At 62.8% G+C, this 57,671-nt stretch carries 47 protein-coding genes and 1 pseudogene (2 of these 48 cut by a window edge); 20 read left to right on the forward strand and 28 right to left on the reverse strand.

The genetic code is table 11. The features are described 5' to 3' along the window. The 6 genes from ACQCS0_RS05280 to ACQCS0_RS05305 form a co-directional block, all read left to right on the forward strand. Positions 1–514, forward strand: the 3' portion of a protein-coding gene (locus tag ACQCS0_RS05280; RefSeq protein ID WP_354154103.1) for a heme-binding protein. It extends 98 nt beyond the left edge of the window; 514 of the gene's 612 nt are visible here — the last part of the coding sequence; its start codon lies beyond the left edge, outside the window; the stop codon is at positions 512–514. A gap of 491 nt (positions 515–1,005) precedes the next feature. Next, positions 1,006–1,425, forward strand: coding sequence for a hypothetical protein (locus ACQCS0_RS05285; RefSeq protein WP_354154102.1), 420 nt, complete (start codon positions 1,006–1,008; stop codon positions 1,423–1,425). Between the two features lie 4 nt (positions 1,426–1,429). Further along, positions 1,430–2,665: a hypothetical protein gene (locus tag ACQCS0_RS05290; protein ID WP_354154101.1), complete on the forward strand. Its 1,236-nt coding sequence runs from the start codon at positions 1,430–1,432 to the stop codon at positions 2,663–2,665. A 107-nt stretch (positions 2,666–2,772) separates the two neighbouring features. After that, positions 2,773–3,225 carry an OsmC family protein gene (locus tag ACQCS0_RS05295; protein WP_354154100.1) on the forward strand — a complete coding sequence of 151 codons (453 nt, stop codon included), beginning with the start codon at positions 2,773–2,775 and terminating at the stop codon, positions 3,223–3,225. Positions 3,226–3,468: 243 nt separating this feature from the next. After that, a complete protein-coding gene (locus ACQCS0_RS05300; protein WP_354154099.1) occupies positions 3,469–4,542 on the forward strand; it encodes a class I SAM-dependent methyltransferase in 1,074 nt (357 codons plus the stop codon). Positions 4,543–4,868: 326 nt separating this feature from the next. Next, complete coding sequence (locus ACQCS0_RS05305) at positions 4,869–5,189, forward strand: GYD domain-containing protein (protein ID WP_354154098.1); 321 nt, start codon at positions 4,869–4,871, stop codon at positions 5,187–5,189. Positions 5,190–5,499: 310 nt separating this feature from the next. Here the strand turns inward: ACQCS0_RS05305 and ACQCS0_RS05310 are convergent, their stop codons facing one another. After that, a complete protein-coding gene (locus ACQCS0_RS05310) occupies positions 5,500–6,669 on the reverse strand; it encodes a histidine kinase (RefSeq protein WP_354154097.1) in 1,170 nt (389 codons plus the stop codon). 207 nt (positions 6,670–6,876) lie between these two features. Then, positions 6,877–7,581: a response regulator transcription factor gene (locus ACQCS0_RS05315; RefSeq protein ID WP_354154096.1), complete on the reverse strand. Its 705-nt coding sequence runs from the start codon at positions 7,579–7,581 to the stop codon at positions 6,877–6,879. Positions 7,582–7,768: 187 nt separating this feature from the next. Here ACQCS0_RS05315 and ACQCS0_RS05320 point away from each other — a divergent pair, with 187 nt between their 5' ends. From ACQCS0_RS05320 to ACQCS0_RS05335, 4 genes are all read left to right on the forward strand, one after another. Beyond that, positions 7,769–8,056 carry a hypothetical protein gene (locus tag ACQCS0_RS05320; RefSeq protein ID WP_354154095.1) on the forward strand — a complete coding sequence of 96 codons (288 nt, stop codon included), beginning with the start codon at positions 7,769–7,771 and terminating at the stop codon, positions 8,054–8,056. Positions 8,057–8,156: 100 nt separating this feature from the next. Further along, positions 8,157–8,837: a hypothetical protein gene (locus ACQCS0_RS05325; protein WP_354154094.1), complete on the forward strand. Its 681-nt coding sequence runs from the start codon at positions 8,157–8,159 to the stop codon at positions 8,835–8,837. Positions 8,838–9,012: 175 nt separating this feature from the next. Then, entirely contained in the window at positions 9,013–9,390 is a 378-nt protein-coding gene (locus tag ACQCS0_RS05330) for a hypothetical protein (protein ID WP_354154093.1), read from the forward strand. A gap of 107 nt (positions 9,391–9,497) precedes the next feature. Beyond that, the gene (locus ACQCS0_RS05335) at positions 9,498–9,869 is read left to right on the forward strand and encodes a toxin-antitoxin system HicB family antitoxin (protein ID WP_354154092.1); all 372 of its coding nucleotides are present in this window, start codon (positions 9,498–9,500) and stop codon (positions 9,867–9,869) included. A gap of 124 nt (positions 9,870–9,993) precedes the next feature. Here the strand turns inward: ACQCS0_RS05335 and ACQCS0_RS05340 are convergent, their stop codons facing one another. Then, positions 9,994–10,662, reverse strand: coding sequence for a metalloregulator ArsR/SmtB family transcription factor (locus tag ACQCS0_RS05340; protein WP_354154091.1), 669 nt, complete (start codon positions 10,660–10,662; stop codon positions 9,994–9,996). A gap of 394 nt (positions 10,663–11,056) precedes the next feature. On the opposite strand from ACQCS0_RS05340, the gene ACQCS0_RS05345 reads away from it, so the two are divergent. Both ACQCS0_RS05345 and ACQCS0_RS05350 read left to right on the forward strand, forming a co-directional pair. After that, positions 11,057–11,398, forward strand: coding sequence for an OsmC family protein (locus tag ACQCS0_RS05345; RefSeq protein WP_426940047.1), 342 nt, complete (start codon positions 11,057–11,059; stop codon positions 11,396–11,398). A gap of 52 nt (positions 11,399–11,450) precedes the next feature. After that, on the forward strand, positions 11,451–12,965 hold the full coding sequence (locus ACQCS0_RS05350) for a rhodanese-like domain-containing protein (protein WP_354154089.1): 1,515 nt from the start codon (positions 11,451–11,453) through the stop codon (positions 12,963–12,965). A gap of 42 nt (positions 12,966–13,007) precedes the next feature. Here the strand turns inward: ACQCS0_RS05350 and ACQCS0_RS05355 are convergent, their stop codons facing one another. From ACQCS0_RS05355 to ACQCS0_RS05370, 4 genes and pseudogenes are all read right to left on the reverse strand, one after another. Further along, entirely contained in the window at positions 13,008–13,382 is a 375-nt protein-coding gene (locus ACQCS0_RS05355) for a cupin domain-containing protein (RefSeq protein ID WP_354154088.1), read from the reverse strand. A gap of 236 nt (positions 13,383–13,618) precedes the next feature. Further along, a complete protein-coding gene (locus tag ACQCS0_RS05360; RefSeq protein ID WP_354154087.1) occupies positions 13,619–13,888 on the reverse strand; it encodes a TetR/AcrR family transcriptional regulator in 270 nt (89 codons plus the stop codon). A 73-nt stretch (positions 13,889–13,961) separates the two neighbouring features. After that, positions 13,962–14,114 (reverse strand): annotated as a pseudogene (locus ACQCS0_RS05365) (MFS transporter); the annotation flags it as partial. A 99-nt stretch (positions 14,115–14,213) separates the two neighbouring features. Then, entirely contained in the window at positions 14,214–17,678 is a 3,465-nt protein-coding gene (locus ACQCS0_RS05370) for an SNF2-related protein (protein ID WP_354154086.1), read from the reverse strand. 92 nt (positions 17,679–17,770) lie between these two features. Between ACQCS0_RS05370 and ACQCS0_RS05375 the strand changes: the two genes are divergently transcribed. After that, a complete protein-coding gene (locus ACQCS0_RS05375) occupies positions 17,771–18,037 on the forward strand; it encodes a type II toxin-antitoxin system Phd/YefM family antitoxin (RefSeq protein WP_354154085.1) in 267 nt (88 codons plus the stop codon). Continuing rightward, on the forward strand, positions 18,000–18,296 hold the full coding sequence (locus ACQCS0_RS05380; protein ID WP_354154084.1) for a type II toxin-antitoxin system RelE/ParE family toxin: 297 nt from the start codon (positions 18,000–18,002) through the stop codon (positions 18,294–18,296). Before ACQCS0_RS05375 ends, ACQCS0_RS05380 begins: the two co-directional genes overlap by 38 nt. A gap of 71 nt (positions 18,297–18,367) precedes the next feature. Here the strand turns inward: ACQCS0_RS05380 and ACQCS0_RS05385 are convergent, their stop codons facing one another. Both ACQCS0_RS05385 and ACQCS0_RS05390 read right to left on the reverse strand, forming a co-directional pair. Continuing rightward, positions 18,368–20,026, reverse strand: a complete 1,659-nt coding sequence (locus ACQCS0_RS05385; protein ID WP_426940048.1) for a thiamine pyrophosphate-binding protein — start codon at positions 20,024–20,026, stop codon at positions 18,368–18,370. A gap of 120 nt (positions 20,027–20,146) precedes the next feature. Next, the gene (locus ACQCS0_RS05390) at positions 20,147–20,650 is read right to left on the reverse strand and encodes an Lrp/AsnC family transcriptional regulator (protein ID WP_426940049.1); all 504 of its coding nucleotides are present in this window, start codon (positions 20,648–20,650) and stop codon (positions 20,147–20,149) included. Between the two features lie 93 nt (positions 20,651–20,743). On the opposite strand from ACQCS0_RS05390, the gene hisC reads away from it, so the two are divergent. The 4 genes from hisC to ACQCS0_RS05410 all read left to right on the forward strand — a co-directional run bounded on the left by hisC (position 20,744) and on the right by ACQCS0_RS05410 (position 24,305). Continuing rightward, on the forward strand, positions 20,744–21,835 hold the full coding sequence (hisC, locus tag ACQCS0_RS05395; RefSeq protein WP_426940050.1) for a histidinol-phosphate transaminase: 1,092 nt from the start codon (positions 20,744–20,746) through the stop codon (positions 21,833–21,835). Between the two features lie 52 nt (positions 21,836–21,887). Further along, on the forward strand, positions 21,888–23,300 hold the full coding sequence (locus ACQCS0_RS05400) for an amino acid permease (protein ID WP_426940051.1): 1,413 nt from the start codon (positions 21,888–21,890) through the stop codon (positions 23,298–23,300). A gap of 319 nt (positions 23,301–23,619) precedes the next feature. Beyond that, positions 23,620–23,973 carry a type II toxin-antitoxin system HicB family antitoxin gene (locus ACQCS0_RS05405; RefSeq protein WP_426940052.1) on the forward strand — a complete coding sequence of 118 codons (354 nt, stop codon included), beginning with the start codon at positions 23,620–23,622 and terminating at the stop codon, positions 23,971–23,973. A gap of 86 nt (positions 23,974–24,059) precedes the next feature. Continuing rightward, a complete protein-coding gene (locus ACQCS0_RS05410; protein ID WP_426940053.1) occupies positions 24,060–24,305 on the forward strand; it encodes a hypothetical protein in 246 nt (81 codons plus the stop codon). A gap of 13 nt (positions 24,306–24,318) precedes the next feature. Here ACQCS0_RS05410 and ACQCS0_RS05415 read toward each other — a convergent pair whose 3' ends face one another. The 14 genes from ACQCS0_RS05415 to ACQCS0_RS05480 form a co-directional block, all read right to left on the reverse strand. Next, the gene (locus ACQCS0_RS05415; protein ID WP_426940054.1) at positions 24,319–27,609 is read right to left on the reverse strand and encodes a UvrD-helicase domain-containing protein; all 3,291 of its coding nucleotides are present in this window, start codon (positions 27,607–27,609) and stop codon (positions 24,319–24,321) included. Then, a complete protein-coding gene (locus ACQCS0_RS05420) occupies positions 27,606–30,434 on the reverse strand; it encodes a PD-(D/E)XK nuclease family protein (protein ID WP_426940055.1) in 2,829 nt (942 codons plus the stop codon). Before ACQCS0_RS05420 ends, ACQCS0_RS05415 begins: the two co-directional genes overlap by 4 nt. A 57-nt stretch (positions 30,435–30,491) precedes the next feature. Beyond that, positions 30,492–31,100 (reverse strand): hypothetical protein, encoded by a 609-nt coding sequence (locus tag ACQCS0_RS05425; RefSeq protein WP_426940056.1) that lies wholly within the window; start codon positions 31,098–31,100, stop codon positions 30,492–30,494. After that, positions 31,097–31,687: a hypothetical protein gene (locus tag ACQCS0_RS05430; RefSeq protein ID WP_426940057.1), complete on the reverse strand. Its 591-nt coding sequence runs from the start codon at positions 31,685–31,687 to the stop codon at positions 31,097–31,099. The genes ACQCS0_RS05425 and ACQCS0_RS05430 overlap by 4 nt, the downstream gene beginning before the upstream one ends. After that, the gene (locus ACQCS0_RS05435) at positions 31,684–34,164 is read right to left on the reverse strand and encodes a sigma-70 family RNA polymerase sigma factor (protein WP_426940058.1); all 2,481 of its coding nucleotides are present in this window, start codon (positions 34,162–34,164) and stop codon (positions 31,684–31,686) included. Before ACQCS0_RS05435 ends, ACQCS0_RS05430 begins: the two co-directional genes overlap by 4 nt. A 78-nt stretch (positions 34,165–34,242) precedes the next feature. Then, on the reverse strand, positions 34,243–35,970 hold the full coding sequence (locus ACQCS0_RS05440) for an NERD domain-containing protein (RefSeq protein ID WP_426940059.1): 1,728 nt from the start codon (positions 35,968–35,970) through the stop codon (positions 34,243–34,245). Between the two features lie 52 nt (positions 35,971–36,022). Beyond that, the gene (locus tag ACQCS0_RS05445; RefSeq protein WP_426940060.1) at positions 36,023–36,565 is read right to left on the reverse strand and encodes a DUF6036 family nucleotidyltransferase; all 543 of its coding nucleotides are present in this window, start codon (positions 36,563–36,565) and stop codon (positions 36,023–36,025) included. Continuing rightward, the gene (locus ACQCS0_RS05450; RefSeq protein ID WP_426940061.1) at positions 36,555–37,100 is read right to left on the reverse strand and encodes a hypothetical protein; all 546 of its coding nucleotides are present in this window, start codon (positions 37,098–37,100) and stop codon (positions 36,555–36,557) included. The genes ACQCS0_RS05445 and ACQCS0_RS05450 overlap by 11 nt, the downstream gene beginning before the upstream one ends. A 74-nt stretch (positions 37,101–37,174) precedes the next feature. After that, positions 37,175–38,245, reverse strand: a complete 1,071-nt coding sequence (locus ACQCS0_RS05455; protein ID WP_426940062.1) for an RNase H family protein — start codon at positions 38,243–38,245, stop codon at positions 37,175–37,177. Between the two features lie 87 nt (positions 38,246–38,332). Continuing rightward, positions 38,333–39,646 (reverse strand): TY-Chap domain-containing protein, encoded by a 1,314-nt coding sequence (locus ACQCS0_RS05460; protein WP_426940063.1) that lies wholly within the window; start codon positions 39,644–39,646, stop codon positions 38,333–38,335. A 155-nt stretch (positions 39,647–39,801) separates the two neighbouring features. Further along, on the reverse strand, positions 39,802–40,803 hold the full coding sequence (locus ACQCS0_RS05465; RefSeq protein ID WP_426940064.1) for a sigma factor-like helix-turn-helix DNA-binding protein: 1,002 nt from the start codon (positions 40,801–40,803) through the stop codon (positions 39,802–39,804). A 121-nt stretch (positions 40,804–40,924) separates the two neighbouring features. After that, the gene (locus tag ACQCS0_RS05470; RefSeq protein ID WP_426940065.1) at positions 40,925–41,557 is read right to left on the reverse strand and encodes a hypothetical protein; all 633 of its coding nucleotides are present in this window, start codon (positions 41,555–41,557) and stop codon (positions 40,925–40,927) included. Between the two features lie 134 nt (positions 41,558–41,691). Then, entirely contained in the window at positions 41,692–43,221 is a 1,530-nt protein-coding gene (locus ACQCS0_RS05475; protein WP_426940066.1) for an ADP-ribosylglycohydrolase family protein, read from the reverse strand. Next, entirely contained in the window at positions 43,218–44,180 is a 963-nt protein-coding gene (locus ACQCS0_RS05480; protein ID WP_426940067.1) for an ARPP-1 family domain-containing protein, read from the reverse strand. The genes ACQCS0_RS05475 and ACQCS0_RS05480 overlap by 4 nt, the downstream gene beginning before the upstream one ends. Positions 44,181–44,273: 93 nt before the next feature. Between ACQCS0_RS05480 and ACQCS0_RS05485 the strand changes: the two genes are divergently transcribed. Then, entirely contained in the window at positions 44,274–44,942 is a 669-nt protein-coding gene (locus ACQCS0_RS05485; protein ID WP_426940068.1) for an NrtR DNA-binding winged helix domain-containing protein, read from the forward strand. 1,041 nt (positions 44,943–45,983) lie between these two features. Then, positions 45,984–46,991, forward strand: a complete 1,008-nt coding sequence (locus tag ACQCS0_RS05490) for a hypothetical protein (protein WP_426940216.1) — start codon at positions 45,984–45,986, stop codon at positions 46,989–46,991. Between the two features lie 308 nt (positions 46,992–47,299). On the opposite strand, the gene ACQCS0_RS05495 is transcribed toward ACQCS0_RS05490, so the two are convergent. From ACQCS0_RS05495 to ACQCS0_RS05515, 5 genes are all read right to left on the reverse strand, one after another. Next, positions 47,300–49,438: a GmrSD restriction endonuclease domain-containing protein gene (locus ACQCS0_RS05495; RefSeq protein ID WP_426940069.1), complete on the reverse strand. Its 2,139-nt coding sequence runs from the start codon at positions 49,436–49,438 to the stop codon at positions 47,300–47,302. Positions 49,439–49,547: 109 nt separating this feature from the next. Next, on the reverse strand, positions 49,548–52,556 hold the full coding sequence (locus tag ACQCS0_RS05500) for a Z1 domain-containing protein (RefSeq protein ID WP_426940070.1): 3,009 nt from the start codon (positions 52,554–52,556) through the stop codon (positions 49,548–49,550). Positions 52,557–52,575: 19 nt separating this feature from the next. Beyond that, the gene (locus tag ACQCS0_RS05505) at positions 52,576–53,556 is read right to left on the reverse strand and encodes a PD-(D/E)XK motif protein (protein ID WP_426940071.1); all 981 of its coding nucleotides are present in this window, start codon (positions 53,554–53,556) and stop codon (positions 52,576–52,578) included. Next, positions 53,549–55,096: an ATP-binding protein gene (locus ACQCS0_RS05510; RefSeq protein ID WP_426940072.1), complete on the reverse strand. Its 1,548-nt coding sequence runs from the start codon at positions 55,094–55,096 to the stop codon at positions 53,549–53,551. The genes ACQCS0_RS05505 and ACQCS0_RS05510 overlap by 8 nt, the downstream gene beginning before the upstream one ends. Beyond that, positions 55,093–57,671, reverse strand: the 3' portion of a protein-coding gene (locus ACQCS0_RS05515; RefSeq protein WP_426940073.1) for a DUF499 domain-containing protein. The gene runs 799 nt beyond the window's last position; only the last 2,579 of its 3,378 coding nucleotides appear in the window; the start codon falls outside the window, past its right edge — the gene reads right to left on this strand; it ends in the stop codon at positions 55,093–55,095. Before ACQCS0_RS05515 ends, ACQCS0_RS05510 begins: the two co-directional genes overlap by 4 nt.

The following is a 57,671-nucleotide window of genomic DNA, read 5'->3' on the forward strand; positions in this document are numbered from 1 at the left end:
CACCTTCGACCGCGCCGGCAATGCTGCCTTCCGGCACTTGTTCAATTACATCAGCGGCAGCAACACAGCCCAACAGAAGCTGGCAATGACGGCTCCGGTCATCCAGGAGAGCGGCCCGTCGCAGAAACTGGCGATGACCGCACCGGTGCTGCAGACCGGTCCGATGCCCGGCAGCGATGCGCAGGCCGACTTTGTGATCGCCTTTGTGCTCCCTGCCGGATTGACGGCTGAGACAGCTCCGGCTCCGACGAACCCCGACGTTCGGATCCGCACCGTTCCGGGTTCACTTGCCGCAGCTGTTCGCTTCCCGGGCAGCGGCACCGGCGCGGCCTTTGCGCGCCGAAACACGGGGCTGCAGGCCGCGCTGACCCTGGCCGGGCTGACGGCCGTGGGGGCGCCACGGTTTGCGCGCTTTGATCCGCCGATCAAGCCGTGGTTCCTGAGGCACAACGAGGTTATTCAGGATGTGCAGGAGTCCAACGCTCATGAAACGACCGGCATTGCCCCCGCATAGGTGCGCAGCAAAGTTCAGGCTGAACAGATGGACTAAGCTTCGCCACGCCGACATTGTATCCAACGACTTTAGTATTACCCAGAAACCATTGACGCGCGGCACTGCGGCGAGGATGATATTGAATTGTAGGCAGTGGCAGCCGGAAAGGCATGAGGCCCTGCTGGTGACATTCAAAAGGGATTTGCTATGACCCAAAATCAATTTCGGGAATGGCCTGCGCGATCACGCCACTGGCAGGACCGGCGAATAATTCCTTTTTGGATAAGTAATGGGGAGAGTATCGGGCTGGGCGATGCGGTTAAAGACCTGACAAACTTTGCCGGAATCCCGCCGTGCAGCGGCTGTGAACAGCGAGCAGCTTTCCTTAACAGGCTTTTGCGCCTGCCCCGGTTCCGGAAGCGGAGCCGGTCCTAAGTATCGTGTTTCCCCGGCGCCATGCCGGGATGCCGGCCTGCCCGCAAGTGCGGCCGGCGGAGTGTCAGGAGGCGGTCATGCCGCAGCAAGTAGTGGTAACGGAACGTTATTGGTGTCCCGGGCCGTGGCCCTGGGAGTGGTTCGATACGTGCACGCGCAAGGTGACCAAGTGGTGCTACGACTTCAGTTGGGTCGAGGAAACCGGCTACGGGCTGGCCAGCCATCTGAAAGGGTGCGAAAACGGAATTCTTTACAGTTGGTGGGCGTTTTCCTTCAATATCTGGGGCAGTACCCAGTATGGCCCGGGAAGAATGTGTTTTACCAGCAAATTGAGTTCGTCGGGGCGCTGCGCCGCGTCGGCCGTTTCGGGGCTGACCGTTACGGCGGAAGCGCCGCGGATTCAATCCAGGGCCCGCCGCCAAATCCGCAGGCCGGTGCACCGGCCGTTACCGGATGAAAAAGAGCATTCCACGCATGATGACGAGGGTTCGAAGTAATTCCATGCGCGCCACACTGAATTTGGAAACGGTGCTGCGGAATGTACATTGCCATGACGAGGGCGATGGGTGGGGAAATGCGGAGCCCTATATCTGGACCGTGTTCTTCAAGGTGGATGGGGACAACTTCGCCGTCGAGGCCGGGTCCGGGCTGATCGGCTCACCCACCATCGTGTCCAGCAACGGAAGCCACGGGAACCTGGGCAACACGGACGTGGACGCCGGGGACGATGTGGCGGTGCCGGACGCCGTCGGGCTCTGGTCCACCAAGCTGAAACCCATCCCTGTCAACGATGCCGGGCTGCGTGCCTTGCTCGGCGCGGATGATATCCCCGCCATCGCCGGCGTGGTGGTGTCCCTGATGGAGGAGGACGGCTGGCCGGACTCCCTGGCCAACACGGGGTACTCGGCGTTTGTGGATGCTGTCCAGCTGGCTGTGGTCAAGGTGGCCGCGAGTTTCCAACACGCGCTGGCGGCGCCTACACCACAGGAGATCAAGGACCAGATCGAGGTGGTGAAGGCCTCGGCCGCCACGTCGGTCAAGGCGGCAGTCAAGAACGCCATGTCCGGTTGGGAGCTGATCTGGTACGGGACGTTCGGGAACAATGACGACGGGATCGGCACCGAAGCGTTCACCACCACTAGCGATAAGCTGGTGGCCACACCGGTGATCGCGATCAACCGGCGGTGGTCGGGGGATGAATCCGGGGACGGGGATTGGGAGATCAGCGGGGTGTTCCGCGGCTTCCCGCAGCTGGACTGCCACCTCGAGAGGCTGTTCTCGTTCAGCGCCGGCAGCGAGGCCCGGCAGGAGGAGTCCCGAGCCAAAAGCTTCGACGCGATGCGGGTCTTCCGGGACGGTGCGTTCCGTGAGTCTCCGGGCCTGGGTGCGTGGTGGGCGGAATTCGCCGCGGCTAGCCCAGCCCTGGCCATGGTGGCGGAGCAGCGCCCGGACGTGCAGGAGGCACTGAACGGGCTGGTGCACGACGCCGGCACCTGGCTGGCGGACGGGGCGGAACGTATCGGCGGGCAGTCTCTGGAACGCCTGAACACCGTCCTTGATGCCCTGGCCGTGGACGCGCCCGGCCGCCAGGCCCGCGTGCTCCGGCAGGCCAAGCGCCTGGTGAAGCGAATGGACGGGGTCAGCTTCGAGGATGCCCTGCGGTTCGCCGCCGAGATGAAACCCGTGGGCAGGACACCGCGCAGGGACCAAGCCCAGCAGACCGGGATGCTTGCCTAGGAGGGCGGCCCGGTCCGAACCGGAACTTTCGCCAGCGCACGGGGCAAAGCGGCGTCCGCGGGCCATGTCCATGATGCACCGCTGCCTGCTGGTGGCATCATGGTCCAATGAGCGAAAACAACGATCCCACGCTGCGTTCCGTCGAGCTGACCCGGACGGCAACTGCCCGTTACGTGGCGCGCAATGCCGCGGGCGCGGAACTTGAATTCGGCCACGGCGAAGGCCTGCTGAGCCCGGTGGAGCTGCTGCTGGCGGCGATCGCCGGATGTTCGGCCATCGACGTGGACACGGTGACGGCACGGAGCGCCGAGCCCACGTCCTTCCACGTCTCGGCGACCGGCCACAAGGTGGTTGAGGACGGTGCGAGCCGGGTGGAGGGCCTGCACCTGTCCTTCAACCTGGGCTTTCCCGATACGGCTGAGGGGCAGAAGGCCGCCGGCATGGTGGAGCGGCTGGTGGACCTCTCGCATGAGAAGTACTGCACTGTGTCACGGACAGTGGAGCACGGAACTGCCGTCACCAACGAGGTCCACGTCGCGGTTGGTGACACCGAGGGCTGACGGGGTGCCGGACGAAATCCGGCCACGGCACCCCTGTATCCTGAAATGTAGGTTGAAGGGCTCCAGCGGCCATCGACCAAGCTCAGTTCGTGACCGGATGACGGTCCGGAACCTTGGAACGGACCTCTTATCAGTACTGGCACACCAGCTTCCCGGGGAATCCCGACGTCGGCCCTCCAGACGGCGGGCACGGCTGCGGCGGATGATCCCGCCGTCGTGACCTGGGTCGAGGCTGGTGAGAGCATGACCGCGCGATGGCGTTCGGCGAACGGCAGACCGGTGCCGACGCGCGTCGAAGTGGTCACCGATTCCCTCACAGCCGATGAGGCGAACCGGATGGCGTCACAGGGGATCGCGATGCTCTGGCACGGTGACTTCTATAACGCACGTCAGATCCTTAACGCCATGGACCGGCGGGTCGGCGCCGGAAAGAAGATCGCAGGAACTCCGGCCGAGAAGTTCTATCGGCACCGCCAGTCCCGCTCGCATCGTGCACGCATGCTCGGCCTGCTGCTGATTCCTCTTGATCCGGGCCCGGTGGCGCCGCTGCGCCGCGCACCGGATATCCGGGAGGCCGCCGCTGAAGCGTACGGCGATATCGGCGAATCTTCCGTTGTGTCCCTGCATGAGCTGGTCGGGGCCATTGGCGCCCACGAGTGGCGGCGGAACGGCGTCTACGTCGATGCCCTGCAGGACCGCATCCACCCGCACTATGGCACGTTCTTCCCCACCCGGAGTGAATATGTGGATCTCGTGGCCGCCGCGCCACTGCCCTCTGACACGCTGGCGTTCGACGTCGGAACCGGCACCGGGGTGCTCGCTGCCGTCCTCGCGCGCCGTGGTGTCCACCGCGTGGTGGCCACGGACAATGAACCGCGTGCCATTGCCTGCGCCGGTGAGAATTTCCGGAACCTCGGTGTCCAGGACCGCGCTGAGGCCGTCCTGACCGACATGTTCCCGCCCGGACGGGCGCCGCTCGTTGTGTGCAACCCGCCCTGGATTCCGGCCACGCCGCATTCGTCCCTGGACAGCGCCGTCTACGACCCCGGCAGCAGGATGCTGTTCCGCTTCCTGAACGAACTCTCCGACCATCTGGAGCCCGGCGGTGAGGGCTGGCTTGTCCTTTCCGACCTGGCCGAGCACCTGGGCCTGCGCTCGCGTGAGGATCTGCTGGCCGCCATCGAGGCGGCTGGGCTGAAGGTGTTGGACCGGCTCGGCACCAAGCCAACGCACTCGAAGGCATCGGACCGCGACGATCCTCTGTTCGAGGCGCGCGCCGCCGAGGTCACGTCCCTGTGGCGGCTTGTCAGCCGATAGTCACAGGCTTCCCCGCAACGCGCGCTCCACAGGTGGAACGCTCCGATGCTGTTCTCTCGCCGATGCCAGGGACGAGGTTCGGGCCCGGAGTGGTATCCCCGTGTATTGACGGCCTGGAGCCCGAGGAATAGCGTCGGCGGTAGCGGGGTCATTCACCCCGTTTCCACGGAATAAGGGGCAAGATCTGGGCCGCTCCTGCACGGCCATGGAGCCAGGTGAGGAGGATTCTGTGCGGACGTCATCCTGTATCAAACGTACCCGGGGTCCGCGGATGCCTTCCGGATGGCCGCGGAATACCGGGACAGGGATCCAGGGAAGGAAAGACCATGCCGAAGTATCTGTTTGAAGCGACGTACGTGGGCCAGGGAATCAAGGGGCTCATGCAGGAAGGCGGCACCAAGCGGCGCGAGGCTTTGAAGGAGGCCCTCAGCTCCGTAGGGGGAACGCTGGAAAGCTTCTACTACGCCTTTGGCTACTACGACGTCCTCGGCGTTTTTGAGGCGCCGGACGATGCTAGTGCCGCAGCACTGTCGCTGCTCATCAATTCGACGGGGAACGTCAACGTCCGCCTGAAGCCGCTCCTGTCGGTGGAAGACCTCGACGAAGCAGCCAAGAAGACGCCGTCCTACCGGGCCCCAGGACAATAGGCGCCCGGGACAATAGGGAGTCTGGCACCCAGCCGGCGGGCCGCCGTCGTAAATTCCGACGGCGGCCGCTGGCTGGGTACGGACGGCGCGGCATGCGGGCCGGACGGACTTTGCAGGATTGTGCCCAAGATGGCCAACCCCGAATCTGATACTGGTCTCGATGCCGGCGCCGAAGCAGAGGCGCGGCGCAGGCGTCTTGAAGTCCTTTGTAAATGCCCTCACGGCGGCGTCGTAGGCAGGGTATTTGAGCCCGATGATCGTGAGGGCGAACGTCAGAACGTAGAAAACGTCCACATCCTCGGGAAACTCCCTAAGGCGACGAGGGGAGGCGGGCGCTCAGGAAGAACCCCCGGTTCCTGGGCCCCCATTCGATGCTTCCCCCGGCGACTTCCACTCTCTCCTTGAGCCCCAGAAGTCCATAGCCCGAAGTACCGTCAAGATGGTTCTCGGGCCTGCCGCCTCCGTCGTCGGAAATGTTGAGGGTCAGAGTACGGGGTTCCCACCGAAGATCGATGAGCGCGTTCGTTCCTGATCCGGCGTGCTTGGAGATGTTCGTCAGCGACTCCTGCACCACGCGGTACGCAGCGTGGCTTACGCTCGGGTCAAGCTTTCCAACCTCCCCGGATGCCTTCATGTCCACCTGCACTCCCGCTGAACGGACAGGCTCTATCAGCCCATGAATGTCGTTAAGCGTCGGCAGCGGGCTTTGCTGTTCTTCGTCCGCCGTCCCACCGTGTGGCTTCAGCAGTCTCAGAAGGCGGGCAAGTTCCTGCGCCGCCTCAGTGCCAACGGACTCGATCACGTCCAGAGCCTGGGCGGCACGTTCGGGATCGGTATCTATTACTTTGCGTGCACCGGCTGCGTGCAGCATCATCACGGTGACGGCGTGGGAGACGATGTCGTGCAGTTCCGCGGCGATGTGGGCACGTTCCTGGACGATGGCGGCTTCAGCCCTGCGTCGCTCCTCTTCCAGCGAGCTGATGCGGAGACGGTTTCGCGCCACAAAACGGCCGAATGCCCAGGATCCTCCCAGCCACACGGCTCCGGTACCGATGAACCACAGATCCTCATCAAAGGGCCTGCCGGGTGAAGTAACAAGGACAGGAAGGGCAATTGCGGTAATCCATGCTGTCAGGGACTGCCGCAGCGACATATCGGATGCCACTGCTGCCAGCGCCACCAGGACAGTCGTTATTGGCATGTAAGGGACGCGGTAAATCTCCGAGAAGTTGAAATAGTTCGGAGTGACGAGGACTACGAAGATCGCCTGATGCAGCAAGAGCCCGGTGAAAACCATTATGGGGGCGCGGTGCCTCCAAAGGAGCGGGATGAATCCGCCCGCCACGTAAACAAAAGCCGCCACGGCCAGGACTCCCGAGAGCGAGCCGGAGGTAGCCGGAAAAAAGCTGGCGAGCTCGAGGGCAAAAGCCAGCAGCACGACGGTGAAATCTGCCCGGGTGAAGCCATGTGACCGTTTCACCCCCGCCGAACCAGAATGTGCCACTTTGACCATCGAATATTTTTGGACCACTGCCCACCTCACAACGGGTTACCAGTCATGGCTATGCCTCTGTCCCTAGTGTGCGCCCGGGAACGATTGCCTTCATCCATCCTCCGTATGGGCGATGGCATACACCCCCGGGTGGACTCTTGCGGCAATCGGAGATGGCGTCTCAGACTCGAATGCTCAGCCACGTCCGTTCGGCTTGACCAGGCCCAAACGGTAGGCCGCCGCCACAGCCTGCGCCCGGTCCGCCACCCCAAGTTTCATCAGGATGCGGTGCACGTGTGTTTTCACGGTCGCCTCACTGAGGAACAGGTTTGCGGCGACCTCGGCGTTATTCATTCCGCGGGCAATCGCGGCCAGCACTTCCCGTTCACGGCGAGTCAGCTCATCCAACTCGGCAGGGGTGGGGAGAAACGGCTCCGGCCTGTTCGAAAATTCCTCGAGGAGTTTACGGGTGACATTCGGGTCAAGCCAGCCGGCTCCCTCGGCGAGGGCACGGATGGCGGATGCCAGGATGCGTGGCGCCGAGTTCTTGAGGATGAAGCCGGAGGCGCCGGCACGGAGGGCGGCATGGACAGCCTCATCTTCATTGAAGGTAGTCAGGATGAGGACCGGTATCGCTTCCCTGTGGCCGGTATTGAACTCTTCGGAGGTGAGGATGCGGGTAGCCGCGACGCCGTCCATGACTGGCATGCGAATATCCATCACCACGACGTCGGGCTGCAGCCCCGCGACCACCTCAATGCCGGCGCGGCCGTTACCGGCCTCCCCGACCACCACCATGTCCGGCTCTGACTCCAACAGCAGCGCCAGTCCTGCCCTGATCAGGGCTTCGTCATCAACAAGGACCACGCGGAGGCGGCCGTAGGCTTCACCGGCCGGCACGGGCGCACCTCTTCGTGTGCCATCCATGAGTGGACACTATCCATCCCCGAGCTGAAAAGCCACGGCCAAAATGTACCCGGGGGAACCGGGCGCCGCTACGCCGTGGGGTGTAGCTGATGACCGCGCCGCATCCCCTGCCGATGTACACCGGAATGGCTACCGGGGGTCGACGCGCCACTTGCGTTCCGTGATCAACACTGATGGCTATCAAGTCCATGAAAAAAAGGTCATGGACGAGAAAAACCAAGGAGCCCCGATGGCCTGGAAATCCGGACAACGAAGAGCATGGCTGACCATCAGCATCGTCTTCAGCCTCGGCCTCATTGGGACAGCGTCCTCCGGGACCGCACGGGAAAGCACAGTACCTCCAACATCAACGGACCGGCGGGACGTCCCAAGTCAACAAAATCATGCGCCCATACCGCTGAAAGGCTCACCGGAACTCTGGAAGTTCCGCCTCATCATCGACAGATGAACAAAGGAAAGGAATCATCATGAAAACCCGTCCAGACCCAGCAACCGACAAACAATCCGGGGGCCGTGGAGGCTCGGTACAGCCGGCGCCAAGGGGGGCCATGACCATCATGGACAGGGTCGGAGCCTTCAGCGGCGCCGCATATTTCATCGTGGCGAACGCTGCAATTGCCATAGGCGCAGACGCCGCAACGCCTGATGCGCCAACGGGGCAGGAGAGCCTCGATGCTTTGGCACGTATGGCCGCAAACCCGGCCGCCCAGGCGGCGATCAGCATCGAATTTCTGGCGTTCACGTTTTGGATGACTTTCATCGGTTACGTGTGCTGGCGCCTGCGCGCTGCGGGCTGGGTAGCTGCAGTGGCCCTGGTCGGCGGTGTTGTCGAGATTGCAGTGAAGCTGGGTTCCGCGGCCCCTCTCATTTCGGGCTATTCGCTGCGTGACCAGATTTCACCGGAGCAGGCCGCCATTCTCACCCAGATGAACAAGGCCGACTTTATGGTGGGACTGCTGCCGGCCGGTCTGTTCGTGCTCTGCGCCGCCATCGCTGCCCTCAGGACGAAGGAGTTGGGCCGCGTGCTGGCATTGTCCGGCATTGTCATCGGGGCGGGCAACATCGTCACTGCGTCGGTCAGTGGCGTGAATCTTCCGGAGTCCGGCTTCGCGCCGTCGTTCCTGCTGATCCTGGTCTGGGAGCTGGTGATCAGCCTGCGCTGGGGCTTCGCCCGCAACCACCCAAGGGTTCGGGCCGCCGTCAGCCCGGCAAACCCCGTCATCAGCTAGGGCCAGCGTCATTTCAACGGGAACCAAAGGCGGGCTGCCGTGGCTTCCCGCAGCATGTTTCGTCATTCTTCTGCCTTGCTGCATGGTCCTGTGCCTGGATCTTTATCCAGGCACCACCTATATAGATCACTTGTCCTCCTCGCTGGGCCTTCTCGCTGCGGGAAGCCTTCTGGTATTGAAACCACTCGCGGCCCAAGCGCTGCCCGCCGCCATGCCGGAGGGGCACCGGGACCAGATGAAATATGCGCTCCGCTCCGGAGTCCTGCCGCTGGCCACTCTGTTCAGTGACTGGCGCGATGAACTCACACAACAGGGGAGAGCGTATTCGCTGGTCCTCCGGGCACTGCCGGCCGGGACAGCGGTGGTCATCCTGATCGATGGCTACGGTATCCTTCGTGATCCCGCAGGGGGCCTCTTTTTCCTGTGCTGCGCCGTGGCCACCTCATTGTTGGGGGTTGCGGTGTTTGCATTCTCAGCGGTCCGGCTGAAGAACATTGACGCCGTGGAGGGCAAGCTGCGCGAACAGATCCGCCTACTGGATGCCCAGGCCTGACCCGTGTATTCACCGTGGACGCCATGGCGGGTTGACCAGGTCAGCTGCAGCGGGGCCCGTCCTTGCCCGCCCGCCCGTGCTAGCTCGCCGCCGCCTTGGCTGCCCGCGTGGCGATTCGAGGTCGGACAGGGGGCGCCCGGCCGGTCCGCATTCCGCTGGACGACGCTGAGGGCCATGATCTCGACGCCATGGCCGCGGCCATCACCGCGCCCCAAGATCATCCTGCTCTGCACCCCCAACAATCCGACGGGCGTGCCGATCACCACGAACGCGTCCAAGCCTTCCCGCAGTCCGTCTGCTCCGACGTCCTGGTGGTGATCGACGAGGCCTACGTGGAATATGCCGAAGCGGGCAGCGGCCGCGTGCCCCCGGAACTGCACGGCAAACTGGCGGTTGAGGCTGCCAATCACGGCGTGCCCCTCAACAAGTACGCAACGGAGCTTCTGACGGCTCACGAGGTTCCGGCGACAGGTGGATGATGACGTTATCGGCCGGCGGGAGCGCGTCAAGAACGGCACGGCAGGCACAAACCTTGCGCGTCCGCGGCGTCGATGCGAGTTGTCACCTCGGACCAGCAGATTCCCTCGATAACGCCGAAGCGTTCTAGGGCATGTGGCCCTCAGTGGGGAGACGCGCGGCAGCCCATTCGGGGAAGCCGTCTTCGAGGCGTGCGGCTTCAAGGCCGTTCCCGGTCATGATCCGGACCGCGTCGTCGGCGTACACGCAGTAGGGACCGCGGCAGTAGGCCACCACCTCGGCGTCCTCGGGGATTTCGCCAAGGCGTGACTGCAGGTCGCTGACCGGGATGCTGATGGCGCCGCGGATGTGGCCGGCGGCGTACTCAGGTGCGGGCCGCACGTCCAGCACCACCACGTTGCCGTCACGTAGCCTGGTCTGGAGAGTGTCCCGTGTGATGGTGCGGAGCTGGCTCCGGTCGCCCACGTAGTCGGCCAGTAGTTGCTGCAGCCCTGCCACGTGCTCTTCTGCGAACTGGCGCATGGCCCGCCACAGCTCGTGCACTACGGGGCCGGACAGCGAATAGTAAACCCGTGTTCCCTCACGCCGGGTATTGACCAGCCCGCACCTCAGCAGCCGCTGCAGGTGCTGGGAAGTATTGGCCACGGTCTGGCCGATCTCGTTCGCGAGTTCCTCGACAGGCCGTTCGCCCTGGGCGAGAACGTCCACCAGCTCGGCCCGCCGGCCATTCGACAAGCCCTTCGCCGCATGCGCGAGTGAGTTGTAGAGCAGCGCCTTCGCCGCATGATCTGACATTGCGCCTCCTCTTCTGTATTCAAGTTTTCTCTTGACAATACACCCTTATGAGGTGTCCCATTCAAGAAAGCTATTGAGTTTGTTCACCAGTCCTGAAATCCCTAGCCGCCCGGGAGGATCAGGCTGGGGCCCCCAGCAGTTGCCGGGCTGACGAGGGCACTGGACGATTCCCGGACGGGGGGCCGGACCGCAGCCCCGTATTCCACAGCAGAAAGAAAGAAAGAGTCAGATGGCAAACAGGACGATGCCGCAGGTTAACGGAATCAATACCGCGGGGTGGGAAGCGTTCCGCAACGAGGTGCGGAAGGACTCCTCTGTGGCCGATAGACAGCCTACCGTCACAGCTCGCTGGGTGGGCGGATCTCGCTCGGAGGTTGAATTTGAAGGAAAGACCATGCACATCGGCGGTGACGGGGACTTCAATGCCATGCAGGCGGTTCTCGCAGCGCTGGCCGCCTGCGACGTCGACCTCGTGGCGCTGCACGCGGCATTGCTCGGACTCGAGGTGAAGGACCTGCGCGTCGAAGCCACGGGCCACTTCAATGTCCAGGCATATCTTGGGCTCGAGGCACCGGGCTCGGGGTACACCGGAATCTCCTACAGGATCATTCTTGACTCCCCGGGCGCCAGTAACGAACAGATCCGCCTACTGCGTGAACGAATCGAGCGCTCCTCTCCTGTCGGTGACTCCCTCGGCCGGTCCATCCCACTGACGATCGAGTTCAGCGCAAACTGAGGGCGCCGGCATCGCCGCACACCTAACAGACCACGAGCGGAGGAGTACCATCGTGAACCTGCATCTGATTCCCATCGTTGATGAGGGGCTGGGCAATTCCACCTACCTTCTGGATCTAGGTGCTGGATTGGCGCTGGTGGTTGACCCGGAGCGGGACGTGCGTCAGGTACGGAAGGAGGCCCGCCGGCTCGGGCTGACCATTGCATTCGCCGCCGAAACACACCTGCACGCGGACTTCATTTCGGGGGTACGCGAACTGGCAGAAACCGAAGGAGCCACGGTTCTTGCACCGGAGGTTGGCCCCCGCGGATTCGCCCACACGGCGATGACGGACGGGGACAGGCAGCACCTGGGGGCGTATACCCTGCAGGCGCTGGCGACACCCGGCCATTCGCCCGAACACCTTTCCTATTTGCTGATCGACGGCGACGAGCTTGCCGGTGTGTTCACCGGCGGGTCTTTGATGGTGGGAAGCGCGGGACGGACAGACCTGGTCAGCCCGGAACTGACGGTGCCCTTGGCCCGGGCCCAGTACCGCTCGCTGCAACTGCTGATGGAACTGCCCGACGAGACCCTGGTGTGGCCCACCCATGGTGCCGGGTCCTTCTGTTCCGCGGGCTCGGCGGCGGAACGGACGACGACGATCGGCCGGGAACGGGCCACTAATTCGCTTCTGCAGGCCACGGGCGAGGACGCTTTTGTCGCTGCCCTGCTCGGTTCGCTCGGCACCTTCCCGGACTACTTCCTCCGGCTGGCGGAAATCAATCTGCGCGGACCCGCCGTGCTGGCAACCGCGAAGGCCCCCACTCCGCTTCCCCATCAGCAAGTCATCGAGCTCCAGGGCCAGGGCGCCCAGATTGTGGACACCCGGCGGCCGGCGGATTTTGCCGCCGGCCATATTCCCGGCGCCCTTTCCATCATGCTCCGCCCGGTGTTTGCCACCTGGCTTGGATGGCTGGCCGATCCGCAGCGGCCAGTGGTTATCGTGCGCAGCCCGGACCAGGATCCCGAGGATATCGCCTGGGCGGCGGCCAAGGTGGGCTTCGACACCCTTGCCGGGGAACTCGACGTCGGCCGTCCTGCCGGAGGTGATGCCGTCGAAGCAGCGACGTCGTCTTTGATCGGGGCCGGGCGCCTTCTTACAGGTCCCGAAGCGTCCTTCTCCGTCGTCGATGTACGCCAGGCCGCAGAATTCCGGACAGGCCGCATCACCGGCGCCCGGCATCTCGAATTGGGGGAACTCGCACACCGCCTCTCAGAACTGCCGCCCGGCCCCATCGTGGTGATGTGCCGCCACGGAGAGCGGGCCATGACGGCGGCGAGCATCCTCGAACGCGCCGGCCGCACCGACGTTGCGGTGCTGGACGGCGGTGCTGCCGACTGGGCGCGCGCTGCGGGCCGCCCCCGGAACGGGGACGATAGCCCGCCCGGCACAAGCGTGGCAGCGTCGTCGAGGCGGACGATCTGCTGGCCACCTCGTCCGCGGCACCACCACCGGCAGTGCCGTGCAGCTCGCCACGTGGTGGCGCTCAGCGACGGGTGTGCGACTGCGCGCGGCCGCCGCTGAGGACGACGGCGCCCGTCGCCGGCGCTAATCGGACTCAATCATTTAGTCGGACTTGGCGTATGCGGCCGCACTCATGATTTCGTACCCCACGAACGTCTCGTCGTTTTCAACCCATGCGTCGTGGCCCGGCGGAATGGCGTAGGCGTCACCGGCGTGGATTGTGGTGCGGGTCCCGTCTTCCAACTGAACAGTGAGTGTGCCGGCGGTGCAGAAGCCCAAGTGGTTGTTCTGGCAGCTGTCGGTGTGGACCACGGTCTTGACCGTCTCGGACCAGCGCCAGCCCGGTTCGAAGGTGAACCTGCCCAGCGTGGTGCCGCCAATGTTGACCACGTCGACTTCTGTCTTTGGCGGACGGCGCTTTTCATCCGGTTCGTTGAAGGACTTTGATTCAAGGGTTGTCACAGTTACTGCAGGCATTTCAGTTCTCCTCAACAGGGAGTGGTTTATAACTGTTCCTCCGGAACGCGATTGGGGCTCCGGGAATGCAGGTCCGATGGGGCCCGGGAATGCCGTAAGGGCTGAACGAGACTTGCGACGGGAGGCCTCAGGAGGCCCGACGGCGGGACAACAGCTAGGGCGGTACGCCGCTGCGCTTTCCGCTGCCAAGGATCCTGGCGACGGAAGCGATTCCGGCAAAGATTTCCCTTTTCGCCTTACGGCCACCTGAATAGTGACCCATGAGAGTCACACTGCTCGGCGTGATCAGGGAAGCTACCTCGGCAGTGAGAAGGCCCCACTCCCGCATGACCGTCCTCGGGTGGGTCTCGCGTTCCCGCATGGCATCGGAGCGCTTGTACGCAGGGACGAGACCCGGCGCCGGCCAGGTTTCGGTCGTAGAGGGCGCGGACAAGTCCCGTCTTTCCACCGAAGGCTTTGTAGACCGTCTCGACCGAAACGCCGGCCTCGGCGGCGATGGCTGCCACTGTGGCGCTTGCGTACCCCCGCTCACCAAGCTGCCGCTCGGCTGCCTGGAGGATGGCATCCCTGTTCCGCCGCGGACAGTGCCTGCGTGGCCAGGATGGTTCCGGCGGGACCGCCTGCGGTGGCGAATGAGGTGGCGAAGCCCCGGTTCTTCTTGGGCGTGTGCTCCAGTGCCATCAGTGCGGCTCCGCCCCATTCACCGCCGACGGCGATTCCGTGGATCAGCCTTGCCTGCCGGCGCAACACTGTGCCGCTCCGCTGTAGGCCGGGATGGCCGGCTACCGGGCAGGGCTGGAAAACGGCGGTTACGGAGCAATCGATGAGGACCTAACCGTCGAACAGGCCCCTGACGTCGTCCGCGGACAGCGCTGAGGCGAACATCGCGTCGTCGTCCAGGACAGCGGTGAACAGCTTTGCCTTCTTTTCCTTGAGCGCCATGACTTTCTCTTCGATGGTGTCCTTGGCCACCAGCCGGTAGACCATAACGTTCCGTGTCTGGCCGATCCGGTGCGTGCGGTCAACGGCCTGCGCTTCCGACGCAGGGTTCCACCATGGGTCCAGCAAGAAGACGTAGTCCGCCTCGGTCAGGTTCAGGCCGAACCCTCCGGCCTTCAGCGAAATCAGGAAGACGGGTGCGGTGCCGGACTTGAACCGCTCGATCACCTCACCGCGCCGCCGGGTGCTGCCGTCCAGGTAGGCGTAGGGGATGCCTTCGGCGTCCAGCCGCGCCGCGGCCTTGCCCAGGAAACCGGTGAACTGACTGAAGATCAGGGCGCGGTGTCCCTCGGCCACGATGTCGCCGAGCTGCTCCATCAGGGCATCGAGTTTGCTGGACGGGACGGACGCGTATTTCCCGTCTACCAGGGACGCGTCCAGGCTGAGCCTGCGCAGCGTGGTGAGGGACTTGAAGATGGCGAAGCGGTTCTTGTCCATGTCTTCAAGCAGCCCCAGGACCTTCTGCCGTTCGCGCTGCAGGTGCCGCTGGTAGATGGTGCGGTGCCGGGGTGCCAGTTCCAGCTCCAGCACCTGTTCCTGCTTGGCGGGCAGGTCCTTGGCCACCAGCTCCTTGGTGCGCCGCATCATCAGCGGCCGGATCCGCCGTCGTAGCTGCGCCAGCTTGTCCGGGTCCCCTTCCTTCTCCACCGGGATCCGGTAGTAGTCGCTGAAATTCTTCGACGACGGGAACAGGCCGGGGGCGGTGATGGAGAACATGGACCACAGCTCCATCAGGTTGTTCTCCATGGGTGTGCCCGTGATGGCGAGCTTGAACGGGGCCGGGAAGCGGCGGGCGTTCTGGCTGGCCTTGGTAGCTGGATTCTTCACGAACTGCGCCTCATCCAGCAGGAGCCCGGCCCATCGCCGGGCGGCGTAGGCCTCGTAGTCCAGGCGGAACAGTGTGTAGGAGACAATGACGACGTCGGCGCCGGCGGTGAGTGCCGCGGGATCAGTGCCGCTGCGCTGCAGCGTGTCCGTTACGGCTGTGACGCGCAGCCCGGGGGCGAACCGTTCGGTTTCCGCGGCCCAGTTGGGCACCACGGAGGTGGGGGCGACCACCAGGAAGGGATGGCGTGCATCGGCGTCCCGGTCCGGGACGCCGATGCCGTTTTTTGCGTGGCAGACCAGGGCAATGGCCTGCAGGGTCTTGCCCAGGCCCATGTCGTCGGCGAGCACGCCGCCCAGGCCCTGCTCCCACAGGAAGGCCAGCCAGTTGAAGCCTTCCTGCTGGTAGGGGCGCAGCGACGCGTGGAGGCCTTCGGGCTGCGGCACGTCCTGGATCCCCGAGAACTGCAGCAGCCCGCCGACGCTCCGCCGCCAGGCATCCGCCTGCTCCGCGGTGGCGGCCAGTTCCTCAAATTCTTCCCAAAGCGCGGCCTGGTACCGGCTGATCCGCAACGGACCTTCCTGGTCCTGCAGGGCACGGGCTTCCTCGATCAGCCGGCGCAGCTGCAGGAATTCGGGTTGGTCGAGCCGGAAATAGTTCCCGCTGGAGAGCATCAGGTGTTCCTCGCCGGTGGCGAGGGCATGGAAAAGCTGCTGGAAGTGGACGTCTTCCCCGCCCAGGGTGACGCTGACGCCCAGGTCGAACCAGTCGCCGTCGTCCGTTTCCTTGGTGCTGACGCTGACCAGCGGACTGTCTGTCAGCTCGCTGTAGTCCGGGACCTCGCCGGCGATGACCACCCGGACGTACTCGAGCTTTTCCAGCAGCGGGAGCGCTTCGGTGGTGAACCGGGCGGCGGCGACGCTCTTGAGTACGGCCGGTTCGGTGCTGCCGGTGTGCCCGGACCGGGCGTCCGGGAACTGCTCCCGCCACGCTGCCGGGTACGCGGCCAGTGCAGCCGCCACGCCGGCCAGGAACTGGGCTTCGACCCCGGGGTCCCGGTGCCCGCCGCCGCCGGGGGTAAGCGGCTGGCGGGTGGTGGTGCCGGCTGAGGCGTACTCCCAATGCCATTGAAGCTGCAGGATGCCGGGTTCATGGGTGGCCGTCAGCACCAGTTCCGGAGGCAGGATCTGCGGCAGTTCCACCGAGCCGTCGCTGGATACGATGTCGGTTGCCTGCGCCAGCTGGGGGAAGGTCTCGCCCAGGAAGGAACTGCGGGCCGATGCCGGAACCAGCAGTTCCGTGCGGTGCCGGATCAGCGGCCGGAAGGTCTCCGGGACGGACGAAATGATCGGGGCGAGGTGGAAGCCGGCCGGGGCAGTACTGGTGCCCGGCCCTGTGGCGGGATCCCACCAGAACACGCCATGGCCGGGCCGGCCGATCATCCCCATCGCGCGGTGGTCGGGTGACTCAGTCCCGTCATTGACGGTGACGTGCGGGCTCAGCCGGAGGCCGCCGTCGTGCTCGCGGAGGTCCATGGAGATGGTGACGGGGTCGTGGATGGCCACAGCCTCTCCGGACTTTGCCGCGATCAGCGCCACGCCTGCTTCCTTCGCGTCGGCGAGGAGTTGCCAGAGCAGCGGGCTGTGGAATTGATCCACGGAAAGGTGCGTGCCGGTGCTGGGTACCCCTTCAATGGCGTAGACGCCGGCGAACGCGCGCATCCAGCGGATCTGTTCCGGCTTGAATTCCTCGAGTTGGTAGCCGTAGCTTGAACGTCCGAAGGTATCCCAGCGCAATTGGGCAGTGACCCACTTGCCCTTGACGCCCAGCTTCACGGGGCGGGCCGCCAGGCTGATGGCTGTGGCCGCCTGGCTGTCCCAGGGATCGTTCAGCCCCGGCGGGGACCAGGTCCGGCCGGGCGCTGTTTCCTGAAGCTCCAGTTGCACGCCGAGCTGCAGCGTACGTGCGGGGGTGGACCGGTTGGCGTGGGGGTTGAATGCCGTGTACCGGGGCGCGGCCTGCGGGTGCAGCAGGCTGTGGAGCTGCCGCTGCCACGGATGGGGCGGCGCCTGCTTCGTGGCTGCCTTTCCCACGGGTTTTTTGGCAGTCGGTGGGGTTTTCCCTTTCGGCTCAGGTGCCATCTCCAAGAGCATCGGCTGCTCCATCGCGGGTCCGCTGCTGATTTCCAGGAGCAGCGCAGCCACGTGCTTGCAGTTGTACGCCATGGGGCACGAGCAGTACCCCCATTCAAGGCGGAGGCCGTCTACGCCCTGCTTGAACGACGCCTTGGTTCGGTAAGGCGCGTCGCGGTTGCCCTGGACCTTGCCTTTTAGTTCCAGGTTCTTGGGATTCCATTCGACGTTGAAGACCGCAGCCTTGCGCGCGTAGGTACGCCCGCGGCTTAGCGAGGTGGCGCCCACAAGGGAGCTGATTACGGGATCGGCGAGCTGCGGCGGGTGCGTCAAAGTCACACGTAAACGGTACCGGGACGGCACGGTTAAACTGCCCAAGATTTCTTCCGCAACCTATACGCTACGGAGTAGCTAAATTGTACAATTTAGCTATGAATGAGGTCAGTGCAACAGTAGCCCGCCAGCGGTGGGCTGAAACCCTGGACTCGGCGCGCCGGGAACCTGTCCGCGTCCTGAGCCATGGCAGGACCGTGGCGGTGGTCATGGACCCGGAATTGGCGGAGAGGGCGCTTCAGGCGCTGGAGGATCTGGAGGACATGGCAGCAGCGGACCGCGCCCTGGCCGCGACGGAGGCCGGTGAGCCGACGTACTCGCTGAAGGATGTGGCAGCGGAACTCGGCATTGAACTTGGCGAATAGCCACTATGAAGTCCGGCTATCGACTGCAGCCCGCAAGCAGTTGCACAAATTTGACCGTCCCGTGCAGAAGTTCTTGCTTGACGCGCTAAGCCTGCTTGCTGAGAATCCCCGTCCCGTCGCCGCCAAGTCTTTGGTTGGGAGGCCGGGGCAGTTGCGCATCAGGGTCCGCGACTACAGAATCATCTATCAGGTCTGGGACCAGGAACTGATCGTTTTGGTGCTCTCGATGGGGCACCGGCGAGACGTATATGACAACTAGCCTCAGGTGTCCGCCCAGCTTGCCGATGATTCGCTCCAGGAAGGCCGGTTTTCCCTGCCCGCCCGGGTCAGTTACCCCGCCACCGCGGCCTTGGCTGCCTGCTTGGCGTTCATCCATTCGGTCAGCCACGGTGCCCGGACGCTGGACGTGATCCGGCAGTCGGCCACGAAGGTTCCCTTGGCGCCGGCGTCGATCCACTCCGTGAGCGCAGCAAGATCCGCCAGCGAGCGGATGATCGCGGACTCGGCACCGAGTGCGCGGGCAATCCCGCTGAAGTCCACCTCGGGGATCAGCATGGGCTTTTCGGTCAGGCCCTGGGAGCCGTATTGGTGGATTTCGGCGCCGTAGGCGGCGTCGTTGTAGATCACGACGACGGCGCTCGCCGCCGTACCAATGAGCGATTCGAGGTCGGACAGGCCCATCAGGAAGCCGCCGTCGCCGGAGGCCAGCACCAGGGTGCGGCCGTCCTCCAGTGCGCGGGCTGCCCCGACGGCGCTGGCAAGGCCCAGCCCGATGGCCTGATAGGCGGTCCCCACCATCACCAGGTCTTGGGGCCTGGGGATGTTCCAGTACATGGGTGCCCAGCCGACGAAGTGCCCGCCGTCCTGGACCACCGTGCGGCGCTCCGGCAGCACGGCATCCAGTGCCGTGGCAAGTGAACGCGGATCCAGCCGGCCGTCCGGGGTCTCGTCCGAGCCTGCCTGGTGGCCCGGTCCTTCGGCGAGGCGCCTGCGGGCTTCGGCGCGCCACGCGTCGGCGGAAGCAGAGTCGTCCAGCATCCGGAGGAGGCGCGCCGCAGCGGACTTCGCGTCCGCGCTGACGAACAGGTCCACCCGGGGGTTGGTCGGCTGCAGGGCGGCGTCGATCTGGATGACCGTGCTGTCCGGGCCGAGCAGGTGCCCGAACCGCATGGTGAAGGGGCTCAGGCTCGCCCCGGCCACCAGGACCACATCGGCCTCGCCCATGAGCCCGGCCGCAGTGTCCGTGCCGAAACCGCCCGCGACGCCCAGGTACCCCTCGCAGTGGAGGAGGTTGAGCGCCAGGGCGGTTCCGGCGGTCAGCGCGCCCAGGCGGTCCGCGAGTTCGCGGAGTTCCGGGCCGGCGCCGGCGAGGTGCGCGCCCCGGCCGGCCAGGATCAGCGGCCGCTTCGCCCCGGCGAGCAGGCGGGCCACCTGCCCGAGGCCGCCGTCGACGTCGTCACTCACCGCCGGTGTCAGCGGCGCGGGAAGCTCTTCGTCCGCAGCCTCGAGTGCGGCGAGGTCGTAGGGAATGGCAATCACGACGGCGGTGCGCTTGGTGAGTGCGTACTCCACCGCCTGCTGGGTGATGGAGCCCGCGGCGTCGCGGGTGACGGTGAAGGTCGCCGCACCGAGGCCCGCGGCGATGGCCGCCTGATCCACATCCTGGGGCCGGGCGCCACTGCTCGGTGCGTCCCCGGTGACCAGCACGACGGGGATTTGCGCCTGGACCGACTCTGCGAGGGCGGTGAGTGCGTTGGTGTAGCCGGGGCCGTAGGTGGTGGTGCCCGCCGCGAGGCGTCCCGAGGCCCGGTAGTAGGCGTCGGCCGCGGCGATGGCCGCGCCTTCGTGCCGGACGGCGGAGAAGCGGAGGCCCAGCTTTTCCGCGGCGTCCAGGAAGTAGACATTGCCGTTGCCCATGACGCCGAAGACGTCGCTGAGGTAGCTGCTGAGAACCTGCGCCACGCGGCCGGAGACGGTAAGAGTAGTCATGCAGGAAGCTTGTGGGCTGGCACACGTATAGGCAAGAGAGGCGAGTTCGACTGGGATATTTGGCAGGAGGAGGCCAGGCTACGTGAAAATATGCCCAATTGTGGCGCGCATCACCCGCGGTTAGTTGGAAGGGCGGGATTCCTGCTCCGACAGCCGGCTCAGGAGGCCGTCGTAGCGGGGCGGCATGAGTTCCAGCACGGAAATGGCCGTGCTGGTCCGTTGGATCCCTTCGATTTCCAGGATCTGGTTGGTGATGCGGTATAGGTCTGCCGTGCTGCGTGCCACCACCTTGGCCATGAGGTCCGCGTCCCCGGTGGTGGCGTGCACCTCGATGACCTCCGGGATCGCGGCGAGCCCGTCTTCCACCGCACCTGTCCGCGTCTGGCTGATGGACAGTGAGAGGAAGGCCATCAGGTCATAGCCAAGCGCGGCGGGATCCAGCCTTCGGCTGAAAGAGCGGAGGGCGCCGCTGCGTTCCAGCCGCGCCAGCCGGGCGTGGACGGTGTTGCGTGCGACGCCGAGCGTCCGGGAGAGTGCCAGAGCGCTGGCTTCGGGGTCCTTGTCGAGGGCCAGGATGATCCTGCCGTCGAGGGAATCGAGGGTGCGAGAGTTCGCGATGGTCATATTTTCACCACAGACAGTTGAAGTTGAGCAGAAGTCCCAATGGCTTGAGCGTATCTTGCAATGTGCGCGGGGTCACAACCATGATCAGTGCTCATGACCCCTGATCAACTCCTGGCCGCACCCGCGCTGCCCACCCTTCGTGGCGCCGTCACGGGCCTTCCGTCCTACGTCCCGGGCCGGCGCAGCGATGGCATGGACATCGCGGCCCTTGCCAGCAACGAAAGCCACTACAGTCCACTGCCAGCTGCCGCCGCTGCGGTGGCAGAAGCGGCCAGCACCATGAACCGCTACCCGGACATGGCCGCCGTCGAACTCCGCGAACGGATCGCCCGGCACCTGGGCGTCACCGCCGGGGAGGTCGCGGTGGGGCCCGGCAGCGTGGGCGTCCTCCAGCAGATCATCACCGGACTGTGCGACGCCGGGGATGAGGTGATCTTCGCGTGGCGCTCCTTCGAGGCCTACCCCATCCTGGTTGAACTGGCAGGCGCCCGGCCCGTCCGCATCCCGCTGGATGAGGCTGAGGGCCACGACCTCGGTGCCATGGCCGCGGCCGTCACTGCCCGCACGAAGGTGATCCTGCTCTGCACCCCCAACAATCCCACTGGCGTGCCGATCAGCCATGACCGCGTCGAGGCGTTCCTGCAGTCGGTCCGGTCCGACATTCTCGTGGTGATCGACGAGGCCTACGTGGAATACGCCGAAGCGGGCAGCGGCCCCGATTCCCTGGCGCTCTACCGCCGGTACCCGAACGTCTGCATCCTGCGCACCTTCTCTAAGGCCTACGGACTCGCCGGCCTGCGGGTGGGATACGCCGTGGCGGCGCCGGACATCGCGGAGGGACTGCGCCGCACCGCGCTTCCCTTCGCGGTGAGCGCGCTGGCCCAGAAGGCGGCCATCGCATCGCTGGACTCTCGTGTGGAGATGGAAGCGCGGGTGGCCGCCGTCAGGCGGGAGCGCGCACGGATGGCTGGGCAGCTGGAAGCCCAGGGCTGGAAACTGCAGGCGAGCCAGGGCAATTTCCTGTGGATCCGTGCGGATGAGAGCCTCCTGGCGAGACTGGTGGACGCGTGCGACCGCGCGGGCATCCTGGTCCGGGCGTACCAGGGGGACGGCGTGCGGATCACCGTGGCCGATCCCGCCTCCAACGACCGGGTGCTCCGGCTCCTCGAAGCCCACGCAGCCTGACAACCGACTGACTTTTTAGCAATCCGTTCCGCCTACAACCAGAGGAAACTCCATGGAACAACAGACAATGACGTCTGGCCGCGCACTGGGCGCCGCACTCAAACCCCGCCAGCTCACCATGATGGGGCTCGGAAGCGCCATTGGCGCGGGCCTCTTCATCGGCTCCGGCGCCGGCATCCAGGCTGCCGGCCCGGCCGTGCTGATCTCCTACCTCGTGGCCGGCACGCTCATCATCCTGGTGATGTGGGCCCTCGGCGAGATGGCCGCCGCCAATCCTGACAGCGGCGCCTTCTCCGTCTATACCGCCAAGGCCTACGGGCCGGTGGCCGGTGCCACGGTGGGCTGGCTCTGGTGGCTGCAGCTCGTGGTGGTCATCGCGGCCGAAGCGCTCGGTGCGGCAGGCCTGCTTGCCACCATCTTCCCCGCCCTGCCGGTGTGGCTCATGGCCTTCGTGTTCATCGTGGTGCTCACCGCCGTGAACCTGACAAGTGTGAAGAACTTCGGTGAGTTCGAGTTCTGGTTCGCCCTGCTCAAGGTGGTTGCAATCGTCGGGTTCCTCCTGGTGGGCGCTGCCCTGCTCTTCGGCTGGCTGCCGGGCGTGCAGTCGCCGGGCCTGGCCAACTTCACTGGCGACGGATTCGCGCCCGACGGTTTCGCCGGTATTGCCACGGCGCTCTTCGTGGTGGCATTTGCGTTCGGCGGCACCGAGATTGTGTCCGTGGCGGCAGCTGAGACCGCCGAGCCGGCCCGCAGTGTGAAGACGGCAGTCCGGACCGTGCTGTGGCGCATCCTGGTCTTCTACATCGGTTCGATCTTCATCATCGCCGCAGTGGTTCCCGTGGGTTCGGCAGGGCTGAAGAGCCCGTTCGCCGCCGTGCTGGAAGCCGCCGGTATGCCCGGCGCAGCCACCGCCATCACCCTGGTAGCAGTGGCAGCACTGCTCTCCGCCCTCAATGCCAACCTCTACGGCGCCTCCCGGATGGCGTTCTCCCTGGCCGAGCGGGGCGAGGCACCTCGTTGGCTGGCGTCCGTGTCCAAGGCCCAGGTTCCCGTGGTCGCAGTCCTGGCCAGCGTCGCCTTCGGCGTTGTCACTGTTGTTTTGGAACTGGCCTTCCCCGAAATGGTGCTCGGCGTCCTGCTCAACATTGTGGGCTCGACCTGCCTGTTGGTGTGGACCTCCGCACTCCTGGCCCAGCTCGCGTTGCGTCTCCGCGCCGACCGTGAGGGAACGGAGCTTCCCCTGCGGATGCCAGGTTTCCCGTGGCTCACGTGCTTCGGCCTGCTCATCCTCGCGGCGATCTTCACTGTGGGCTTCATCGGCGAGGATTCCCGTCCCCAGCTCCTGAGCACTTTCGCGCTCGTGGCGCTCCTGGCGGCGGCGAACTGGCTGAACCACCGGAAACGGAACGTTCCCTCGGCTGTTGAAGCCTCGGAGGGTGCCAAGGAGTCGGTGCTGATCGACTGAATCAGGTACTTTGGACCCCTTCGTGGGTTCGTGTGAACAGAGGGCGCGTCTGGCATTGGCTCGGCGCGCCCTTTGTTGTCCCGGGCTGGCTGATGTATGCCGGGCTGTGGTTGCCGGAGCTTGCCAGGTCATGCCCGACGACGGCGCCTGCTTTGAGCCCGGGTCCGTGAATCGTTCCCGAAGTTCTGGCAGGGGCGCTTTTAGGGGCAGGCACATCTTGAGAATTGGTGCCAAAAGTGGCACCATAGTGCATGTGGCGAGCATCGACAAGATCGAGAAGCAAGCCAATACTGCTATCGATCGGAGCAAGGAGAAGTAGATGCCAACCCCTAAAGCAACTGCCGCGCCGTCCCCGGTGGCGCAGTACCGATACTCGGTTCAGTGGTCGCCGGAGGACCAAGAATTTGTGGCAACGGTTCTCGAGTTCCCGTCCCTCTCCTGGTTGGATGAGGACCAGTTCGAGGCGCTCCGGGGCATTGAACGCCTGGTGTCCGAAGTTATCGACGAACTTACCCGGTCAGGCGAGCCAGTGCCTCAGCCAATTGCGAGCCAAACCTTTAGTGGCAGGCTCAACCTTCGAGTACCCCCAGAGCTTCACCGGAAGCTAGCGATTGAGGCTGCCAATCACGGCGTGCCCCTGAACAAGTACGCAACTGAGCGGTTGACGGCGTAAACCAGTTGGCGAATACAAAATCTGCTTAGACGTAAGAAATTTTTGTAACTTGTTGGAATGTCCGGGACCGCGGTTATGTTGCTTGCATGGCTAAAGACGGAACAACAAAGAAGGCCCCCGCGACTCGAAAATGTCCGGTGTGCGGGAATGAGTCCTGGCGCATTGTCTATGGCATGGTCATGCGCGAAACAGTGGAGCAATACCCGAAAGCGGAATTCGCTGGTTGCGTCGTGATGGATGAACAGCGCATCTACCCGGCCACCGGCCACGTTGAGTGGGGCCTGCCGAAGTGGGCGTGCCAGAATTCCGAGTGCCGCCACCGTTGGTGGTGACGTCATCCGGCATCTATGCCTTGCTCTCTGCTTCACCCTGCCGTGGCCGGCGGCGAATTTCAGCGTCTCCAGCCCGGCAGAAAATGAGGACGAGCTCACTTACCTTCTGACCCGTGATGCTCTCCACCATTCGGGCATAGGTGGAGAGCTGGCGCCAGTATGCTGCCAGCCTCTCTTGGGTGATACTGATGTCGGTTTTGAAGTCGGCGATAACCAGTGTCCCGTCGTCCTCGCGGTACATGAGGTCGATGATGCCCTCCAGCGTGAGACTAGCAGCCGGGGTGACGACCGGCAGTTCGAGCCAGTGCTCCCGTTCCGCGGCGCGCTGAACGGGCTGGCTCCCCAGCGCGGAGCGGGCCCGTTCCGCGAGGCCGGCCGGATCCGCGAGGCCGGCCGCGTTGGCGACCCTCTCGGCGAGCACATCGAAGTTCCCGGCTTCCCGCAGCTGGCTGAGCTCCAGCAGCCGGTGCAGGGCCGTACCGAATTCCTTGCCGTGTTCCCTGCCCGGCGCTGCGAATGACGGCAGTGCTTCGTCCTCCTCGATACTGACAAAGCGCGGCGCCCCATCGGGTTCAAACCCGGCCAGGTCCGCGGCTCCCTTGGCAGTCGCGGTTACGGACGTGGAGGATGCGATGGCGGAGTTGTTCTGCCACGCCGTGCGGCGCTGCTGCCACGCGTCGAACGCTTCGACGGGCAGGACCTCATGGGACGCTCTCGCCTGTACCGGTAAGTCCGCCGGAATATCGAGGTCCGGTGCCGAGGCCGTGTCTGCGTCCCTCAGAAACTGGCCGAGACTGCTTCTGGCGTTTACGTAGTGGGATACGACGAGGTGGCTTTCCGCGCGTGTGCACGCAACGTAAAGCAGCCGGATCCGCTCTGCCTCGCCGAACAGGCTCTCCACTCCCTCCGCGGCACCATAACCGGCCGACCGGATGTCGCGGATGAAGTTCACCTGCACTTGGGAACCCTGATCCCAGAGGGCTGCAGCTTTTTGGTTGTTAGGCCCGGAGCCAGTGCCGGCCAGGATCACCATGGGAAATTCCAGCCCCTTGGAGGCATGGATGGTCATGATCCGCACAGCCTGGACATCGGTCTCCGGCACTACGGCTTCCTTGACCCGAGAATTCTCCTCCTGCTGCGCGGCAGCCCAGACGAGGTAGTCTCGCAGGCCGCCGTGCGTGGCCTCGGTCCAGGCACGGGCCTGGTCGACGACGAAGCGGAGCCGGCGCCAGACATCCCGGTAACGCGGGGCATCAACGGCTGCCTCCAGCATCCGCCGGTCGCTAGTAAGTCGTTCCATGATCTCGGCAGGCGTCAGCACCTCAATGTCGCGGCACAAGGCGGCAAGGTACTTGAGGGACTGCGCGACGGGTGAGTCCTTAAGGGCATCCGGTACGTCCGAGAAAAGGCTCCACCAGCCCTCGCCCTGCTTCCATTCGAACAGTTCATCATCGCCGCAACCGAACATCGCCGACCGCAGGGACAGCACCAGCGCGGCTTCGTCCGCTGTATTGGAGATGGCCCGCATCGTGAGCAGCAGGTCGGTGACCTCCTGCGTGGAGTAGACCAGTGAAGACGCCTCGGCACGGTACTCAATGCCGGCGTCGTCCAGCGCATCCTCGAGCGAGGCAAGGGACGTACGGGTGGGGATCAGTACGCAGATGTCCTTCAGCTCGACTGGCGAACATTCGAAACCACCGGATCGCTTGCTTTGCTTTTGCCAGCCCGGCAGCCCTGCGGTGCCGGTTGCAATTCTGATCGCTGCCGCGACGTCGGCCGCTTCCTGCCGGCGCATGTCGTCAGCGGTGACCTTTCCCGATTCACCGGGCTGGGCGCCCGCGCGCCCGATGACCGACACAGCCGGGCCGTAGTCGTCACTCCACGCGGGACGCTGGGGATCGGGCGTCAGCGCGTGGTATTCAGGCTGGATGGTGCCGCTCGCCATAATGAGCTGCCCGAACGTTCCGTTGATCCAGTCGAGGAGCGTTCCGGTGGAGCGGAAGTTCGTCCGGAGCGAGGCGATGCTCGACGACGGGTCACCGGAGAAGCGCTGCTGGGCCGCGAGATAGGTGGCTATGTCAGCACGGCGGAAACGGTAAATGGACTGCTTCGGATCCCCGACGGTGAACAGCCGCCCTGGCGGGACCCTTAGCTGCTCCCAGCCGTCCACCCCACAGATCTCGTCGGCCGCAATGCGGGTTGCAAGTTCCGCCTGGACGGGGTCGGTGTCTTGGAATTCGTCCAGCATGATGCAGCGGTAGCGATCGTGAAGTGCCGCATGGACGGCACGTTTTTCCTCACCGACAAGGAGGTTCCGGGCATGAATCAAGAGGTCGTGATACTCGAGTTCGCCGCTGTGCTGGCGTTCACGGGCAGCCTGCAGAAGAACCTCAGCAATGGCGGCGGTGACAGTTTCAATGGCGGGCTGGACAAAGCTGTTGCGCAGGGCGATCGCCTGCTGCGCCAGGTCTTTGCAGGAGCTCCGCACGTCAGCGACGTTGACGGACCAGTTGCCCTTTTGCCCACCGCCGAAGCCAGATTGCGGAACGGAATGCAAGAGCTCGAGGACCAGGCCCAATTCGCCGGTTTCGGCCTCGGCGAGTCGGCCGCGCCAGCTCTTGATGTGTTCGAAAGCCGTGAGCAGCTTGTCGGCAGGGTCGTTGCAGCGGTCAGCGTGTGCGAGGACCTCGGAGGTCTGGCGCAGAAGCGGGCCCAGGTCCACAGCGGGGATGTGGCGCCGCTGCGGAGGGTGGCTTTCCAGCCGGTCCCAGTTCGAGTCCAGGTCAGACGCCACGTTCTGCAGGTGGTCCAGCGAAACGCCGACAGCGAGGAGGATGCGGAGGGCGTCGTCGACTGATGGATCAGTGAAGAGTTTTTGTCGCGCAGCCTCCCATCGGCGGGTAAAGGCAATCTGGGACCGCAGCTCATCCACCACGGTGATCAGGGGCGGGACCCCGGCCTGGATCGGATGTTCGCTGATGACGCGGGCAGCGAAAGAATGGATGGTGCCGATGGGTGCGGTGTCCAGCTGGTCGAGGGCCCGCCGGCGCAGGTCTGACGGGCTGGCGTCGTCCAGCTGCCGGCGAACCCGTTCCCGAAGCTCGCCTGCCGCTTTCTCCGTAAAGGTGATGGCTGCCACGCTCTTAAGTTCCACGCCGGCGTCGACCATTGAGCAGATGCGCTCGACAAGTTCGTGCGTTTTGCCGCTGCCCGCGCCCGCTTCGACGAAGATGTTCGCTTCGAGCTCCTGCTCGATCAGCGTGCGGTCGCTCTGGTCTGTGAGTTCCAGGACTTGGGGTTTCATTTCTCCGCCTTTAGAAGCTGGGCATAGGGCTGCAGTTCGTGGGCATTTTGGAGCTTTAGCCACTGCTGGCCAAGCTCAGGCGCGCCCATCATGGTGGTGAAGTTGACGTAGCGGTCGGACTCGGGCCGAGGGGGGAAAACCCCATTCCGCAGCGCAGAAATGATGGAACCCGCATCCGTGCGCAGCTGCTCCATTACCTCGTCAGTCACGGGGTAGCCGATTTTCGCGAAGTCGCCTGCTTTCGAGATGAACCAGTACTCAGCCGCGACGGCTGACAATCGGTCGGCGAGGGTCCGCGCGAACAGGCCGTAGACGGGCAGCTGAAACCGGGTGCCCTCGGCGGTGGGATGGTTTTTGAGTGGCCTATATTTCTCCGACTTGCCGGTCTTATAGTCGATGACCCGGATCCGGCCGTCGTTGTGGCGGTCGATCCGGTCCACTTTCCCCCGAAATCGGATCACGGCGCCGTCCTCAAGGGCCAGCTCAACCGGCGGATAGCTGTCCGTGTCCTCCGGACCGAAGCTTGCCTCCTCCGCGAGGTAGCTCCAGCCGTCCGCAAACCTCTCGTTGTCATCTTCCAGCACCCGCGTCAGATCCTGGCGGATCATGGCCTGGTTGCGCTCCCAGACGTGGCTGAGCCACGCCGGGTTGGCGAAATGCGCAAAGGCCGCGTCTGCCAGCTCCATGAGGCGGTCCGACGACGGCGGACGGCCGTCCTTGGTGATGCCGCGGACATAGTCCTCCAGTATCTGATGGACAAGGGTGCCCCGCTCCTGCGGCGAAATCTGCACCTCCAATGCGGCGTCCTCCAGGATGTTCACCTTCAGGACGTGCTTCAGGAAGTAGCTGAACGGGCTGGTCACCCAGTCTTCGAGCCGCGTGGGGGACAGCGCTCTTTCGGGGTCAACGATGGCCCCGGCATGGGCGCCGAGGTTGCCGTTGAACCTGGAGAAGATGCCATCGCGCCGGTCACGGGTAGCAGCCAGTGCGCGCTGCAGCGCAGTATCGTCCGGAAGCGCCGCTGTACGCTCCTGTGCGGTAAGGATACGGCGCAGCCGCCACTCTTGGGCCGTCGGGGGAATTGCGGCTGACGTGGGAGCGCCATTCTCTATGCCGTGGGCGAAGGACTGCAGCTGATTCTCGGGCTTGGCGGTGATCCAGCGGGAGATTTGGTAGCTGCCGGATCCGCGCAGGTCGCCGCGTGGGCTTGTGATAGTCCGTTCCGATCCCGCAGCGAGGGCAGCCAAGAACTGTTGCTTGCTAGCCTCTGCTCGCTCCTCCACAGCCGGAAGACCACCGCCCAACATGGTCAGAACGCTGTCCGGAAGGAGCGGATTTTCCCGGATTCTTGCCGGTGCCAGCCCTTCCGCCGCGCCGAGAAGAAACAGTACGTCGAGGTCCCTGGCTACGGCGTCAGCATACCCGCCGATGACGACGCCCGTGCCGCTTTTCCCGGTCCAGCCGCCTTTGGAGGCGACCGCGTCTTCCATGGCACTTCGGATGAGCGAAGGGCGGGGCGTGGGTCCGACGCCGTCGAGGTGCCGGAGATCGAGGGCGGCCTCGACCAGGGCGTCGCGGGCAGCAGTCTTTTCGGGCCGTTCAGCGGCTGTGCGGGGGCCCATAAAATCTTCAAGAAGCGAGACCAGCACTGCTGATGCCTCGCACCAGGTTGCAGCCGTGTGGACTTGGCCAAGCCGGGCCGCAAGTGCTTCGGCAAAGGACTGGAATATATCGAACCGCTCAAGGCGGGAGGCGAAGGCAGCAGGGTCTTTCCCGACGGCGTCCTCTTCGGCCGGTGGGTTGGCGTAAAGCCTTTCGCACATGGCACTGCTGGGCAGTTGCTGTTCCTGCCAGACAAATGTGCCTTCCGCATGGATGTTCAGGATGGCTCGCGTGTCGGGAAGCTGCGGGTCAAGTTTCAGCAACTGAAGGAAGCCGCGTGCGAGGGGCGAGTCCACGAGCCGGTGGGCTGCCGGGCCGACGAACGTAACTCCGGCTTGGCTAAGCCGCTGCGTCAGCAAGGAGGCGTAGGGCTGGGCGGCGGAGTGGAAGATACCTATGCGGTGGCCCGGAGTGCCTGCTGCCAGCTTTTCGACGACGAGCCTGACGACGGCGCGAACTTCGTCGTCGGCGTCTGAAGCGGTCATAAGGGTTGTTCCGCTCTCCGCGGACCCGGACGCAGTGATCTGCTGCATCCCGGCCGCTTCGAGGCGTGCTTTGAAGACGGCCGGTGAGGGCCGGGTCTCGGCGCCCAGCATGAAGCCGATAACAGTGCCGAGTCGCCGCGTCACAGCGCTGGTTCCAAGTTTGCTGCCCGCGAGGGCAAAGGCCTCATGGTCCGTGTACCACTGTGGTCCGAGCGCCTGCTTGGCCATGCCGTGGATTCGAAGAACTTCATGCATGAGGCCGGGGAGTGCAGGGTCGGAGAGGTCCGGTACTGCATCCAGCAGCTCGGCCGTCTTGGCTATGGCGCGGGCGGTGGCGGGCTGGTCAGCGACATCCTTGAAGAGCCCGGGTTCGTCGGTCAGGACCTTTGTTACTGCCCCCAGCCGGAGTACCGGAAGAAGCGGGCGTCTCCCGTCGATGGCGGGCTCGTCGGCGATGAGGTCGCTAGCCAGGTCTTTCAGCGTGAGTGCTTTGATGCCCGCACTTCCTGCGCCAGCGTTGAGGGTCCTACCTAGGAAATGGGCCAGATCCCTCCCGGAAGCGTGGGACGGGACTAAGACGGTGACAGGAGCGAGCGGATCCTTGGCCTGAATGCGGCTGATTATTGCTGCAAGTTCGGCCAGCGCATCGCCCACCGAAGCATAAATAGTGCTGGTCATGCTGTCCCCCTCATCCCGACATCTCACAAAATATAGCAACCGGCACTGACAAAACTGCTACGGAACTTCATCGTCGCTGTTCCCGCTGTTCCCGCTGTTCCCGCTGGCGCCTGCAGCGGCGGCAAGTAGGCGGTCAAAGCTAGTTATTCCGTAGTCAGGAGGGGTCGCGGAGATGGCGATGCGCGTTATCCGGGCCGCGCTGTCTACACGTTTCCCCGCGGGATTCCGGGCCGGCTCCGGCGGTTGCTCCGTAGTCGCCTGGAGCTCCAGCCCGGGGACACCGTTAACGAGCAACGGGAGGGGCTTACTATTTTCGATTTGGGTCCTGAGCTGATCGGACGATAACCGGTGTTCAATATTTCCTGTCAGCCCCACGATGATGTCGTTGACGGTTGCCGTCAATTGCGCCAGAAATTTGCGTTCGGCGGAAGCCTTCGCCCTGATGGCAAGCGCCGTGAAGATGACCGCGAATGCAGCGGTAAAAAGGGTGAGTGCCCCGCCGCTCCTGAGGCCCGGCACGAAAATCATGAGGATAAGTCCCAGAACAGCGCCGATCAGGACGAGCCCTACAAAGAGGTTTCCGCCGTCCTTCGCTGGCCGGCCACTCCACTGTTCGGATGTAAAGCTACTGATAAGGCGCCACTCGGGCTGGCGATTCGGCATCATTTTTCCCGTTTCGCTTCGAGCAGGGCTTCGGCCAGGATGATGGCGTGCCGGGCGTCCTGGAGATCAGTGCGCAGGCCGGGGTCAGGCTCCACGACCGCAGCCGCGTCCGCCGTACCGCTGAGTTCACTGATCGCCCTGCTTAGGTTTTCGCGCTCCTGCGAGAGCATCCGGGACGACGTCAGTTTGATCTTGCTCTTCTCCAACCCGTTGAGGGAGCTGGTGATCTCCGCGCAGCGCGCCCGGACAGCGGTTAGCCGCACATCGACGCGTTGCGTCCTGTTCCTAAACAGCGGTTCCATCCTGAGCGCAACCTCACGTAGTTCGGTCAGGGAAGTTCGCCGTCCAGACTTTCCAGAGGTGCCTGCCAAGAGCTCGTCGCACCGGCGAAGCCGCTGCTCCCAAAGCTGGAGTCCGGCAGTGTTCTGCCTCAACAACAGCGCCAGGATCTCAACGGTTTTGTCTAGGCTGCTGCGCCGGACCTTCAGCTTGGCGCTGGCGGCGTCGAGGCGGCCGATGAACTCCTCATAGTTATCAACTGGCGGCGGACTTTTGATCGGCCATGGCAGCCTTCTTGGCCCCGCAGTCACGCTGCGCCAGCTTCTGTGCCCCTGGTCGCGGTGACGCCGCCAAAGTTGTACTCACGAAGGCACTGGGACCGTTCCGGCTCGCGGAGCAGTGCCATGGTCTTGGATTCGATCTGGCGGATACGTTCGCGGGTCACGCCGTAGACCTTCCCAATCGCGTCCAGCGTCTTTTCCTCTGCGTCGTCCAGGCCGAATCGCATGGCGATGACCCCGGCTTCCCGCTCGGTCAGCGTGTCCAGCACCGAGTGGACTTGGGCTTTGAGCTGTTCCTTGGCGATATGTTCGACAACGTCTATGTGCCAGGGATCCACGAGCTGTTCGGCCAACGGCTCCGTGCCGCCCCTGCCGTCCGGAACCAGGAAGTCCAGTGAATACACGGGTCTATCCAGGGAAAGGAGTTGCTCGACTTTTTCGGCGGAGTTGTCCGTGAGCCTTCCAAGCTCTTCGAGGCTGTACACAAGACCGTTCTTCGCGGCTTCTCGCTGGACAGACAGTACTTTGTGGATCTGCTCCACCATGTGAACTGGGAGCCGGATAGTTCGGGCTTGGTCCGCCAAAGCACGTGTCACAGCCTGCCGGATCCACCACGTCGCGTAGGTGGAGAACTTAAATCCCAGCGTGTAGTCGAACTTGCAGACTGCTCGGTGAAGGCCAATATTGCCCTCCTGAATCACATCCAGGAAATCCATGCCCTGATTGGTGTACTTCTTGGCGATGGACACGACCAGCCGGAGGTTTGATTCCAGCAAGGTGCCAGCGGCGCGCTCGCCCAGCAGGGCAATCGCGCGGAGCTCCCGCACCTCCTTGCGTCCGCGGGAACTACCGTCCGCCAGGAGGTGCGAGGCGAATAGTCCGGCCTCGATCTCCTGGGCGAGCTCCACTTCCTGCTCAGCACTCAGCAACTCAGCGCGCCCCGCCCGGCGGAGATAATCGGAGACTGCATCGTCGCTGAATCCTTCCACGCCGGCAAGTTCCTCCGGCCACTCCGGATCTTCGAGGTCGAAACCCACGGGGGCCTGATCATCCAGGGGACGTTCAATGATGCGGGCAACCATCAGGGGTTCCGGAACGGTAGGTTCCTCAGGCTCCGGTTGACTGAGGAACTCCTGCAACCCGTTCAGGGTCGTCTTGATGTCGAAGAACCCAACATTGCGGGCGAAGGGCAGAACCTTGCCCAGGAATTCCTCGCCCTGTACGTCGGGGTCTTCCACCGTGCCCTTGGAATAGAGGACAACCAGGCGTCCGGCCCGTCCATCAGCTTTTCTGCGGATGACACGGCCAAGCCGCTGCACCATCTGGCGCTGGCTGCGGTTGGCTGCGACGATCACCCCGAGGTCAGCCTCGGGAACGTCGATGCCTTCATCAAGCAGCCGGGGTGCGGCCAGGATCTGGCTGACGCCGCTGCGGAAGTCCTCCATGCCCTGCCGCCGGTCCTCCTTGGCCATCCCGCTGAACAGCGCGGACGCATTGGACCCCATCGCGGTGTACAGCTGTTGGGCCCGCCGCGCGGACTCCTGGGTCTGCGTGAAGACCAAGGTGCCGTGCGACTTGTCAACCGTTTCCTTCAGAGCCGCGAGGGCGTGATACTTCGTCTTAGCCTCGGCCAGCAGAGTGAGCCGGGATGCCATGGCCCGCATGTACTTGCGGGCCACCGTCGCCTCCCTGCTGGGCGAGTCCGAGGCCGCAAGCGCAGCCACCGCGGCGATGAACTGGTGGAAGGGCCGGCGGGGGATTCCTGCATAGGACTCCAGATTGCGCGCGGCCTCGGACATGGTGCTGGAAAATTCGTCGTAATCCGCCTGTTCAGACGGAGTGAGGTCGACGCCCACTAGCGCGATGTCGAACGGTGCGATGACCTGGTCCTTCAATGCCCGGTCGTACCAGAGGTTGTAGATGACGCCGCCGAAGTAGGGAGTTAGGAGGTTCTCGTGCTCCCCGTCGGACCTTTCGTACGTCGCTGTCAGGCCGAGTCGCCAGACGTAGCCTTCCTGGAGGGCGCCGGTGAACATGGGGGCGGCGTAGCGGTGGCATTCATCGGCGATGATGAGTCCGGCCTTGTGGGTACGCAGCGTCTCGCGGTTGGAAGCAGAATGAACGATGGCCACGAGGATATCGACGTAATCGATGGAATCGGACCGGCCGTCGCCAAGGGCGCCGCGCCGGGCGTTCGGCAGGTCGCGCCGCAGGGAGGCCAGCCACTGGAGCTGGAGCTCGGCAGTGGGTACCAGAATGAGGACTTTGATGCCTTGCCGGACTGCTTCGAAGGCGGCGGCTATACCGACGCGGGTCTTACCGGAACCGGTGACGGCCTCTACGACGCCGCGGCGGCCGTTCGAGTGCCAGGCCTTCAATGCTTCCTGCTGCCAGCCATACAGGAAGGCGTAGTCGTAGGAAGCAGGAACCGCCGCGGGCGGAACCGGAGCGGGCACCCGCGGAAGCGTTGCAACCGGGTGCGGCCCGGCGTCGACCAGTTCTGGCATTTCATCCCCCATTGGACGGTTCTGGATCTAATGCCTGGAGACTATGGCGGGGCACCGACAATTAAGGCGGGAACTCCACTACGCGTCTTCGAACACCGGGTTCCACGCCTGCGTCCGCGACAATGCGGCCTTCAGTTCCCGCCCGCCGGCTTCCTCCAGCAACGTCGAGTCTCCAACAACCACCAACAGGCTTCGCGCCCTTGAGAGCCCGACGTAGAGCTGTTCGGCTGCCCGGTCCATGTCTTTGAAGCCGTTGACGCAGAGAACCACCACGGACCGCTCCAGGCCCTTGAAGCCCAGCACATGACCGTAAAACTCGGCGTCGTTGGCGTGGAACTCACGCCAGTAGTCCTCGGTGGCCCCGCGCTGGTAGAAGTCCAGGTGAATCGGGTGCCGGTCCTTGGTGGTGAGCAGCGCGATCTGGTTATTGGCCCAGCCCTCGTCGATCAGGGCGTCGAGGCAGTCTCCGGCGACGTCGAGCGCCTCCTCGGTGGGGCAGTCGACGAAGCGGACGGGCAGCCCGGTGCTGCCCCGGGGTGTGAAGTGCTCTCCTGCGAAGGGTTTGAAGGTTTCGGCGATTTTCCGGGTGTTGCGGAGGTTTTCGTCGACGTGAATGGGCACGAAGGTGGCCGTCGGGCCGTCGGTGAGGTCCGCCGTCGCGCCTCCCCACCGGCGGTAGACGTCCTGCCGGTCATCCATGAACGCGTACACCTCGCCGGCGTCGGGGTCGGTGGTGCAGGCGAGCAGCGCGTCCCACCATAGCGGGGCGAAGTCCTGGGCTTCATCGACGACGACGGCGTCCAGCCGCTCGGCGGGGTCCATCGAGGCTGCCAGTTCCTTTAGGAGGCGCGGCATCTCGATGTCGAAGTAGTCCTGTCCCGAGCCGTCCGCCACGCCCAGCCCGCGCACGTACTCGTGGAACTCGCCGGTAAACACCGGCTTAGCCTGCCGCCACGTGGACACGCGGTCCTGAAGGTATTGGCCCAGGCCCTTGTTGTAGCAGAAGAGACCAACACGTTTGCCCTGTTTGCTGAGGACGCGGGCCTTCTCCACGGCCAGCCAGGTCTTCCCGCTGCCGGCGCCGCCGGTGAAGCGGATCCGGGGGAGTGACCGGGTGGCCTGGAGCAGCACGGATTGGCGCTCGGTGAGGTGTTCCTGGGCGGCCTCATCCTCCCGGGCGGACGTGGAAGGTACGACGGCGGTGTCCAGGTTTCCGCCCAGCTTGCCGACGATGCGCTCGAGGAAGGCCGGGGCCAGCGGGGCTGCTCCGCCGCCTTCGGTTTCTATCGCCCGGCGGACGAGGTCCGCCGGGGACTTGTTGTCGGTCTCGTCAAGAAGAAGTGAACGGGGGCAGCCGGCCATGGCCCATTCCTGGGGGACCGGGCTGTAGGGAAGACTCACCAGGTAGGCGGCGCGGCTGCTCACCCGGGTGCCAAGTTGAGTTTCAAGCCAGTTCTTCAGGGCATGCAGCGAGCTCTGCGACTGAGCAAGCGGGTTTTGGATCTTGTGCCCGCCCGACCGATCGGACTGGTGCCACTGCCCGTCCGTGATGCTGACCTGGCCGCCCTTGACCTCGATCGCGGCCATGCCGACGCCGGGCCACAGTACGAGCAGGTCAATCTCGTGCTCACTCCGGCCGTCACGGACCTGGACGGAGTGGGCCAGTACGCATTCGTCGGGCAGCGTTTTCCTGAGCGCCTCCCAAACGGCTCTTTCGGCGTGGTGTCCCTCGCCGAATTCCGGTTCTTCCGGTATGCACCTCAATGACTGCCCCCACCCGATATCGAGCGCTGTCGATTCTCTCAAGTAAGGCTAATGTGGCCCCGTCGCCGTGCAGGAGCGACACGCGTCACGATGGTCAGGGTTTCGTGAACCCGTCAATCCAGTTCAGGGCACGGTCACGCCGGGTCTCGTCATTGGCCACCGACGTCAGCCGCTGCGCGATGACGGCTGCGTCCACGAACCCGCGGGCGAGTAGCGCGCCGACAAACCGGTGGTCCTTTTCCCTGCCGGCGATGAGCTTGGCGGCGCAAAGGTCATGCGGTTCGAGGCAGAGGCCGGTTCGGCCGTTGGTGTTGTCGTTGCTGACCGGGACCAGTCGGGTGGTCCAGCCAAGGGGCAGTACTGCTGTTTGGCGCCCAACGCCTTGGACGTAGAAGCCGTGGGTTGCGTGGAAATCGGACATCTCGCCGATTGCTGCGTCCAGTTCGGTTGCCAGTGACTGGGCATCGTCATCTTCCAGCGGGCAGACGTCTACTTCCTCGGACATGGTGGCCTCACGGGGTAGCTCGTTTTCTGTCCAGCTGCCCAGTATCGACTGGCTGCCGATGATGATGACGGCGTCGTTGCTGATGATTTCCGTTGCTGCCCGGATCGCATGCTCAAGTTCGCTACGAAGCACGGCGGGAGGCCTTATGGATGGCGAGGACGCGCTCTTCCTGGGAGAGGACTCCGGCGAAGGGGGTCATCTGCCGCAAATCGATCGATCGTTCGTCTGGCCGCAGCATGACGTCAACCAGCTTGTTGACGTCACCGTTGAGGAGGGATTCCCATTCGTTGACCCAGCCTTGAGCGAGGGTGCCCCGGGTTCTCTCACCTGTGGCCTTAAGGTTCAAGCGGGCTTTGTTCAGAACGATTTCAGGTTCTTTCAGGACTTTTTCGGCCACGGCGCGGTGAAGTTCGTACGAGACTCGCTCTTCACGGCGTTCCATCGGGGGGCGGCTGTTCCGGGCTTGCTGAAGCAGCTTCTGGCTGACGGAAGGACTGACGCCGAGTGCTCCAGCAATGGCACGTACCGTCATGCCTTGTGCCCAGAGGGCGAATACAGCCTCCCCCCGCTCTTGGGCGGCGGCCATCATTTCCTGCCGGGCTTGCTCGGACGCCGCAGCGGAGGTCTTTGCCTTACGGATCAGCTCATCCGTTATTGATGCCGCCATGCTTGTATCCTACCCCCGTACAACCCCAGTCGGAACAGGGCCCACGGACTGGCGCTCCGGGAGCTAAGCGCTGTTCAGGCAGCCAGGTCCAGGTGTCCTTGTTCGACGATGCCGGCGGCCATGCGCAGAGTGTCGTCGGCTGGGAGGCCGGCTTCTTTGTGCCTGCGGGCCATAACCGCCAGCCGGTCAGCGAGAACGTTCAGCTTGTGATCCGAGTGGCCTTTGACCCAACCGAACTGGATGTTGGCGTGTGCGGCCAGCGTTTGGATCCGCTGCACTTCTTCGCGGCAGGCTGACGTCGATTGTCCGTGGTGGAGGCCCCCGTCGTTGAGCATTCTGACGGCCGTGAGGTTGTCCGACGACACGGTGACGGCGCAGCGTCCGTCCAAGACTCCCGTGTATGCGTACTTGGCAGCACCGAGGGCCAGCCGGATCGCACGCAGCTCGCCATCCAATATGCTTCCGCCGCTGACGGCCTTCAGGCCCGGGCGAAGCGGCAGGCCCTTTCCGAAATCCAATACCCGGCCGTGCCCTGCCCAAGGAGTGCGGTGTCCGATCGAGGCATCCGTGGCAATCTCCAGCTGGCAAAACAGTGCATCAAGTTCATCGGCGATGGCGTTTTCTGTGGCCACTACGCCCGCCGCCGGGGGATAGGAAACATCAACATGAAGCCGAAGTTCCCGCAGCCGTTCACTGGCAGCGTCCAGCACGGAAAAGACCGGTTCTCTGCGGCCGGGATCAAGGCCAGTCACTGCGCGGACAACCTCCGCGTAGGCTTTGCCGCAGTACGGCCCGGCTGCGGCCTCGGCGATCCATCCGGATCGAACTCCGACAACAGTTGACTCAACCGTTCGTGCCACGGCCCACAGGACGAGGCCGGCATCCAACAATTGCCAGATGCGCTCGCCGTTTTGATACAGGACTTCGGCAGCCACAGAGCAGCGGTGCTGAAGCGCCTTGAATCGCTGATTCTCTCCCCGTTCTGCGATTCGGGTGCTGAGGACACCCATCACCTCCCAGCTGCTCATGTTCGTTGCCTTGGCAATGGACCAGATTGGATCCCCTGCCAGGAAGCCATTGATAACCTGCGCGATGACCGCCTGTTGATCTCGGGCGGGTAATGGATCGAATCGTTGAGTCGTCATGATGTGGTTCCTAACTCGGCATTGTGCAGGGTTTGGGTCTCTCCATGAAGCACTTGACTGACGGCTCCGCGGGACGGTCCGGGAATATCAGGGACGCGTCCCGACATTCCACCTCAACTCTGTCGCCTCCACCGGATGGCGGCCTCGTTGGATGGCCAGGAGAATTTGGGCAGCGGCTTCCGTTCGCGGTACCCCTTCCTTGAGCCAATTGGTGTTTTCCGGGCTGGGAGCCGACCAACCGTTGTCGGAGAGCCAATGCGTGCTCATGCGCCACTCGTGAGGAGCAATACCCAGATTGGAGACGATTTCGCACATAACTCCATCGCTGCCAGGCGTCGCTCGAGCATAGGGCGCGGCGGTATGACTGTACTGGATGTGCAAAAAGAAACCGGATGGCAGTGCTTCGATTGCTTCGCCAACGAGGTTCTCGACGACCCGCCATTCTTCGAATTCCCTGGCTTCCCAAGCGTTAAGCTCTTCCAGCGTTCCCCAGCCGGAGTCGTAGTCAATGTATGAGGGCTCGCCATCGACGGGCTCCGCTTTCTCCCGTTGGTCCGACGGGAGAATGGTTTCCATCGCCGCCTCCCAGCTTCCGTAATGGCGGATCATGGCGAGGGCCGACGGCCGGTCGGTGCCCATGGCAGAGTCGGCAACCACCCAGCGATCGTAGGTCCCGATGTCCATCGGAGAGTCAACGCCCAGGCATTCCTCCGTGAAGTCGTCGAGGGCATGGAAGTAGTCGTCCCGGCCAAGACGGGCTTCGGCGGAGGGAAGTGCCAGGCCCACGACCGTTAGTGCGTCTTCCCAAAAACCCCGGCCGTAGCGGCCCCGCAGCCTGGGTGCAGGCACAGGCCATGGAGCCGCAGGATCCCGCGTGATCATGCCAAGTTCACGCGTGACTGTCCGGGCGTTGTCCTCATATTCCTGGTAAGCGAGGGTCGTGATACTCCCCGTCCGGATGGCGCGGGCAGTTGCTTCGATGACCGCCAGGATATCTGCAAGATGCCGGTACGGGACCTCCGGGCGCAGCAGGTGCCTGAGTTCGGCCACGGCGTCGAGCGACATCTTTCCGAGCGCCAGTTTGTAGTCGGGTTCGATCCCGTGATGCTTTCCCGCCACGAAAAGAAGGCTCAGCTTGTCTCCGGCGCGCCGAGGTTCAACGGATAAGGGGCCGCTGGGAATGCCCAGCAGTTCGATTGCCATCTCAATGTCAAGCTGAGTGCCCAGGGCTGTCAGGATCGTCGGGATGTCGTTCCGGGCGATGCCTGAGGCAGACAACCGATCCACGAGTTCTTCGTTGGACCGGAGCGCGATGGCCGTGGCTACGCTTCGCCGCCGGACGGACCGGAAACGTTCGAGCTCGTCGGACTGGTCCAGGACGGAGGCCATCGACTTAGCCAAGTCGGATATTTCTACGCCATGGGCGGCGGCAATGGTCCGCAAGGGATCACCGCTTCGGTAGGCTGCCCGCTTTGCTCCTGCCGAATCATCAGGCATGCCCAGAAACGCCCAGAGATCAGTAGCTGGCCCTTCCTCAGTTCCCCCCAAGATCGCACCTACTCCTGCGCTGAACGGACGGCGTCCGCCCACGTACCGTAGATGTTTCGCACTGAAGCCCCGGATGGCCGGTCGTGACCAGCAGCAATCTCCTGTTTGACCCACATGTCGTACCCGGAATAGGTGGCCTTCGTTTCCGCTGCCAACGCATGGAAGCAGTAGTCGCGCACGGCGTCGGCATAGTCTTCGCGGGTGAATTTCAGCAGTCCCTTCGGGCGGCCTTGTGTGGTGGTCCCGATGCCCATGGCTTCGAGTGCCTCGTTCCAGCCGCCGAAGCGCTTCATCACGGTTTGCCGTGTGGGCGGCCACGGGAACGCTCCCTGCCGGGATACCAGACCCAGGGCCACCACGAGCTCTTCGCGCAGCTCCTGGTAACGTGCGCCGGTGATACTCGCCGACGGGTTTTCCGCGACGAGCTTCTGGGCGGCACCAATGACGCCCAGAATGGTGGCCACGTCCTCGGGCGAGGCTTCGGCGGATTCCAGGGCTGCCCGCAGCTCGCTCATGAGGGACAGGTCCAGGTTGACTGCTGCCCACTCACGGTCAGGCGAAAGGTTTCGGTCCGAGCCCAGCAGGAACCAGATGCCGGCAGCCAGCGCCTCCTTGGAGAAGATGTCGTCTATCTGCGCCTTGGAGAAGAGAATTCCCGACCCCTTGAGAGCATCCTCGGCCAGTTCGACGTCGATCGCCGGGTAGAGTGCCTGCAGTTTCAGTACGGCGTCCGGCCGGGTCACGCCGCGCCTGGCCATCTGCCGCGCCAGGTCACCATATTCGGCCATAAACGCACCATGGGCGGCCTTTATGGCTGCTTCACGAGCCGCGATGCGGTTCTTCCGCGATGCCTCGGCATTCGTTCCGCCCACTTTGGCGATGATCTGCCGGACGCGCTCTCGGGTGATGCCGAAGCTCTGGCCGATGGCATCGAGGGTCTCGCCGTCGGCGTAGCGCTCAACCATGGCAGCGTCGCGCTGTTCCCTGCTGAGTTCAGGAGTTGTTGTCATGGTCGTATTCCTATCAGCTGCCTCGGACATTATTCGACAGCCGCCCGCGTGGCCCTACGGGTCAGGCGGGACACTGGCGTCCTGGCCGGGAAGAAGGCCGGAGAATCGATCGGGAAACTTTTCAGAGCCTCCCGACGGCCTTCTCCGCGTGGGTACCTTCGCCAAAGTCCGGGTCCGCTGGAGCGACTCTTCGTGCCCCTCTCTTGGTTTCCTTGAACGGGGCAAGCCCAAACTGGGCGCGGATATCAGCTAAATCGCGCGTATTCCGGTCGATCTGCCGAACCTGCGCTTTCTCGACAAACCAGGCAAGGATGCGAACCGCGATAACGAGGGGTACCAGCAACAAGAGGCCCCAGCCCGCTGCAACGATAAACTCCGGCATGGTGAGGAACGCGTTCTTCAACGCAATGACGTTATTAACGCTTCCCGTTAGGCCGTCCAGAATGTCATTCAGAGTGTCGGTGATTGGCTGGAGGATCGGACCTGCAGACAGTTCGGGGCTGTCAATCGTTGCATCTTTCCCGTCAGACCAGCGTGGATCCATGAGATGGGCAAGGATGTAGAACACCACTGCGAGGTTGGCCGCAGCAAAAGCCACCGTGGCTGCAAGCAAGGCAGTGACGGCCTTCGCGGCAATTTTCAGCGGCGAAGAGACAGGGCCTCCGATGAAAAATAAGACGCCGATAGTCAGTGCAGCGATCCATACAAGATTCTTGAACGTATCTACGCTGGCTCCGCCGAGCAATTCCATCACAGGTATCAATCTTTCCACTGCTGCGCATTTGCAGGCGCACGGTTCCCAAAGCTCCGGCCACCGCAGCGCAGCGCTGCTCCCCGTTGAGATCAGAAGTTATTGTCAGCTCATATTTCTATCAGAAAGCTCGGACGTTATTCGGCAGCCGCGGGCGTGCCTTCAGCAATCATCGGAGCGGCGCCGCCCGCACCCCCCAATACCTCCAAAAAGAAGGGATTCGGCCGGGCATTCGGCAACGCCCGCTGCACGTCGGCCAACGCCTCCAGCGAAGTGACCCCAGCCACCCGCGCCCCGTACAAAGCGGCCACCGTTGGCGTCCGGGACTCCGCCCGCACGCAGTGCAGCAGTACCGTCTTGCCCTCCGCCCGGTAGCGTTCGACGGCGGCCGCCGCCTCCCGGAGCACAAACCCCGCGTGGGCGTTGTCCCCGGCAACGGAGGAGTCGATGATCCAGAAGGTCGCATGGTCGGCGACAGCCACGGACGGAACATCGTCCACCCCAAGCCGGCAGAGCGAGACGACGGCATCGATCCCCAACTCCGCCACCCGCGCCACGGAACCGACGCCGCCCAGCCACACGCCGTCGTCGTGCGGGTGTTGGACCAGCACGTCGGTGCGGCTCCACATGCTGTAGTCGTGCCGCCCGTCGCGGGGCCAGGAATCGTGACGGCGCCCCTCGCTGCGCCCCAGCTCCATGCCCAGCATCATCAGGTCCCGGGCCCGCAGGCCCGGCCACCCGTGCAGATGCTGGCGCCACTCGAAAGGCACAGCGGTGAAGCCGTAAGCAGCGCCCAGCAGGCCGCCGGCGATGGCGGCCACCGTGTCCGTGTCCCGTCCGCCGCGCACCGCTTCCTCGAGCGATGCCCGCAGGTGGGCCGGGCCGGACGCCGACAAACCGGCGAAGTGGATGGCGCTCCAGGCACCCTGGAAGGCCTCCACCACCCAGCCGTTCCGGCTGAAGTCCCGGGGCCGGGAGCGCTCGGCAGTCTCGATCCGGTCCAGCCAAACGGCAGCACGGGAGGCGGGCAGCAGCGGCAGGCCGGTCCGGACGTCGAGACGCCCCGTCAGCACAGCGTGCCGGATCGCGACGCACCACAGCCCGCAGGCCTCCTGCGCGTCCTGGTCGGCGTGGGTGAGCGCGCTGACCACCCCGGCAGCAACCATCAGTTCAGCAGGATTCCTATCCAGATACGCCAGGGCGAGCGGTGCGGTGCGCATCAGCGAACCGTTGCCGGCGCTGCGGCCGGTCCGGGCATGGAAGTCCGCTGCAGCGGTAGAAAAGTCTCCGGCATCAACTTCGCTCCGCCCGGCAGCGGCTGCCATGCGCTTCGCTGAAGAGATGACCGAGCTGGTCTGCGCGCCCACGTCCTTGGCTCCGGCCGCCCAGGCGGTCCAGCCGCGGACCATCATGGTCAGCGCGGACTCAGCATCGGGGCCAGTGGAAGAAACGGAATCAAGCAGGGCCTCGGCGATGGTGATGGCCATCGAGGTGTCGTCGGTCCATTCGGCGGGCGCGAAGCCGAAGGGGCCGCCGCCCTTCATGGTTACTCCGGTGCCGTCCGGCAGCGGCGCGCCGAATTCGTAGCCGGCACCGAGGGCGTCACCGGCTGCCAGGGCGACGAGGACGCCGGCCGCGCGGTCATTCTGCAGTGAGTTCAGTTTCATGCGATCTCCATCAGGGTGTGGCGGGTGTTCCAGCCGGTCAGGTGGGCCAGCTCGGGTTTGCGGTGGGGGAGTTCGACGGCGATGCCTGCCGCCGTGATGGGTCCGGCGGTCCGGCTGACGTTGCGGCTGCGGAGGCCGCCGCGGTGGTGCCGGACCTCCAGTTCGGGCAGCCCGCCGTCGAACGTTCCGAAGTCCGTGGCTTGAACCGCGGCGGCGAAGTCGCGTGCCAGCTGGGCGGGCATGGACCTGGACGCCCGGATCTTCGGGGGAAGGAGTTCCACGTCCAGGAGGGCGGATTCGATGAGCTGGCGGTAATGCCGGCGGAACAGGGTGTGGGTTCCGAAGACCTCCAGCAGGAGGGGCTGGGAGCCGAGGCCGATCACCACGCCGCGCTGCCCGTCGAGCGGGGCCGGGGCATCGGAGGCGGTGAACGGATCGTCACGATCCTGCGTGAACCGGTCCAGATGGTCAAGCAGCGAGCTGGTCACCGACGGCCCGCGTACGGCGTCGAAACGGCTGACCCGGTTCCAGATCCGGCCTTGGCGGTCCGATCCACGCGGATCGTCCGAGCCGGCGGCGAGTTCGGCCCAGACGTTGAGCGGGGCGCGCCGGGCCTGCCGTCGGTGGCTGCTTTGGCCGGCTTCCCAGCGGCCGGCCTCCACGCAGTAGGTGTCGATGTCGCGGGTTTCGCCGGCGCCGAGGAGGACGTCCCTGGCACACGTGCGGTGCTGCTGGCCGCCTTCGAGCAGTTCACCTTCGAGCAGGAGCGCGGGGCGCGGGCCGTTGTTGGTGACGGTGAGGCGGGGGACCTGCGCGCCGCTGGCCAGCTCGCTGACGGCGACGTCCGCGTGGGTGCCGGTGCTGATCCCCAGCTCGCCCGGCGCCGCCGTCCAGACCGGGAAAATGCTGAGCGGGCCGACTGTTGCGCCGGCCCCGACGTGAAGCTGTTGAACCTTCATGATGACCTCCAGAATCTTTAGCGCGAATCTGCGCTAACTCCCTCCAGTATGCATGGCTTGTTTGTTTTGAGCAATAGTGAAATAAATAAACTTGTGAAGACTCCACAGGATGCGGACAGCCCTTCCCTGCTCGACTACCCTCGGCCGTCGGTTGCGGTGGACACCGCGGTCCTGACTGTGGCGGAAGGGAGCCTTTGTGTTCTCCTGGTCCGGCGCGGGGAGGATCATCAGCACGGGAAGTGGGCGCTGCCCGGGACATTCCTCCGTGAGCGGGAGACACTAGCCGGCGCGGTGCTGCGTTGCCTGCGCGAAAAGGCGGGAATTTCCGGCCGCATTCCCCGGCAGCTGCACGTCTTCGACGAACCGGGCCGGGACGACCGCGGCTGGGTGCTGTCCGTCGCGCATGTGGACGTGGTGCCTTTGGCGGCGCTGGCAGAGGCGTTGAAGCACGACGGCGTCCGGCTGGCTTCCGTGGGCGGGGAGCCGGAGCTGATCGCCGGGCTGCCGTACGGGCACGCGGAGATTGTTGCGAAAGCGGTGGAGTGGATGCGGGCGGCTTATGCGGAGTCGCCGGATCCTGGTGCGCTGCTGGATGAGCCGTTCACGCTGAAGGAGTTACGGGACCTGCATGAGGTTGTGGCGGGCGCGTCGCTGATGCGCGACACGTTCCGGCGGTTCATGGAGCCGCAGCTGGCCGGGACCGGGCAGATGTCCGACGGGACGCGGGGGAGGCCTTCGCGGTTGTGGGTGCGCGAGGAGTAACTAGTTCGAAATAAGATCTGCACCGGCACATTGATTCGATTTGCGAGCCGCAGCGAGCTGCAAGAGTAGGGTCACTATATGTCAATTGCCTCGTTGTCTCCCATCAGTTCGCTAAATAACAATTTGCTGGTCTTAGAATCAGCCGCAGTTTTGTCCCTCTTCAAAACGGAAAATATAGCGTTGTTGGATTACATTCTCGGGGATGGAACTCAGAATGATATCGGGCTAGAGTTTTTGGTTCCCAAAAGCGCAGACGAGGTGGACGCCGGATTGGGCGGGGATTGGATCAGGGCTGCAGGACTTGAACTTCCATCGGTATCTAATGGAAACCTCTGCCCCAACCCGACGGTGACTCTCCGCGAGTGCGCTAGATCGATTGACGTTGCAGTCGCTCAGTCCAAACAGCCAGAGCCTCACCTAGTTTTGGCATTTTTGAATCTTCATGCGGTCACAGGTGCTTGGCAGCAGAAGCGGGCGTTGGGCCTTAGCTTTGACACGGTTTGGAACGCGTGGCGAGGAATACGTGAGTTCCTGCGAAATCTGCACAGCCCGGATCGTGCCGTTAATGGCGGAGAGCCGAGCATGGTCGCCCCGAATCTGTCACGGTGGAATCCGCACAACCAGCGATCCGTCGGCGACTATGCTCCGTGGACGTCCGGGCTTGGACCTATGTTCCAGACGCTCAATGGCTGGGACTCAACTTGGAGTATGCCACCGAAACCGCGCAGCGAAGACGTACTTGAATCTGTTGCCTACTGGGGCTCATTGCCAACACTGGTACTAGGGATTCTCGGGTGGTCTGACCCCGCCGTGGGACTGGCTCGGTGGATACTTTCGGGAATGCCCACCAACACTCGGGAATTACTCCTACTTCGACGAAACTGGGGAGTCGACTCATTGATGTATTTCTGTCATCCGCAAGTGGACTGGAATCCGACAGATGGCGAGATAAATGATTTCCACAGCTCGGGGACAGAAGTAGCTGCCCTCTATGAAGCGTCCGATCGCGCTGACGAATTCAATCGCTGCGGCGGGCTGCATATGAGTACGCACCTGGGATGGCAGCTGCTGGCCTCCGGCCCGGGAAGTGGGACTTTGTTTAGTGAGATAGGCCAGGGAGAGTGCCACGCATATCTCCTGCGACTCGAGACTCTAGCTGGGTGGTATGCGCAACTTCACACGATTGGGGGAGAGCTGACGCTGCAACACCCAGGCCTGTCCATCGAGCTCACGATTTTGGCGCCATCCGTAGGCATCCTGGGCAGGTTTTCACAGTCGCAAGTGACAGCTCGATGGCACTCGACCACCGAGGAGGTTCATTGTTTGGGCAACACAGGCACAGTTGCAGAGAGGAATCTTCCATCCTCGGAGGGCTCGCGTTTCTCTAAATTAGCAACACCGACTGACGGGAGACCATCTCGCCGCTACACCAATGCACTAGTGTTCTGGGTGGCCAGCGAACTTGCCAGGCGGCACTCGGGTTACGGTCTTTACTACAATGACAACCACCCCGCAGATTCAGCTGCGCTCATACTTCGCCACGACTCGAAGCCGACAGTCGTTCTTCCTCGGCATGGTCGAGTAGGGTCTCATGGCTGGACCGAAGATGCTGAGTTCAAGTTTGATGAGTTGCTGGCATTTCAGTCGTCAAGAGCCCTCATACATGCCGTGGAACATAGGCTTGGGCTCCCGTCACCCACCGGTGCGCTGCCTACCACCAGGCATAACCTGATGTACCGTGCCATGGCAGTGATTTTGGCGTCTACGTGTCATGACAAAGATGACTGGAACTTCGCTGCGGGGTCTATCGGTTGGGGACGACCTGGCCCTTGGGATGAGTGGACATCGCCATGGCAGACAAGGAAATCGTCGTGGGCATCGGGAATGCCTTGGACGCTACTGAAAAATGGTCAGCCTCATGCGATCCTGACACCGGATGGCATAGTTCATGAGCAAAATGACCGCACGGACCTGTTCAACGCATATGTGCATAAGGACCGTCGAATTATGACGACTATTGGCGAGGTCTTCGGTCGGATTCTCCCCTAGGCCTTTGGAACGGCAGATCCGTGAAGGTGTCGACGTTCAAGCGTGTGGTCCGCTTGCGATTGACGAAATGGTTGTGTCACTAAGAGTTCGGCAAGCTCTGCTTAAGGGAGAGGCAAGGGCAATCGTTTGTCGACTGCAGGCTGCGGCCGGCGGTGGCAACGACGCTTTGGCGGCACTGCACTCCTCGCCATTCCTCGCGATGTGCCGGCAGGAATCAGAGTAAGTGGGGCCTCCGACGTGAGCAGCACCCCGCTGGCCTGAATTCAAGTCGCCGAAGCGTCGGAGGCGCATGCGACCAAGATCGTTGGCTACGAATTTGAAGACTCCGCAGGGGATTGCCGGTCATCGCCCAGCTTGCGGCGAAGCCGGTCGAGTGTGACGCCTCGATCCCGGTCGACGAACCAAAACTTCCAGCCGTTTGTTGCCTTTTGACTAAGCCCTTTGGATGCGGCGGAAGGCGAATCGAAGTGTAAGGAATTCATTATAAGGGAGCCGTCAGGCATCACCGTCGCTGTCCCCACACGGTCAGCTGTCCGAGCATGGAGGACCTGCCCCTCAACAAGAAGTCCAACATCAATTAGATCCAGAAGGGTGATCTCCTGGTCGAGACTGTTCGTCGCGCTGAAGGTCTTCGTGCCCTTAGCATCGGCTGCCACCGGCCAGATATTCTGAATCGCCGAAATTAGCAATTCACCGCGCGTCCGGATGGATTCCTCCGCCCAACCGTCGCTACCTTCGTCAAATATGCGCTGATTCATAAGAAGGATGCTGTGGGCGTTGAGGGATTGGAGCTTGCCAGGGCTGCCCAGCCATGGGCCGTTTGAAATCTTGCTATTAAGCCCGCCTGCGACAAGGGTGAGGTTCCCTAGGAGATGTACATGGTCGGCTCGCCGGGCCTGCATGGCGACGTCCGTGCCAACACTCCAATGCTCGGCCCAGCTCTGTGGGAGCAGATGCTCAATCGAATGCTTACCGCGGGTCACTCGACCTTCAGAGTACGAACTCTTTGAATGCCTATAGCCGCGGTAGTGGTCTTCTATCGATTCGAGCAGGAGGCGAACCAGCGGCTTTCGAAAGCGTGAATAGACGGCCAGGCCCCGAAGTTCATTTCGCAGCTCGGCGTCAGTTGGCCAGGCGAGGTTCGCGGCATCGGCCTCAACCAGAAGTGCCGTCAGAATATCTCCTGCGAACTGTCTGGATGAATCGTTGAGCTGACTGATGAGGTCCGCAATGAAGGATCCAATTCCTCCGTTGCCGGCTCGCATCAAGGCGCGGCGCATGAGCCAGCTCTCAAGGGACGAAACAAACTTATGCAGCTGGAGGGTCGGTACGCTCTCTTTGGATGGGTCAGTCGCCCAAATAAGCAAAGGGCCTGCGCTTTGGGTTCCCAAAACAGAGGCCCGGTATGCAAACAATCCGAGCAGACTGAGATCGCCGTCCCTCTTCTCAGCTTCAACAGTCCAGTTTTGGTAGGTCGACGCAGATGCATCTAGGGAAGGCAGAATTGCTTCCATCGATGGAGATGACGAATGCTCAGCGTACTGCTTGAATTTGCGAAAAACTTCTCTCGTTGGAGTATCCCTGCCCGTTTGTGCAGTAAGCCATTGCGCCAGAAAATTCGAAATCCTAGGCGCCGAATATCCACCGAGCTTAATTTCTGCTTCCCAGAATCTTGTTTCGAACATTGACCAATACTTGGTATACATAGCTTCGGTATCGGCTTTGTTGAGATTGAGTCGCTGGAACACATAGTTCTTAACTAAGTCGGCGCCGGTAAGGGGAGTGCCGCGGGCATTTAGTGTCTCAAAGATCAACTGAGAGTCTTCATCATGCTCCAGCTCGATTGCCACGACTGTGATCTTGTGGAGTAGCACCGACACGAGGATGTGGGCACGACGTGCGGTGTCCCCGGAGGCGACCCATTCCTCTATGCATTTACTAAAGAAGTCGTGAGCTCTCACCAGAAGGCTTGGTGATTTCCCTTTGAGGTGCCCGGGCGGATACGACGCCGTCATGAGCGATTGGTAGGCATCTTGATCACGCGTCGTGGGAGTTAGTTTGTACCGGTCGGCATCTACAAGATAGTCTTCGTTGTTTCGAAAATGTGACCGCAGATAAAGTGCTTCTTTAGCTTCATGCGCAGACAGAACCGTCCACGCAGCATGGAGCAGTAGCTGAAGCGTGGTCAATCGTTGCTGACCATCGATGATGGTTCGAGTTTGAATCATGGACCCACCAGCCACATTTTGGAGTACGATGGCGCCGAGAAAGTGAGGTTCCACCTTCTCGCCTTCTGTTTCGTAGGCCTCCGTCAACCGTTCGATATCCTCCCAGAGCGGGGCCCACTGGTGATCCTCGTTCCAGACGTATTGCCTTTGGAATAACGGGACAAGAAATCGTTGTCCTGCTTGAAACACCTGCTGCAGATTCTTGAGGTGTGTATCCATTTGGATCCCGCCCCTTTCTAGATCCGAATCCCAGGAGGAGGTCCCGCGATTGGCGTAATAAGCAATAGATCGGAATTTTATACTGCAGGTTGTGGCCGTCGGAAGCGATCTAACTAGCGGCGAGCCTGGCCTCGTGGTCGCTGAGGTTGTAGCCGTCGTCTCCCGCAGACAGGATTGCTGCATTGGCCTTCATCTGGCTGCGGACTGTGAATCCGATCTTTCCCTTGGGGGCCGAGGCGTACGGTGCGGCGTAGGACATCATCACTGCGATGACAGCCGGATCCACGTCGCCGGACAGCGACGACGGATTGCTTACCAAATGTTTCCCTCGTGGGTCGTGAGCCGCAGTCAGCAGGATTGCCCCGCGCGTTGGAGTACGGAGTTCTTCCACCAACTGGGTCGTGCCATCTTTCTGGCGTGGGTCGGCGATGGCCTCCACGGCAACACGCTGCCTTCGAGAGCTGCCAGAGAAAGCCCATTGCCGCTCCTCGCGGCGCTTTCGCTTCAGCACATTAAGCGGCAGTCCGTCGACAGTCACCGTCGTTCCTTCAGTTAGTTCGGGAACAATCACAACCCAATCCTTGATTCGCCCGTCGGCACTGGCCTTTTTGAGAAACTGAAGCTGGGGTTCGATATCGAAGGTTTCGCCAAAAGTTGTGTTCACAAGGACCTGGATGAAGTCGTCGGCTGAAACAAGTCCGTACTTGGCTGCGTAGTTTGATCCCGAGTCTGTAACGAAGGCGGCATCGTTGACGGCAGACTCAATCAGAGGTTTCACGGCTTGGAAGTTGCTTCTGTTGAGGATGTCCTTCTGCGCTGGCAGTGCGTTGAGGTCCTTCAGGCGGCCGCCTTCGCCACGCTCTGTGACGACTGCGTTGTAGCGCTTGTTGGCGGCCGTAGGGGCCAGCCATTGGAGGTGCTGTGTAACAAGTGGCGGCACGTCTCTTGGGCGAACCTGCGGCTTTCCTTCGTCGTCCAATTCGGCATAGCGCGCTAGCTCTTCGCGGAAGAGCTCCTCGTCGATGACTATGGATTCGAAGGCTTCATAGAGGTCAAAATATTTCTGCCCGCTGAGCTCGGCCCGCCCAATATACAGGCGAACCAAGTCCCTATATCCGCCACGAAAGCCGAACCATCGTCCCATCTGCATTAAAGTATCTGCAGCTAGTGTCTTTCGTCGATAGTAGGAAACGGTGAGGCCCTCAACTGTGAATCCACGGCTCAACTTCGTCCCGCCCACGAGAATGCGCCAAACAGAACCTGTATCAAAATTCAAGGCTTCTTGGTGTGTTTGCAGATCCTTGTCCCCGTTAACAACGAGAACCGGATTCTGGCTGGAGTTGATCTTGTCCAGCGCCTTCCCAATATATGGTCGAAGTTCATCAAATGACGCCGGAATCAAACCCTTGTCTTCGGCTCGAGCTTCGCTGACGGGGAGATAGTCCGCAGCCCATAATTTCTCTAACCTTGGGAGGCCCGACGACGAGTAGCCCCCCTGGGCCCACAGTTCACGCAGGACATCCGCAGTGTCCCGATGCTGGATCATTTTCACCGATTCGTGGACCAGCATGGTGTGATGTCGGAATGATAGTTCGGATTTATCCGCGCGATAAAGCTTGACAGCACCAGACAACAGATAGGCATCGAGAGCACTTCGCAGGGACTCCTCGACCGAATCGGGCTCGTCCCCTTGAACTGATCGAATGAAAGCCGCCTCGTTGGAGGTTGCAAACGATTTCGAGCCATTCTCGAACTCCACACCGAGATCATGAAAATCCTTCGCACCCATATATCCCGCGGGTCGCTTCAGAGCGATGATGAAGTCATTCGGGAATATATCTGCGGCGTCATCGGGGTCGACAAATACGTTGGCGAAGGGTGTGGCTGTATAGCCAACGTATTGGGCGCGCTTGAGTGCGCCGAGCAAGTTAGTAATCTCACGGTTTACGGCCGTGCGTTCCTTTTTCTCCGCAGCCGTCGGACGCTTTGTGCTGATGGACGCCTGGTCGGATTCGTCGTCAATGATCAGTGTTGGAATTTCGGCAAGGCTGATTTTCAACGACTTGAGATCCGATACGAGCTTTTTGAGGACGGTGGTGTTCTTCTTCACGACGACTATTTTGGCGTCCGCTTTGTATAGGTTGTCCGGGTGGTAAAGCGGCTTAGTCTTGTCCCGAAGGCCGGTACGAAACTCGAGGGCGTTGAGACCTTTCTTGAGCCGCTTATAGTCGTCGGCATATCCGGACAAGCGGACAATATCCACGAATCCGGCGTCAGAGGGTTGAACGCCGTGGGACAGGAAATTATCCCAGTCCGTATCGTCCAGATAATCGATTTCCTTGCGGTGATCCGGATCATCGACGTCCATGCCGCCGATGATATTCTCTTTGCCCACGAGCTCCATGTCGAGGCGCCGCTGGGTCTGCGTCCGGAGCATATTGAGTGTTCCAGCGAGCACGATAATCAGTCGATAGCCAGCGTCGATGGACTTGGCAATCGTTCCGGCAAACTGTGCGGTCTTCCCGCTTTGCACGTAGCCCACGACCAATCCTTTTGATTGGTAAGGAGTTTCGTTGGTGGGGTCACTGAGCCGGCTGACGACTTCACGCGTGCTGACGTCCAAATCGGCTATTGCCTCCGCTGGCCACCCCTTACCAGCCAGGACACCGCGGTAGGCCGGCCAGTAAAAGGAATGCTGCTTAGCGCGCTCGTCGGTGTACCAGGGGTCTGCTTCGGTGGCGATGACAATGTCGCCTTCGTCAGCTCGGACAGGCCATTGTCCGTTTACTGCGTCTTTGGCATCGACGCTAAAGCCAAGCAGTGTCAAGATGCGATCCCGGCGCCCGATGGTCGCAGGCTCTGAGCCTTCGAACCACTCGCCTTGGGACGTGGCGTCCCATCGAGCCAAGGCGAGTTGGAATTCCATTCGGATGGGGTCGTTGACGTTGTCCGCCGTGATGGATGAGATCAACTCTTCCTCGGTCATGCTCGGCAGATCTTCAACCTTTAGCTCGTTGTTCACGCGAACCAACAAAGATTTCGGGCGGTCCGCGCCCATGACCTTCAACTGAGAGATGATGGCTTCGCGAACAGCGGATGATGACGACGTTTCTTCCATAGGACCCGTCCCTTCGTGATTAGACCAGTTGGTCGATGGAAGTTGTTGTTTGATTCAGAGGAGCCGGTGCAGCGGCCGGTTCTCGGCTGCTGACGTCCACACGATAGGAGACATCACTGACAGTTTCGAAGTGCGGCACAACGGACTTCAGTGCCGCGGTGGTAATTGCAGGGAAGTCATCGGTAACAAGGTAAGTCTGGATGGGGCTTCGCAGCATGAATCGCTGTGAATACAAATCCGCGTCCTCGCGGCGCCAGCCCAGACCTCTTAGGTATCCCCAGAACCGCTCGGTTTCAGTGTCCAAAGAGCGCGCGACGTCGGTAACCAGTTCGTTCAAAGACTCACCGGAATCCAACCCGGCCCTAGTGATCTGAACGGAAATTAGCCATAAGTCTCGCCCCGGGTTCTTTTCGAGCTGTGACGCAGATCCGATCACGTGGATCCGTTTCTCACTGGTGGTCGTCTTACATTCGGCGTCGAATGCGCTGAAGACGAAGTCGTGTTGTTCGCTCTCAGGACCCAACCATGCGTCGACGGCACCAGCTTCGCCAATCAGGGCGATGAGTCGGCGCATGAGGAGCAGCTCGCCATACAACCCGTGTTGCTGTTCGGCGCTTAGACCGCTCTTACCCCGCAGCAACGCCTTGTAGTTGCCAAGAGCTTCCGTGGTGGCCCTCGCAAAGCTCGAACCGGCGAAAAGTTCGTCAATAATGGCTGTGAGGATGTTGTAAGCCTCGAAGTGAGCGTCGGTAGCGTCCACGCGAATCTCGAATTCGCTATCTGCTCCTTCACCTAGCACCGCGAAAGAAATTCGGCTGAATTTGCTTACGTCCGCTTCGGCCCCCTCAGCTGGCACGGTAAGGGCAATCTCTTCATGTATGGGGTCTATCGTGATTTCGCAGCGGGGAGAGTCGATGACGCGATGTCTGGAAATTTCACGTTCCGCAAACAGGCGCTCCAGCGAATCAGGGTCAAAGAATCGGTGCTGGAGGTTACTCATCGTTACTCTCTTCGTGGACGGCGGCGGCTCGACTAACATCGTCCCTCAGTGCGTGCTCGAGTGCCAGCGAAAGCCGGAAATGATCCTGCTGTCTGTTCTTTTGGAGATGGGATTTAAGAAACTCCTCCTCCAACAGCAAGAACAGTAGCGTCTTGATCAGTTGTGCATCATTTGTGGCGCCTTTGGCTCCGCCGTTGATGGCTTCCCGATAATTCTGATTTAGATAGATTGTTCGTCTTTCCAGATCTATCTCATAGAGCCCCATGCTGAGGGCTTTCCACGCAATCTGGATGGAATCTGAATTCGGCCGGAGCATCTTTTCGTTTGACGCAATCATCGTCCTGCTAGCATCGGAGAACCCGCGCCCCATGGGCGCAAACCGTCGGTGTTCTCTCGGGCGCCGGTTTGACTCCTTGAAGGCACCTCTCGCGGTGTCCAGATATTGGCGAAACGTCACGCCCGAACTGCTGACGGCTCTATCGATTGCCGTCGTCAAAGCTGGAGTAAATTGAACCCCAGTCTTTTCAGGATTGATCTTGACGTGTTCGTCGATACCTGTGCCGACGTCGAAAATCACCCGCGCTAACTGCAGCGCCTTCTCGTTGGGGAGGAGTTTCGGCCATCCGCCGAGATGCTGCAGGCGGTCGCGACGGTAGACGAATATGCCCTGGTGGTGCTCCCGGTCCCTGCCCAAGAGACGCGCCGATGGCGATGATCCGCCAGCTGGCAAAATGTGGCACTCGAGCGTGAACTCCTGACCACCCACCTGTCCCGTCAGTTTCATCGGGTAGTCGTCGTGCCCGCTTTGCCTGTAATCGAACGGGTCCGTTGGTTCAAGCCTGGAACTCAAGCCCGGTGTGGACTTGTCGGCGTCGAACACGTCAATGTAGATGTCCACAGCACCCGTCTCTAGAAGACGGTGGAAGATGACGGACAGCTCGAGTTTCAGAGCCACGAGCGCATTTTCGAACCAACGGGTCTGATCGGCGACGTTGTCGGCCGCGGACATGCCATGAACATCGGACCACTGCACGACGGTGCCGGTCGTAAGGTCGAAGCCGTAGTCGGACGCGTATAGATGCGCGAGCGCGGAGGACCCGCTGAGAATGTCGCACTGAGCGCCATTCATCATCGAGTCTTTCGTCATCCGCATGCCGGTCGGATCGTTGTTCGCAGCCCTGGTCCACACACTGAGCACATTTGCCTGGCTGAGCGAGCTTGCTTTGAGGCCCATGCCGAAGTGGCCGAGCTCGTCAGGTCGGTAGTCTCGGCGCCGGCCTACCGTCATACCGTCGCGGAGCCCCTGCGGAGTCATCCCTTTTCCGTTGTCGACGATTTGCACGCCGACAACGGTCCCGTGGCTCTGCAGGAACCGCACCAACACCGCATTGGCTTCAGCGCTGATGCTGTTGTCGATTAGGTCGGCGATAGCGGAGCTCAGAGTGTGGTGCTTTCCCAGACCCTCCATCGCTTTGGAGTCGATGGGGAGTGTGACCTGCTCTACCGCCTCCTCGCGGCCGAAGAGATCCACATGAGTCATGATTCGTCCTCGAACTTCGCCGACTCGAACTTGAGCTGCGTGGCATTCTCGCGGACCACACGTACGGTGTCGGCATCAAATCCTGCCGCGCGGTTGGCGATGACCTCGACTGAAACCTCTAGATCGGCATCGGGCACAGTCGCAAGATGATTCAGCACCTCGTCGTAAACCTTTTGAAGATCCGCTTTGAGCGCTTCGGCGCGCGCGTAGAACGTGCCGGTGAACCGTACGTTCTTCGCGCGCTCACGTTTTGCGGGTTCCACTTGCTCCCATGGCAGCCCGGTACTCCCGCCTTCCTTGCCGTCGGCGGGGCTGTCTTCCGACGTGCCGTCCTCAGACTCGTCGAGAGCTGCGTCTCTCTTCGCCGCCTCTCGCTCCCGTTGCTTCTCGGCCAGTCGCGGATCCACCAACAAGGTCGAGTCGGTGATTGTCCCAAATGAATCGTTAGTCATCGGAAGTGCCAGTCCGAGGAAGTCTCCTGAAGCCTCGTCGTACCCCTCGGCCAGGGCGAAACCCTCGGTACTCCATGTCGGCAAATCCAGCACGGCCCGCACGCCCGTTTCAAGCACCGAACGGTCGCGGATGCGCCGCAGATAGGCGTATTGCGTGTAGTAACCCCACAACTCGCCTACAGCGATGCGTCCCTCGTTCCAGCGAGCCCTCAAGCGGCCGTCTAGGGCCTGCTTGATCGCGGCTGGCGCATTGACCACGCGCAACGCGTCGTACCTTACCAACGCCGCGCCGGCACGTTCCGTAAGCGGCTCGCTGCCGCTGCCGATCTTCTGTTTAGACCATTGGACCGAGTGGCCCTCGTGGATCTCGGGCGTCAGGGCCCACAGGTAGGTGCCGGACAGTCGGAGATCCACAGCCTTTCGGCTTTCCGCGAGCCGTGCCTTGACCTGGGTTTCTTGCTGGCGAGTCAGGCCGAGATCATCGATTTGGCCGTTGATGTCGCGCCATGCAATGAAGTCACGGACCGCAGTATCAAGCGAGGCGTACTCGGTCTCGTCAGGTGCCAGGAACACAACCGTGTTGCGGTGCTGCCGGTTCGCGGACCCGCGATGTTCGTACACATCGTGAGCGAACGCCAGTGCATCGCTCGTCTCCGATTTGCTTCGGTGCCGGTGCTTAGGGTGAAGGAGGACAAGCCGAACGCCTTCCGCATCAGGAACGTCCGAGGACGACGACGGCGCTACCACCGTTCCCGCGAACGCGGAAGTTGGGCGCCCCTCGACTTTGTTGAGGCGGTCCACAATCTCCTGCCAGACGTCTTCTTTGTGCAGGCGCTCGGCAATGTCCTTTGCCTTGCGACTCACTGATGCCTGGACATCGAACCAATAGCGGCTGGACTCGGAGTAAAAGTAGGTGGCCTGCTCGGACATGAGCTGGAGTGCGCTGCCGAAGTTGCCCACCACGTCCCCGGGGATGGCCACGCCAAGGGCCACGTGCTGACGCTCGATTCCCTTGTGGGCGCTGCGGAGGGTTGGTGCCGAGCCCAGAAAAATTGTTCGGGCCAAGCGTCGAGAAAGTAGTCGCTGCTGGAAGGCCGGTCTCGACGCATCAATGCGGGCCGGTGTAGCTGCTGAGCCGTCGACGTCGGCGTCGATGATGGGTTTCCATTGGTCGTCGAGGTACTGGGTGATCTCCGTAAGAACACCGTCCGTGTCGAGTGGGACGCTGCCCGGCATGATCATCGGACTCTGGTCGCCAGCCGTCCATAGCTCGTGAACCACCGTGCTCATAAGCCGCAGCACACCGCGGGTTCGCTGGAACCTTTCCAGCGTGGACCAGTCGCGGTAGAGGCGCTCGAAGAGCTCCGGGTGGATAGGATACGCCTCGGCAATGCGGCGCTCGTATTCGCGATCCATGGTTTCGATGGGAAACTCATCGCGATGATTCTTATAGAACTCGGCGAACTGGCGGGCTGTTGATGAGATGTCGACGGAAGCGTCACCGGATGGAGCTTCAAACAGCCGCCGGCGTACGATCTCGAATGACTCCCGCGACGTTGCAGGCCGCCACTGATCTGCCACCCGACGGACTACGTTTTGAAGGCGCTCGAGTGCAGCTTTGCCGTTGGCGCCGCCGACTTCGAGGTCAGACGACGAGTCCAGCTGCCCTTCCGAGGTGTGGTCGGACGCCGGAATGGAGACCACCAGCATGACGCCGGGTACCGATTTTGCCGCTTCCGTGAGCGTCTGCGCAAAGGTGAACTGCGTGTCGAAGGTGCCAGCAGGCAAGCCATCCCGCGCGTACAGCTGCCGGGCATATGCCACCCATTCGTCGATGAGAATGAGCGCCGGAGAGTAACGGCTCAGCAGCGTCCTCAGGCTTGCGCCGGGATTGGTGCCGGAGACGTCGGATTCCTTGACGATGTCGTAGCCGTCACGTCCACCGAGCTGCCAGGCCAGCTCGCCCCACAATGTGTTAACGACGGTGCCGTCGGCGTTGGCTCTGTCCTGCCCCGGTGTTACAGCTATGTGATTTCCCACGAGGACTGCGCGCCTGCACGTTCCGAGCGCCTGGAGATCGGTGCCGTTGAGGAGCTCTTGAATTTCCTGAGGGTATTCACCGA

The sequence above is a fragment of the Pseudarthrobacter sp. S6 genome, from assembly GCF_050156575.1.
Lineage (GTDB): Bacteria > Actinomycetota > Actinomycetes > Actinomycetales > Micrococcaceae > Arthrobacter.

Excerpts from the sequence above, each read along its gene's own strand:
- ACQCS0_RS05455 (WP_426940062.1), bottom strand. The coding sequence starts at position 38,245 with ATGACGACTCAACGATTCGATCCATTACCCGCCCGAGATCAACAGGCG.
- ACQCS0_RS05480 (WP_426940067.1), bottom strand. The coding sequence starts at position 44,180 with ATGAAGGTTCAACAGCTTCACGTCGGGGCCGGCGCAACAGTCGGCCCG.
- ACQCS0_RS05375 (WP_354154085.1), top strand. The coding sequence starts at position 17,771 with ATGAATGAGGTCAGTGCAACAGTAGCCCGCCAGCGGTGGGCTGAAACC.
- ACQCS0_RS05505 (WP_426940071.1), bottom strand. The coding sequence starts at position 53,556 with ATGAGTAACCTCCAGCACCGATTCTTTGACCCTGATTCGCTGGAGCGC.
- ACQCS0_RS05415 (WP_426940054.1), bottom strand. The coding sequence starts at position 27,609 with ATGAAACCCCAAGTCCTGGAACTCACAGACCAGAGCGACCGCACGCTG.
- ACQCS0_RS05305 (WP_354154098.1), top strand. The coding sequence starts at position 4,869 with ATGCCGAAGTATCTGTTTGAAGCGACGTACGTGGGCCAGGGAATCAAG.
- ACQCS0_RS05285 (WP_354154102.1), top strand. The coding sequence starts at position 1,006 with ATGCCGCAGCAAGTAGTGGTAACGGAACGTTATTGGTGTCCCGGGCCG.
- ACQCS0_RS05500 (WP_426940070.1), bottom strand. The coding sequence starts at position 52,556 with ATGGAAGAAACGTCGTCATCATCCGCTGTTCGCGAAGCCATCATCTCT.
- ACQCS0_RS05425 (WP_426940056.1), bottom strand. The coding sequence starts at position 31,100 with ATGATGCCGAATCGCCAGCCCGAGTGGCGCCTTATCAGTAGCTTTACA.
- ACQCS0_RS05390 (WP_426940049.1), bottom strand. The coding sequence starts at position 20,650 with ATGACCATCGCGAACTCTCGCACCCTCGATTCCCTCGACGGCAGGATC.
- ACQCS0_RS05300 (WP_354154099.1), top strand. The coding sequence starts at position 3,469 with ATGACCGCGCGATGGCGTTCGGCGAACGGCAGACCGGTGCCGACGCGC.
- ACQCS0_RS05420 (WP_426940055.1), bottom strand. The coding sequence starts at position 30,434 with ATGACCAGCACTATTTATGCTTCGGTGGGCGATGCGCTGGCCGAACTT.
- ACQCS0_RS05355 (WP_354154088.1), bottom strand. The coding sequence starts at position 13,382 with ATGCCTGCAGTAACTGTGACAACCCTTGAATCAAAGTCCTTCAACGAA.
- ACQCS0_RS05340 (WP_354154091.1), bottom strand. The coding sequence starts at position 10,662 with ATGTCAGATCATGCGGCGAAGGCGCTGCTCTACAACTCACTCGCGCAT.
- ACQCS0_RS05410 (WP_426940053.1), top strand. The coding sequence starts at position 24,060 with ATGGCTAAAGACGGAACAACAAAGAAGGCCCCCGCGACTCGAAAATGT.
- ACQCS0_RS05405 (WP_426940052.1), top strand. The coding sequence starts at position 23,620 with ATGCCAACCCCTAAAGCAACTGCCGCGCCGTCCCCGGTGGCGCAGTAC.
- hisC (WP_426940050.1), top strand. The coding sequence starts at position 20,744 with ATGACCCCTGATCAACTCCTGGCCGCACCCGCGCTGCCCACCCTTCGT.
- ACQCS0_RS05465 (WP_426940064.1), bottom strand. The coding sequence starts at position 40,803 with ATGACAACAACTCCTGAACTCAGCAGGGAACAGCGCGACGCTGCCATG.
- ACQCS0_RS05490 (WP_426940216.1), top strand. The coding sequence starts at position 45,984 with ATGAGTACGCACCTGGGATGGCAGCTGCTGGCCTCCGGCCCGGGAAGT.
- ACQCS0_RS05325 (WP_354154094.1), top strand. The coding sequence starts at position 8,157 with ATGACCATCATGGACAGGGTCGGAGCCTTCAGCGGCGCCGCATATTTC.
- ACQCS0_RS05290 (WP_354154101.1), top strand. The coding sequence starts at position 1,430 with ATGCGCGCCACACTGAATTTGGAAACGGTGCTGCGGAATGTACATTGC.
- ACQCS0_RS05475 (WP_426940066.1), bottom strand. The coding sequence starts at position 43,221 with ATGAAACTGAACTCACTGCAGAATGACCGCGCGGCCGGCGTCCTCGTC.
- ACQCS0_RS05510 (WP_426940072.1), bottom strand. The coding sequence starts at position 55,096 with ATGACTCATGTGGATCTCTTCGGCCGCGAGGAGGCGGTAGAGCAGGTC.
- ACQCS0_RS05380 (WP_354154084.1), top strand. The coding sequence starts at position 18,000 with ATGTGGCAGCGGAACTCGGCATTGAACTTGGCGAATAGCCACTATGAA.
- ACQCS0_RS05435 (WP_426940058.1), bottom strand. The coding sequence starts at position 34,164 with ATGCCAGAACTGGTCGACGCCGGGCCGCACCCGGTTGCAACGCTTCCG.
- ACQCS0_RS05450 (WP_426940061.1), bottom strand. The coding sequence starts at position 37,100 with ATGGCGGCATCAATAACGGATGAGCTGATCCGTAAGGCAAAGACCTCC.
- ACQCS0_RS05495 (WP_426940069.1), bottom strand. The coding sequence starts at position 49,438 with ATGGATACACACCTCAAGAATCTGCAGCAGGTGTTTCAAGCAGGACAA.
- ACQCS0_RS05345 (WP_426940047.1), top strand. The coding sequence starts at position 11,057 with ATGCACATCGGCGGTGACGGGGACTTCAATGCCATGCAGGCGGTTCTC.
- ACQCS0_RS05385 (WP_426940048.1), bottom strand. The coding sequence starts at position 20,026 with ATGACTACTCTTACCGTCTCCGGCCGCGTGGCGCAGGTTCTCAGCAGC.
- ACQCS0_RS05295 (WP_354154100.1), top strand. The coding sequence starts at position 2,773 with ATGAGCGAAAACAACGATCCCACGCTGCGTTCCGTCGAGCTGACCCGG.
- ACQCS0_RS05400 (WP_426940051.1), top strand. The coding sequence starts at position 21,888 with ATGGAACAACAGACAATGACGTCTGGCCGCGCACTGGGCGCCGCACTC.